Consider the following 57,671-nt stretch of genomic DNA (forward strand, 5'->3'; position numbering starts at 1 on the left):
TCTGGAAATAGGTAAAGGCGTTAATATGTTGGCCCTGAACGCGGCGATTGAAGCCGCTCGTGCTGGCGAGCACGGGCGCGGATTTGCTGTTGTTGCCGACGAAGTTAGACGACTTGCAGCCGTGACCATGGAGCAAGCTCAGCAGGCGGCTAAACAGCTAGACTTCACTCAAGTCAATGCTGAACTGGAAAACATTAATCGGACTAATGCAGAGAGATTGAACAACTTTGTTGAGGTGATTCAATCGGCTACCGGGCAACTAACGGAACTGTTTCATTCGATCAGTGAGCAGTTGTCTGCAGTAATGGAGAATACCGCGGTAATTTTTGAAACCTTGAGCTTAAGCAATGGCGTTATGCAACGCATTCACAGCAAGAACACCATCATTAATGAGGTAGTTGAAGATACATCGAAAGGCTTGGAGAAGGTTGATATTCAAGCAGCTAATATCGATTTAGCAGTCAAAGCAATGGATGGCACCTTGAAACGCTTATATCTAGTGCCAGATGCTGCACATGATCAACTGGATGATATTTTGCAGCGAGGCAAACTCAGAGTGGCGATAGAGCCTAATTTTGTTGGTTTATCGTTCCGAGAAAAATTGAGTGAACCTCTCAAAGGTTTAGATGTTGATTATGCCAAAGCCTTTGCCCGATTCCTTGGTGTCGAATGTGAGTTTATCGAAGCGCCTTGGGATATGTGTACCGAGTTACTTACGGCTGGAAAGAAGTTTGGTGACCCGCCAGCAGATATCGTAATTAGCGCGCTGCCACCCTCAGCCGAATACGATAACGTCGCCTATTCAGAAGCTTATACCTATCTGCATTGGGTCTTGGCCCGCCGAAAAGGTGACAGTAACATCAGTCAATTGGAAGATTTGAATGGCAAAGTCGTAGGCATTATCAACGATCCTGCAGCGTTTCAAGTGCTCGAAGATCGAGGACTTCGCTGGAGTAGCAATGAAACTAAGGCTGGTGGCACGATTACATTGGATAACCTGATTGCCTATTCAGATCAAACGCGAATTCATAATTGTTTAGCCGATGGAGTAGTTGATGCTTTTGGTGTCGATCTACCTATCTATTATTGGGCTTGTGAAAATCCGGCCAGTCCTTGGTATGGCAAAATTGAAATTCTACCGGGAAACATTGCACCACAGCCTTATTACTACACGATGGCGGTGAATGCCTGGGCATCTAGTTATCGATTGTTAGCAAAAGCCAATGAGTTTATTGCCTGGTTCAAACAACAACCTGAACGTCAGCAGATAGAGCATAAATGGCAAGGTTCTGCAGTCAATGGCAATATAAGTTATCGTGACGAACCAGGTAATCTAGTGGGTGAAGGGGATCTTAAAAAGCTATATCAAGCGCATTGCCAGAAATTCGATCTGCAACCCAAATCTCTAGAACTGCCGGTTAAGACTTTACGAACGGCAATTTAGATAACAAACATGACGGTACTGTATTACTAGTGTCTCGGGAAAAAGTCACAATCAAAAGTTCTCAAAAGCAGAGTTCAAAACGGATTCTTTCATAAAGAAAAAATTAACAGCATATCAATTCATTATTCTGCAATTTTTATCTGCCTAGAATAAATTAAGCGAGATAGTCGTTGACCATGCAAAGCATAGGTCTATATAATTCCCTGATTTGCTTAAGGCAAAACTTAAGATCCAGCGGATAAAAATGGAGCAACTAACCAGAGTTAGGCCCGTAAATCAGCTGCTAAAAACACAGTTTATAGCGTTGTTTATGATAGTGGCTTGCACTTATTGGTTACATGGCAAGGATGTCGCCATAGCCGTATGCTTTGGGGGCATGATCAGTGTGGTCAACACACTATTGCTGAAATGGCATTTACTGAGAACAGTCACGAAGGCTGGTGCCAATCCGGCTAAAAATCTCGGTGGCGTATACAGGTGTATTGCAGAACGATGGGTTTTTACCTTAGCCATGTTTGTGGTTGGCTTCGCGGTGTTTGAATTTGCCGCGTTACCGCTCTTGCTAGGCTTCGTCGCGATACAAGTGGTTTTATTGTTTGGAAATATGAAACAGGCTTGAGACAAACATGGCGGAAGAATTAACAACTTCGGGATACATCAAGCATCACCTTCAGAATCTGACCTTTGGTCCGAAACATGAAGAGTTAGAGCCAGGCGTATGGGCTCCAACCGGTGATTATGGTTTTGCAATGTCTTCTGGTGAAGCGGCGCAAATGGGTTTTTGGTCAATTAATGTCGACACTATGTTTATGTCGATTCTACTTGGCGGTTTGATGATGTGGTTCTTCCGCAGCGTTGCCAAGAAAATCTCCGCAGGTGTCCCAACAAATACACAAAATTTCGCAGAATGGATCATTGAATTTATAGATGATTCGGTTCGCGGTTCTTTCAGTGGTGGCAAAAATACCTTGGTTGCCCCCATGGCATTAACCATCTTCGTCTGGATCTTCCTGATGAACCTGATGGATTTAATACCAGTCGATCTTATTCCTTTAGCCGTAGCGCACGGCGCATCAGCTGTATTCGGTGTTGATCCTCACGATGTCTTCTTCAAAATCGTACCAACAACCGATCCAAATGCCACACTCGGCATGGCATTATTCGTTTTCTTACTCATGTTGTATTACAGCTTCAAAGTCAAAGGCGTCGGTGGTTTCATTGGCGAATTGACCTTGCAGCCGTTTGGTAAATGGGCACTACCCATTAACTTTGTGCTTGAAACTGTCACTTTGATTGCAAAACCATTTTCACTGGCATTACGGTTGTTCGGCAACATGTATGCAGGTGAAATGGTGTTCATTTTGATCGCTACCATGTACGGTGCCGGTCTGGTTCTAGGTTCTTTTGCTGGCCTGTTACAGGTTGGCTGGGCGATTTTCCATATCCTGATTATTACCTTGCAAGCATTCATCTTTATGGTGCTGACAACGGTATATATGGATATGGCACATCAGGAACATCATTGAGTTTGATTGAGTTGTAACTTTATTTTTTTTAGTCTTTAGACGTTTGTAGGAGAGAAAAATGGATATGGGTTTAGTTTATATTGCTGGTGCACTGATGATCGGTCTGGGCGCTCTGGGTGCTGCAATTGGTGTAGGTTTGTTGGGTGGTCGCTTCTTGGAAGCTGCAGCTCGCCAACCTGAATTAGTGCCAATGTTGCGTACACAGTTCTTCTTGGTCGCAGGTTTGGTTGACGCGGTACCAATGATCGCTGTTGGTTTGGCAATGTATGTACTGTTCGCGGTAGCTGGTTAAGATTATTAACTCAACTCCCAATAGCGATAAACAAGAGGTACAGGCATGAATATCAATGCAACCTTGATAGGCCAGCTAATTGCCTTTGCGATTTTCGTCGCATTCTGCATGAAGTACGTCTGGCCGCCTATCATGCAGGCGTTGGAAGAACGCAAAAAGAAAATCGCTGATGGTCTGGCTGCGGCAGAACGTGGTCGTCATGAACAAGAGTTGGCAGAAAAACGTGCCCAACAAGTAATTCATGAAGCAAAAGATCAGGCAAGCGAAATCGTTTCTCAGGCACAACGCCGTGGAAATGAAATTGTCGATGAAGCCAAAGGCACTGCGCGTACTGAAGGTGAGCGTATTCTCACTTCTGCCCGTGCAGAGATTGAGCAGGAAGCGAACCGCGCCCGTGATGAACTGAGAGCGCAAGTTGCTTCAGTTGCACTGGCAGGTGCTGGCAAAATCCTTAGTCGTGAGATTGATGACAAAGCCCACACCGACCTGCTCGATGAGTTGGTCAGCCAAATCTAGAGGAATCATAGGATGGCAGAATCAATAACCATCGCTCGCCCCTACGCATCAGCCGTATTTGCGATTGCACAAGAAAAAGGCGACATGCAGACATGGTCTGAGCTACTCAATGTACTGGCGCAATGCGCTGATACAGACGAAGTGCAAGCCATTTTGGTGAGCCCCGCGGTCAGTGATGAGCAGGCAGTTAATCTGCTTGCTGATATCACTGGTGAGCTCAGCACCGATGCTCGTAGTTTTCTGCTGCTGTTAGCAGAAAACAATCGATTGCTGCTGTTGCCGGAAATTGCAGAACTATATGAACTGTTACGCGCCGATGCGGAACAAATGCTGTCAGCCGATGTAATCACTGCACGGCCATTGACGGATGAACAAAAAAGCAAGATTGCTGCTGCACTTAAAAAACGCCTGGGTAAAGAAATCACCCTAAGCGAAAGCGTAGACGAAAGTCTGCTGGGCGGCGCAATCATTCGGGCAGGCGATCTGGTCATTGATGGATCTGCCATAGGTAAATTGAACAGACTGGCCAGCGCGATAAGCTAAGCGGCCCGTAAAGAGGAAACAGAGATGCAACTGAATTCAGCAGAAATCAGTGACCTGATTAAAAAGCGAATTGAAAGCTTTGATGGGGCTACTGAAGCACGAACAGAAGGCACCGTAGTCGGTGTAACCGATGGTATCGTGCGTATTCATGGTCTTGCCGATGTCATGTCCGGGGAAATGCTTGAGTTTCCAGGCAACACTTTCGGTATGGCTCTTAACTTAGAGCGTGACTCAGTCGGTGCCGTTATATTAGGTGCTTATCAACACATTTCTGAAGGCGACAAAGTCAAATGTACTGGTCGTATTTTGGAAGTTCCAGTAGGTGAAGGCCTGTTAGGACGTGTTGTTGACTCATTGGGTAAACCAATTGACGGCAAAGGCGACATTCAAGCCAGTGGCTCTTCTCCAATTGAGAAAGTAGCGCCAGGCGTTATCGCTCGTAAATCTGTTGACCAACCATTACAAACTGGTCTGAAATCAATCGATGCGATGATTCCAGTCGGTCGTGGTCAACGTGAGTTGATTATCGGTGATCGTCAAACTGGTAAAACAGCTATTGCGGTTGATGCCATCATCAATCAAAAAGGTACAGGCGTTAAATGTATCTATGTAGCGATTGGTCAAAAAGCGTCTTCTATTGCGAACGTAGTTCGTAAATTGGAAGAGCACGATGCGTTGGGTCACACCATCATCGTTGCCGCTTCAGCTTCTGATTCAGCTGCTTTGCAGTTTATTGCTCCTTACGCGGGTTGCTCAATGGGCGAATACTTCCGTGACAAAGGCGAAGATGCACTGATCATCTATGATGACTTAACAAAACAAGCCTGGGCTTACCGCCAAGTATCTTTGTTATTACGTCGTCCACCAGGTCGTGAAGCTTATCCTGGTGACGTTTTCTACCTTCACTCACGCTTGCTGGAACGTGCGGCACGTGTAAACGAAGATTACGTAGAAAAATTCACTAACGGTGAAGTAAAAGGCAAAACCGGTTCATTGACTGCGTTGCCAATTATCGAAACTCAAGCCGGTGACGTTTCTGCATTCGTACCAACTAACGTAATTTCGATTACAGACGGTCAGATCTTCTTAGAAACTGACTTGTTTAACGCCGGTATCCGTCCTGCGATTAACGCGGGTCTCTCGGTATCACGTGTTGGTGGTGCAGCTCAAACCAAGATCATTAAGAAATTGGGTGGTGGTATACGTCTTGACTTGGCTCAGTATCGTGAATTGGCAGCGTTTGCTCAGTTTGCTTCTGACCTTGATGAAGCGACACGTGCACAAATCAGCCGTGGTCAACGTGTTACCGAGTTGATGAAGCAAAAGCAATATCAACCATTATCGATTGCTGAAATGGCTATTTCATTGTTCTCAGCCAACGAAGGCTTCTTGGATGATGTTGACGTTAGCAAAGTCGGTTCATTTGAAGCGTCATTGCTGTCAACCATGCGTTCACAGCATGCTGAACTAATGGACACTATCAACACTACTGGTAATTTTGATGACAATATCGCTGGCCAAATGCGCAGCGCGATTGAAAAATTCAAAGCCAACGGTAGCTGGTAAGCGAGGCATAATTCATGGCTAGCGGTAAAGAGATACGTACGCAGATAGCAAGCATCAAGAGCACGCAGAAGATCACTTCTGCGATGGAAATGGTGGCTGCCAGTAAAATGCGTAAGGCTCAAGAACGCATGGCGGCAACACGTCCTTATGCTGACAAGATCTTAAATGTCATTCAGCATTTGGCGTTTGCCAATCCGGAATACAGACACCCTTATTTGCTGGAACGTGAAGAGAAACAACGTGTAGGTTATATCGTGGTTTCTTCAGATCGTGGTTTGTGTGGTGGTTTGAACAATAACCTGTTCAAAGAAGTGCTGCACGAAATCAAATCCAAGTCTGATAAAGGCCTGCAAGTTGATATTTGTGCGATTGGTCAAAAAGCCTCAGCATTCTTCAGCCGCTTACCAGTGAACATGGTTGCGCAGGTCACCCAATTGGGTGATGCGCCACGCGCTCACGAGTTAATCGGCAGCATCAAAGTGATGTTGGATGCTTACGAGTCTGGTCATATTGATAGTCTGTACCTTGTTTATAACCAGTTTGTGAACACCATGACGCAGGAAGACAAGTTCATTCGTCTGTTACCTGCGACACCAGGTGCGCCAAGCCAGGAAATGTCCCATCACTGGGATTACATTTACGAGCCGGATGCGAAAGAAGTTTTGGATGATTTGCTGGTCCGTTACATCGAGTCAGTGGTTTATCAAGGTGTTGTTGAAAACATTGCTTCTGAACAAGCATCACGCATGATTGCGATGAAAAATGCGTCTGACAATGCCGGCGATCTTATTGATGACCTGCAACTGGTTTACAACAAAGCTCGCCAGGCTGCGATTACACAGGAAATCTCTGAGATTGTTGCGGGTGCCGCTGCGGTCTAACTGAATTAAAAGGGCTGAGCAGCCCGAACTTATTTGAAAGAGGAAGCAAGATGAGCTCTGGAAAGATTGTACAAATTATCGGTGCGGTCGTTGACGTGGAATTTCCCCGCGACAGTCTGCCAAATATCTATGATGCCTTGATGGTTGAAGAGGCTGGTTTAACCCTTGAAGTACAGCAACAGCTTGGTGACGGCGTAGTTCGGACCATTGCAATGGGTACTACTGACGGTCTGAAGCGCAGCTTAGCCGTATCAAATACCGGTAAAGCTATCAGTGTTCCAGTCGGTCAAAAAACACTGGGCCGTATCATGGACGTATTGGGTAACCCAATCGACGAGAAAGGCGACATCGGTGAAGAAGAGCGTTGGGGTATCCACCGCAAAGCACCTGCATTTGATGAACTGTCTGCTAGTAACGAATTGTTGGAAACCGGTATCAAAGTAATCGACTTGGTTTGCCCGTTTGCTAAGGGTGGTAAAGTAGGTTTGTTCGGTGGTGCCGGTGTAGGTAAAACCGTCAACATGATGGAGCTTATCCGTAACATCGCTATCGAGCACAGTGGTTTCTCGGTATTCGCTGGCGTTGGTGAGCGTACTCGTGAAGGTAACGACTTCTATCACGAAATGACTGACTCAAACGTAATCGACAAAGTATCACTGGTTTACGGTCAGATGAATGAGCCACCAGGTAACCGTCTGCGTGTAGCGTTGACTGGTCTGACCATGGCAGAATTTTTCCGTGACGAAGGTCGTGACGTATTGTTTTTCGTTGATAATATCTACCGTTACACATTGGCCGGTACCGAAGTATCAGCCCTGTTAGGCCGTATGCCTTCAGCGGTAGGTTATCAGCCAACACTGGCCGAAGAAATGGGTGTACTGCAAGAACGTATTACCTCAACCAAAACCGGCTCTATCACGTCTATCCAAGCGGTATACGTACCTGCGGATGACTTGACTGACCCATCTCCAGCAACCACCTTCGCTCACTTAGACGCGACTGTTGTATTGTCACGTTCAATTGCTGAATTGGGTATCTACCCTGCGATTGACCCACTGGATTCAACGTCACGTCAGCTGGATCCGTTAGTTGTTGGTAACGATCATTATGATATTGCCCGTGGTGTTCAAAACACCCTGCAACGTTATAAAGAACTGAAAGATATCATCGCGATCCTGGGTATGGATGAATTGTCTGAAGAAGACAAATTGTCTGTATCTCGCGCTCGTAAAATTCAGCGTTTCATGTCACAGCCATTCTTCGTTGCTGAAGTATTCACCGGTGCACCTGGTAAATACGTTTCACTGAAAGATACCTTGGCTGGTTTCCGTGGCATTCTGGATGGTGAATATGATTCACTGCCTGAACAAGCGTTCTACATGGTTGGCACCATTGATGAAGCGATTGAGAAAGCCAAAAAGTACTAATCTCTAGGGAGGTAGCTGATGGCTATGACAATTCATGTTGACATCGTAAGTGCTGAAGAATCCATTTATTCTGGATCGGTAGAAGCGGTAATTGCCTCGGCACAAGAGGGTGAGGTGGGCATTTACCCACGTCACGCTCCATTGCTGACACGTTTAAAAGCGGGTGAAGTACGTTTACTGAAAGATGGTAAGGAAGAGCAGTTTTATATTTCCGGTGGCATTTTAGAAGTTCAGCCACACATCGTCACTATTCTGGCCGATACCGCATTACGTGCTGATGACGTTAATGAGGCTGCTGCTTTGGAAGCCAAAGCATCTGCTGAAAAAGCGCTTAATGATAAATCTGCCAAACTGGACTTTGCTGAAGCACAAGTTCAATTGGCTGAAGCAATGGCACAGTTACGCGCCATTGAAAGAGCACGTAAAACACGTAAGCATTAATCACGAAAGTGATGACCCAAAAAAGGCTGTCTTCGGACGGCCTTTTTTGTTTGCAGGTCTTTGCTAAACTACAGAGCTGATACAAGGAATCTTTATATGTCTCTGGCTATTATTATTCTCGCTGCCGGTAAAGGCACCCGCATGAAATCCGCCAAACCCAAGGTGATGCATACCCTGGCGGGCAAACCCATGTTACAACACGTTATTGATACCGCTAAACGGCTTTCTCCAAGCCAGTTAGTCGTAGTCTGTGGCAATGGTTCTGATGAAGTGGTGCCGTACCTTGAGCAGCAAAGTATCAATACCGTGATGCAGCATGAACAGAAAGGTACTGGTCACGCAGTAGAGCAGGCCAAAGCCAGCTTTACTAACAGTGAACAAGTGTTGGTGTTGTACGGCGATGTGCCATTAATAACCGTCGAAACTCTGCAGGAGTTGATTGAATCCGGTGATAACAACAGCCTGAAAGTACTGACAGCAATATTGGACGATCCAACTGGTTATGGCCGTATTGTTCGAGACTATGATGACAATATGCTATGCATCACCGAAGAAAAAGATGCCGACGAAGAAACCAAGCTGATCAATGAAATCAACACCGGCATTATGTGTATTCCGGCCAACTGGCTAACCGAAGCCTTATCTCAGCTGGATAATAATAATGCCCAGGGTGAATATTATCTGACCGACCTGATTGCCAAAGCGGTGAACCAAGGCATCGAAATCAACTCCGTCACCTGTGAAGATGAAATGGAAGTGGCAGGTATCAATAATCGCGTCCAACTGGCTGAAGTCGAAAGCTACTATCAGCAACTCAAAGCAACAGAGTTGATGATGTCTGGTGTTACCTTCCGTGATCCGGCTCGAGTGGATATCCGTGGTGATATCAAAGCAGGGCAGGATATCACCATCGATATCAACGTCATCTTCGAAGGCAATAACACCATTGCCGACAATGTCAGCATCGGTGCCAACTGCATTCTTATTAATAGCATCATCCATGAAGGGGCAGAAATCCTGCCCAACAGCATTATTGAAAATGCCGAAGTGGGTACTAACTGCTCAGTAGGGCCTTTTGCCAGGCTGCGTCCGGGCACCAAGCTTGCCGCTAAAGCCAAAGTCGGTAATTTCGTAGAAGTCAAAAATGCCAATATTGGCCTGGGTTCCAAGATCAATCATCTTAGCTATATCGGGGATACCGATATGGGTGCTGATGTAAATATTGGTGCGGGCACTATTACCTGTAATTATGATGGGGCGAATAAGCATCGTACTGTGATTGGTGATCGGGTGTTTGTTGGGTCTGATACGCAGTTGGTTGCACCGGTTACTGTTGAGGATGATGCTACGATTGGGGCTGGGTCGACTATTCGGAAAACAGTTCCTGGAGATGCGTTGACGTTGACTAAGTCGGAGCAGAAGACGGTTAAGGGGTGGTCGAGGCCGGTTAAGGGAAAATAGGCGCTTTAAACCATATCATTGATGTTTGGACTATAATAGCTTTGAGTTAGTACTGACCATTCAGCAATAAGGAAGAACTAGGCCAACTATTAGAGAGTCAATAGTAGTCTCAGAGAGATATAAACAAGGAATAGATGACCCGAACAAGGGGTTGAAATCATGTTAATTGAACATAAACAAGACAAGCTTATCAACGCAATAATTTACTTTGTGACCAACACAAAGTCATGCGGGAAAACTAAGCTCTTCAAACTTCTATACTTTTTAGACTTTGAACATTTCTCTATTACTGGGAGAAGTGTGACCGGGCTTGAGTATTTTGCTTGGCCGATGGGGCCAGTTCCCAGAGTGCTTAATGATGAACTTGACAGCCCTTCTGAGGAATTATCCAATTCTCTGCAGGTAGCGAAAAAAAATGCGTTTAATGGTAAAGAGATGTTGGATATAACGCCAGTGCATGAATTCAAACCTGATAATTTCTCTAAAAGAGAATTAAACCTTCTAAAAAAATTATGCGTTGAATATAGAAATTCATATGCCAACGATATGGTGGAAGCTACCCATCTCGAGAATTTACCTTGGCATAAAGTCTATGAGGAAGAAGGCCGTAAACAAGAATTAATTCCTTATGAACTAGCTTTGAAAGGTTCGGAATACGACCAAATAATAAAAAATGTAATTGAAAATAAAGAGTTCATGGAGAATTATCATTGACGCCAGGGACGGTACTATTTGACGCAAATTTTTTATTCTATGATGGAACTAAAGGTAGGAAGATCTTCATCATTTTGAATGATGGGACTGAAGGTAAATATGTTTCTGTAAAGACTACCTCTCGCGGAGATCGATATGGAATCCAGCATGGCTGTCAGCCAATGGATCGCTATCCCAATTTTTATTTGGTTAAAGGCAGCTGTTTTCTTCAGGAAAATACATGGATCCAGTTGGATAACTTCTTTGAATTCGATTCTGCGCAAATGATGCAAAAAGTTATTTCTGGGCAAATTAATCGAATTGGTGTTTTGTCATCAGAGCAAGCATTGCAACTTCTAATCTGTACTACGCATTCTGAAGATATGTCTCTATCTCAAGAGATAATTATTCAACGAGCTGTACAGCAAATGCAAAATTAAACATTTACTACATTGAGGCTGCGTTGAGAAAAGAAAACTAAAATATTTTATTTTTCTACTTTACATGCTGCCGCTTGGCGTTCATTTATTTTGCTTGTCCAAAATAAACGAACCAAACAAAAAGACTTTACGATTCACATGCATCGGTAACAGTTTAATTCAACTACATGGGTTACACACGTATCGTCCAATAACTTGTATAGCCGCCTCCAACTTAGCAATTTCGGACTAAAGCACGTAGGTTGGGTTGAGGTACGAAACCCAACAGTTTGAAACATATCCGTCATTGCATCGCTGCCGCTGGGCGTTCATTTATTTTGCTTGCCCAAAATAAACGAACCAAACAAAAGGGCAGCCCATGCTCGCCCTGCGGGTTCCCTGCGCTTCTCGATCTGGTCGGGCATGACGGAAACTCGCTGCGCTCAAACAGCCGTCATGCTGATCCGACCAGCTCTGTGATGCTCGGCTTCGCATAAGGGCATTAGGTAGAGCCGTTGAGGTTGGAGACAAAATCCCCTTTTTGTATTGACGACAAATTTGTCTGGAACAAATTTGGACGCTGAAAGCGCCCGAAGGGTGAGTGGCACGGATACCACGAATCAGTAGCAGCTTTTTGTCAGGATTAGAGACTTACCTGTTTGAGCGAAGCGAGTTTGGTGAGTCTCCCTGACAAAGAACGCAACGCAGTGAAGCCGCAGGCCAACACAAGGGGTGCCCTGGGGTTGTTAGGGGAATGGGCACGCACAAATTCGTCGGGAACGAATTTGAACTGCGAAGCAACCTGCTTGCAGGTGAGCCACAGGGATGTGGCTCATTACTCTCCTGACTCGCATTCATGCGAAACAGAAGCGATGTAATATTCACGATTAGTTGGAGAGTGGGCCTATCTGTGATGAAACATCGAGAAACAATCATAGCTAGTTCCGTTTAAAAGCAATGAAACGCCCTAGTTACCGAAACGAATAAAAGCAGAAAAAAGCAGAGCCGAAACTCTGCTTTTTCCAATAACAATTACTTAGCTTGTAACTGCGTAAATAAGGTATGCAAATCCATCACATCCCAATGTTCTGCTAATTTTCCACCTTCAATTCTGAAGATATCAATCGCATCAAAAGTATACTTGGCTTGAGTAGCTGGAATGCCTAACCATTCATTTTCATGAGTACCTGAATAAGTCCCGTAGACCCAAACGAAGTCGTCATTGGCGATGATATTTTTCAGTTCATAGTTAAAGTCGGGGATTGCGGCAAACCAGTTAGCAAAAAAGGCTTTAAATCCCTCGCTGCCTTGGGCGACGGCAGGGTTATGCTGGATGTAATCTTTTTTCATATATGCATCCAGGTTGGAGAGGTCTTTATTAACAAAAACCTCACCTGCAAAATTGCTCAATAGGGTTAAGTTTGGATGTGTTTTTTGATCAGCCATGGCGTGTGCTCCACTAAATAATAAAGTTGTAAATGCGATGATGTTTAAAAAATAACTTTTCATGATGTTTTCCTTTCAGTTGCTTTTAATTGGCAAGAGAAATACTATGAGTGACGGTATCTTTCCGCAAGAAGGCACTTTAAAGTGCTATACGTACTAAAAAGTGACTAAATAATGGAAACAATGACTTATGGCTGAATGGAATGTTTATAATAAAAACTGTCCCACCCGTTTAGTGCTGGATCGGATTGCTGATAAGTGGACAGTATTGACCGTGGGAGCATTGGCTGAAGAGACAAAACGGTTTGGGCAATTACGTCGGGAGCTGGATGGTGTTTCTCAGAAAATGCTGACGCAAACCCTGCGAGGTCTGGAACGGGATGGCTTGGTTAACCGTAAGGTTTATCCGACCGTACCACCGAAAGTGGAATACTCATTAACACCTCTTGGGCAAACGTTGATCGATTTGTTAGATGGCATTAAAAATTGGTCAGAAGGCAATATTGAGTATGTTCTGGAAGCACAGCAGACATACGATAGCCAGCCTAGTCAGTAACAGATTATGAGGGTTAATCTAACTAGAACTGTGTGACTTCGAAAGCCGAGTTAATTTATCTTGTGTGCTTAAAAATTTATCATTAATGAATTTGGAAGCCACAAGCTATCAGAATAACCGGTGCGTTTGGGGTTTTAAGGGAACGAGCACGTATTATCCAAACTCGACATTAATTCGAAACAATCTTATTCAAACCTAATTACTTTAAGTGCTAGCTTGCCGGTTGTTGGGTTTCATTGCATTCAACCCAACCTAAAAATTTGTAGCTGAATTCACAATCATTATTTCAGGAAAATTCCTATATAAAATCGGATTAATACTGAGCGACTGTCTCTATCACAAAGCCTAATATTAGACGGTTTCCAGAACAACGGATTTATCACCATTCCAATTTTTAAAAGGACATTATTGTGAGAATTCTATTAATCATTTCGATGTTATTAAGCTTTACTGCAACGGCGTTTGCACAAGACCAAATTGAACGAATGACGGCAGAGAAAATGCAGTCATTTCGTGCTAATGAGGTGAAATGGCAACCGGAGGCGATTCTGCCTAAAGGGGCTGAAAGTGTAATTCTGCTTGGCGATCCGACCAAAGCTGGTGTGTTTATCGCCTGGCTGAAATTCCCCCCAAATTATCCAATCCCAGCTCATACGCATCCATACACCGAAGTTATTACCGTGTTGAAAGGCCAATTAGGCAATGGCATGGGCGAGACGTTTGATAAGGAAAATGGTGAGGTATTGAACGTAGGTGATAGTTTTGTGTTACCAGCAGGCCATGCCCACTATGTTTGGACCTCGGAAGAGGAAACCATTGTGGAATTGATCGCCACCGGACCCTGGGATATTACCTACATTGATCCGGCTGATGATCCAAGAAAGAAATAATGGGCACTGTTTAATTCGTTATTAGCTTGGCGAGCACTAGCTAAGCTTCGCGTCTTTTATTGCTCAAATAAATCATGGCTATCGCGCCAATCAATAATATAGCCGCAAGATAACGTTCTGCATCGAGGGTGATTACGGCGTTATTCAGCCAGCCAAAGTGGTCAATCAATAAACTCATAATCAATTGGCCTGAGATGACCGAAACAGTAGTGCCTGCGATACCTATTCTCGGCACGGCGAAGACGACAACGACCATATATACCACGCCGAATAACGCACCGATAAGTTGCCATTTCGGAGCGGTGAGTAACGTTTGATCGTGGGGAGATTCAAAAAAGAAAAACAGCAGAAAGGTTATCGCAAATCCGACAATAAAGGTCAGCCATGAGCTGGCGATGACGCCGACTTTATTACCAAGATTACCGTTTATTGAAGATTGCACCGATAAAGCAATGCCGCCGAGTGTAAGCATTAAGATGGTTAAGGTAAATGTCATGATTTGTTCCTAACTCAATAACCAAAGGGCGGACAGAATCATGACGATAGCCATGATGCGATAAGGATCAATGGTTCGCTTTACCGAGCCCATTAGACCGTAGTGATCAATAACTAGACTCATGGCGATTTGTCCAAGTAACACGCTGGTCATGGTGACACCGAGACCAACAATGGGCGTGCCAATTGTCAGAAACACTACATACAACGGTCCTAATACGCCGCCGGTTAATAACCATTTGGGTTGATTAAACAATTTGTTGAGATCGGCTTTGACAAAAAAGATCAGGATCAGTGACAAAATAATTGAGCCGATCATAAAGATGGATAAGGTGGCCGCGAGGTGACCGACTTGCATACCCAATGGTCCCAGTAGTCCGGCTTCAATGGACAACCCCATCCCAGCGATGAGTACCAATAGGTAAAGAATGATCTGCACGAATGTCGTTTCCTGAGTAAAAGTTGTGATGATTGTCTATTGATGCTTAAATTCAATCAATAACGTAAATCACAATAGATAATTGCACTATGAGCATGAATGTCTTAAAAGTATTTGTAGCTGTGGCACAGGCAGGTAGCTTTGTAGCAGCTTCAAGAGTATTGGATTTACCGCCTTCATCGGTTTCACGTTATATCGCTGGATTGGAAAAATCATTGGGTCAGCGGTTGTTTTATCGTCATACTCGAGCGGTCAAGCTAACGGAAGTGGGGGAGATCTATTTTGCTGAGGTTAGAGAAGCACTGATTAGTATTGAACTGGCAACCGAGCTGGCTAGGGGAAGCGCTTTGGTGCCCCAAGGCAATTTAAAAATCAATGCTCCAGTGTCTTTTGGTCGATTGCATCTAGCCAAATTACTTCACGAGTTTCAGCGGCAATATAAAGATATAAACATCGAGCTGGTACTAACCGATAGTTATATTGATCCGATCATCGAGGGTGTGGATGTTGTAATTCGTATTGGGGGAATGGCCGATTCCAGTTTGAACTATAAAAGAATAGCCGATGAAAAATATGTTTTGTGTGCCGCTCCAGACTATATAGCGTCGATGTCCGATTTATTAGAACCAAACCATCTGACTCAGCATAATTGTCTGGTTTATAAGGGCACCATGGGCCGTCGAAGCTGGTTTTTCAGAACACATCGGGAATCGACATTTGAGAGTATTGAAGTAAGCGGAAATTTATATAGTAATAACGCCGACATTCTTGTTCAGGCAGCGATGGCAGGACAAGGTATTATCTTGTTTCCACAATGGCTAGTCAGTGAGAGCTTGCAGTCCGGTGCATTGATATCTTTACTGCCATCTTGGGAAGCATCAGAAAAAGCTGAACCACAGAAAATTTATGCTTTGTATCCGGCTAATCGAATGAAATCCTCTAAAGTCCGATATTTTCTGGATGAAATGACGCGTTTTTTTGGAGAAGAAAAGCCTTATTGGGATATGCTTTAATCAATTAACGGCCGGGTGGTTACTCAATCAAACGAGTCATGCTGGACTAAGCATAAAGAAATCTTCTTAAGTTTATTGCTAATGAGCAGCGGGATATTTCATGCATTGATTCGGCTGATGAGAACAGTAGTTAAAGCATGAGACCTAGCCCAATTTCAAACTAACCTACTCAGCTACATAAAAAACCCCACTAAAACCATTTTGTTTTAGTGGGGTATTTAAACTCTAAATATAGAACCGATGTTAGCAATTACCTTTTTTGGCCTGTCCAGGCGGGCAAAAGCCTTGTGAAGAACGGGGTTCTATATAGTTTCTGTGAGAGCCATGGTCATTATCATCGTGCGTTGAAACGGCTGCACCGGTGGCGCCTCCCAGTCCACCCCCAATAATCGCACCATCTCTGCCACCAACTTCATTGCCTACTGCTGCACCAATCGCACCCCCAATAGCACCGCCTATGGCTGCATCCACTGTAGAGGAGTCAGCAGCAAAAACAGTTGAAGATGACAAGGTAAGTCCCAAAATTAGATACATTAATTTCATCTATTTTCCTTCATTATTATTTAGCTAGCATAGAGAAATACTGTGATTTTAATGTGAAGATAACCCTTTTATGAGGCTCACTTGCAAAAATAGTCAAAGCGTTTGAATATGATGTATCTCAAATGGTTTATGCTTCAGCCAATGTCATAGCCTGTAGGTAATTTCTCAAACCCATTTTATCAATCAACCCTAGCTGTTGTTCCAACCAATGGGTGTGATCCAGTTCGGTATCTTCCAGCTGTTTGAGTAACATTTGGCGAGTTTCATAGTCATCTTCTGCTTCACACAGAGCGATGCCTTCACGCAGGTTTTTGACTACGGCGTATTCTAGATCTAAGTCGTTTTGTAGCATTTCCGGTACGGTGTGACCAACGTTTAGAGGTTCACGATGCGACAAATCGGGCATGCCTTCCAGAAACAGGATGCGTTTAATCATTTGATCGGCATGGTCTGTTTCATCCTGCATCTCATGTGAAATACGGTTATATAATCTTGTCAGGCCCCAATCTTCATACATTCTAGAATGTATGAAATATTGATCCATTGCGGTCAGCTCACCGGCAAGTAGCTTGTTGAGCAAATCAATAACTTTCTGACTGCCTTTCATAATCGTTTCCTTTTGTAGCTCTTTTTAAACCCAGAGCGTGTATTAATGGCAATAAGCTTGCATTAACTGTCGGCTCTTGTCACGGTTTTGCCGTAATTTTCTGATTTATACCAGTGCCGATTTGCATAGGTTGGGTTTAGTTTACGAAACCCAACATCTCAATTTGATACAGCTTGTTGGGTTTCATTGCATTCAACCCAACTTAAGAGCCTCAATTAATATCCTTTAGGCAACTTACCGAGATAAATACTAGAAATTGACAGGCTTGTTACATTTCTTTACATTACGCAAATCTAAATCATTATCGTTTAGTTTTAATTTAAAATAATCTGGGAATCGTAATGTATCCACCTGTTCAAAAACTCCGGCTGTTTTGTGCACCAGCCGTCTTAGCTATGTTTGTATTTACACCTAATGCTGTTGCTGAGGAAAATGAAGAAAAGTCTTTGGATTTGCCAACGGTTGAGGTGACTTCAACGGCCAGTGATGGCTTAGGTTATATCGAGTTGGAAAAAGAGCCTGTTGTTGGAAAATTAAATGTGCCAATAATGGATCAACCATTTTCCATGTCTATTATTGACGATGATTTCATGAAAGATACAGGGGCAAAAAATATTCAGGATGCTTTGCAATATACTTCCGGTGTTTACTCTGGTGCATTTGGTTTGGATACACGCATAGACAGCGCGAAAGTACGTGGTATTTCACCCGGATTATATCTTGATGGATTAAGACAGATTTACGGTTCTTATAACAGTGTAAGGACCAATGTTTATGCACTGGAAAGCATTGAGGTTTTGAAGGGGCCTTCTTCAATGCTCTATGGGCAAGGGGATCTGGGTGGGGTTATTAACTCAGTATCAAAATTACCAAAAGCTGAGCAGCAAGGTGAGATATGGGGACAATATGGTTCTCATAATCGTAAACAAATAGCCTTTGATGTGACTGGACCTGCGACAGATGATGGCAAACTTCTCTATAGAGTCGTTGGCTTACAACGGGATGCAGATACTCAAGTGGATCATGTTGAAGATGATGGTTACGTTATTGCACCATCAATTACTTGGAAACCAACAGAAGATACAACTTTTTCATTTCTATTAAATCGTCAAGAAAATAGAGGACAGGTCTCTGCACAGTTTTTGCCTCAGAGCGGCACGCTTGACCGAGGACCTCTTGGTTATATCGGTTCAGAAACGTTTGTTGGTGAACCTGATTGGGATAGATATGACAGAGAAAAAACAGAATTAACTTTCTTTTTTGATCAAAAATTCAATGATAGTTGGGCGTTTTCTACAACTGCTCGTTACACAGAATCCACTACCAAAACGCGAGAGCATTGGGCACGAGTAGGAGGGGTGGTTTCGCCTGAAGGTAACATAGCTAGAAGTATCCACACGGCCGACCGCAAGACTCGAATATTTAACCTAGATACTCGCCTCTCAGGTGTTTTTGATCTTGGTATTACCCGTCATAACTTGGTTATCGGTTGGGATAGACAAGATGCATTGTGGAAGGAAGATAATTATATTTCTAATTCCACTGGTGGCGGAATCATTAATCTTTATGATCCACAATACGGGAATTTAAATACTGCAGCGTTGGCTAATCCGGTAGATCGTGATGATAATGAGATACAACAGGTTGGTATCTATCTGGCTGATCATATTGAAATTGGGAAAGTTGTTTTATCGGCTGGATTACGACGTGATTTCGCCAAAAATAGGAAACTTGCTGTAACAGGACCCAATACCACCAGTGATGAGCAAGAAACAACCGGTCGTATCGGTTTGATGTACAGGTTTGATAATGGACTATCACCATATATTAGTTATTCAGAAGCATTTAGTATGAACTTGGGTACCGATGGCACATCTGCTGCCAATACCTTAAAACCAACGACCGGAGAACAGGAAGAAGTTGGTATTAAATATCTATCACCTGATAAAACATTGGCTGTGACAATGGCCTATTTTGATATTACTGAAACCAATAGGATTGTTGAGGGACAGACTCCTGGTGGTGTTGAACAAGTTGGGGCAGTAATTGATGGTTGGGAACTGCAGATTAATAAACGTTGGAATAACTTTGAAACACAGTTTGCCTATACCGATTTAAATGCCAAAAACGATAGTACTGGAGACCGGCTGTCGGCTTTGGCTGAAAAAACAGGTTCATGGTGGAACAAAGTATATCTTGGAAATCATTGGCGCGTTGGTGCGGGCATTCGCTATATTGGGGATGTTGTAGGTGGCGGTGGGGCACCAGAAATTCCTTCCGAAACTTTATATGACGCCATGATTGGTTATGCCATTGGTGACTGGGATTTCACCGTTGATGCAAAGAACCTGACCGATGAAGAATTTATTTCCTGGTGTCGCGGTGAAGGCTTCGATTGTGGTTATGGCGAGCGTCGCTCTTTAGCGGCAAACGTACGTTACAGCTTCTAAATGAAAAAAAGCCCCGAAAGGGGCTTTTTTATGTAAAAACAAAAAGACATCCTTGTCTGGGAGAGAACTCTAATTATCGATAATATCTATGATCCCGATACCCGTAATCACGATGATTTCCTCGGGATTCATAACGATAATGGTCATGATGTTTATCATGTCCACGGTAAGATTTTTTGTGATGATGTTTGTTTTTTGAATAGTATTTTTTCGGTTGGTGATAGTGGTGTCTGTTATAGCTGTAATGCGGTGCATGGTGTTGCACGATATAACTATGATGACGATGGTCCACATAGCCAATTGGATATCCAAGGCCAATATTTATTCTGACATCTGCCCGAGCCTGATTTACCGAAAAGCCCACTATAAATAATGAAAATATGAGTAGTAGAAGTGTTTTTGTCATTTTTGAATTTAGCATTTTGTTTACCTCACTTTTATAAGGCCTGTCACTGGGAAACAGACTATGCTTATTTTCTGTAAGTTTGTTTCAAGCTGTGTAAAGGTTTGTAAGTATTGAGAAAATTAGATGCTTACTTAAAACGTTTCCGAATATCACTTCCCTATATCGGAAAGTTTTATAAATTAATAAATCAAAATAGTTCATCAAAGTGTCATAGATGATTACTAAATTACATGAGTGAATTTCATTAAGAGTGAACGCTCATGGCTACCATTACTCAGCAAAATCCTTCGTTAAACGCACAGGCATCACAAACTAATTGGCAAGCATGGCTGTTAGTGGCCGCTTTGATTTATCTATTGCTGGCTTCTGTTGGCGCTATCGGTAGTGGCTTTAAAATCGCTACGGGTAGTAATGCCAAAGAATTATTTTCCTTTGCATCAAATCCAGTTATTGCTCTCATTATCGGCGTTGTTGCGACGGCCTTGATTCAAAGCTCCAGCACCGTAACATCAATTATTGTAGGTATGGTCGCGGGTGGTTTGCCATTGAGCATCGCTATTCCAATGGTGATGGGCGCCAATATTGGTACGTCATTAACCAGTACGTTGGTGAGCTTGGGACACGTTCGTAATGGCGAAGAGTTTCGTCGAGCCTTTGCTGCTGCAACAGTCCACGATAGCTTTAATATACTGGCGGTAACCATATTGTTACCTCTCGAACTTTTGTTTAAGCCTTTACAGCGTACCGCTGAGTATATGTCCGGATTTATTGTATCGGATGCTAGTGTCAGCATGAGTGATATGAACTTTATGAAAGTGATATTAGCGCCTGCTGATGACGCTTTGAAATTTATCACTGGCTGGTTACCAGAAGTCTGGTCTGGTGTTGCGTTGATTGTTATCGGTATTGCATTGATTTTGTTTGTGGTCTCAGCCATTGGTAAGTTACTGCGTAAAGTGATGGTTGGAAAGGCAAAAGATATTTTGCACCGGGCAGTTGGCCGAGGACCCATTGCCGGCATGACCTCCGGTACATTAATTACGGTGTTAGTACAGTCGTCTTCTACGACTACCGCCTTAATTGTTCCTCTAGCTGGGACAGGGGTGTTTTCGATTCGACAGATCTATCCATTTACCTTAGGTGCAAATGTTGGCACCACCATCACTGCTTTGCTTGCTGCAACAGCGATATCGGGCCCAACTGCTGAACTTGCTTTGCAAATCGCACTGGTGCATCTGCTGTTTAATATTTTGGCGATTTTGCTGATATACGTGTTGCCGGTATTTCGCCTGATACCTATCAAAATGGCAGAAACCCTGGCTTTTTATGCTCAAAAGAACAAACTTTATGTTGTTGCCTACATAGGTGGAGTTTTTTTTGTAATTCCATTGTTGATCATTGGCATAAGTCAGATTTTCTAATTAAAACCACTATTTTGAGGGTTAAGTCATGAGCAATTTGACACCACAAGAAAGACAAGTTCGTATTCGTGAACTTAAACAAGCCATTGAAGAGCTTGAAGCTGGGATGCCAAATGAAATGGATGAACAGCAGCATGAAAAGATTGATCAATTGGAACAGTATTTTGATGCAGTAGAGACCAAATTCACCAGTTTGAAAGTTTTCTGGGAAGACTTAAAACAATCTCTGAAAACTCAAAATTCCAAGCATGACTAACTTGATGAGCTGGAGTAACTCTCAGTGAAAAGACAATATGTGAATGTGTTTTCTGGTCTTATTTTAGTTCTGTTGGCGGGCTGCTCACAGCAAGATGATCTAACAGAAACTCATATTGGTGAAAACACCATAGTCATCAATGGTTCAAGTACGGTTTTTCCTATTAGCACTGAAGCTGCAAAGCGGTTTATAAGACAACAACCGGATACTGAGATATCGGTGAAGTTTTCAGGCACCAATGCTGGCTTTAAACTGTTTTGTAATGGCGAAACTGATGTCAGTAATGCTTCCCGGCCCATTAATGCTGAAGAGATAGCTCTCTGTGCCAAAAATCAGATCGACTATGTGGAATTACCATTAGCGCAAGATGCAATAGCGGTGGTGGTGCATCCTAGTAATGACTGGGTTGATTCTTTAACCCTAAGTGAATTGAAAACAATCTGGGCAAAACAAAGTGAAGACAAAATCATGAACTGGAATCAGGTCAGATCTGAATGGCCTGATAAGCTTTTATCCCTGTATGGCAGAGGCCTGGATTCTGGAACCTATGATTATTTCACGACACAGGTTACTGGCGTCACCCGAAAAAGCCGTGGCGACTATGTAGCAAGTGAAGATGAAGAGTTTTTGGCAGAACATATTGCGTCTGATAAAAATGCAGTAGGATTTTTTGGGATAGGTGCATATCACCGTCATTGGGATACCTTAAAATTGGTGCCCATTGATAATGGTAATGGTCCTGTTTATCCTTCGATTGAAACTGTAGCAAACGGCCAATATAGCCCGTTCTCAAGGCCATTATTTCTATACGTTAATAAACAATCTTTAGAAGATAAGCCAAAGCTTAAGATATTTTTAACGCATTATTATTCCAATATTGCTACATGGTTGCACTTCACTGGTTACATGCCATTAACTGAAGCGCAATATTCGGACAATATCCAAAAACTGCTTAATTGATTGCTGTTTAGCTGAGATAAGCAGCTAAAACAATCCATGCCATAGCTTTTGCCTTTTGAGCCGACTTTAAATCTCCTTGCACTTGGGCCATCACGATGGCCCCTTCTTTCAAAAGGCTAATGGACTCAGTGACATAATCTATTGCTGACTCACTAATTCCTAAGGCACGAATTTGCCTTTTGATTAAGTCGTTAATTCTCTTTTTATGCTGCTGGCAGAGTTGGTGTATTTGGTGGTGTGGATCGTTGAATTCGGCACAGGTATTTATAAAAAAACAGCCATGGAAGTCCGTTAATAAACTGACCCGATTATTAATCCAGTCATCCACGGCATCAAACAATTCATTGAGCCCATCATAACCTGGCTTTACCTGTTCTAGCCTGGAAGCTAGCCAGTTGTAAAAATTCTCATCACGATAATCGACCACAGCCTGAATCAATTCATCTTTACTGGCAAAGTGGTTATAGAGCGTCTTTTTGGCAACGCCGGCTGTCTGTAAAATTTGATTGATACCTACCGCATGAATACCGTGCTGATAGAACAATTCAAATGCCGTCTGAATAAGTTGCTGCCGTTTATCCATAAAAATTCCCAAAATATTTAAGCAAGTTTGACAGAGGTAGACTGATCTGTCTATCCTAGAGGTAGACAAATCGGTATATATTTCAAGCAGGAGAAAAACCATGCAACAAATTGAACAAAAACCTCCGTTTCCTCCCTTTACAATTGAGACTGCAAAACAAAAAGTTCGTATGGCTGAAGATGGCTGGAACAGTCGCGATCCAGAAAAAGTTGCCTTGGCCTATACCACTGACAGTCAATGGCGAAATCGTTCAGAGTTTCCGGTAGGACGGGAACAGATAAAATCTTTCCTACAGAAAAAATGGCAACGCGAAATGGAGTATCGATTGGTGAAAGAGCTTTGGGCTTTTACCGAAAATCGTATTGCTGTGCGCTTTACCTATGAATGGCACGATGAAAACGGGCAGTGGTTTCGATCCTATGGCAATGAAAATTGGGAATTTGATGAAAATGGTTTGATGAAAACGCGTTATGCCAGTATCAACGATTTAAAAATTAATGAAAGCGAACGTAAATTACGATGGCCGCAAGGTCGACGTCCCGATGATCACCCCAGCTTGAGTGAATTAGAGTTATAAATATCAATCACATTACGATAATGCGATGAAAAATAGCTCTATAATCCGCAGGTAAGCATCTTCCGCTTTTTGACGTCTTAGAGAGAAAAATATGGCCAGTGTTGGTTTACTTGCTTTAATCGATGATATCGCCACGATACTTGATGACATCACGTTGATGACAAAAGTAGCCGCTAAAAAAACAGCAGGGGTATTAGGTGATGATCTTGCGTTAAATGCTCAACAAGTAAGTGGAATTGATGCCAGTAGAGAATTGCCTGTGGTCTGGGCTGTAGCAAAGGGATCATTTATTAACAAATTGATTCTGGTGCCGGCAGCTTTATTGATAAGTGCTTTCCTCCCATGGCTAGTCACGCCTCTCATGATGTTGGGTGGTTTATATCTTTGCTATGAAGGGGTAGAAAAGCTCGCTCACAAATTCATTCATGAAGAAGCTGAGGATGATGCCCACCATAATGAATTAGTGCATGCAGTGACCACTCCTGAAGTAGATATCGCTGAGTTTGAAAAAAGTAAAATCAAAGGCGCGATTCGCACCGACTTTATTTTATCTGCAGAGATCATTGTTATTTCATTAGGAGTTGCTCAAGGCGCGCCTATATTGACCCAAACGATCGTGGTTTCACTTATTGCAATAGCAATGACCATTGGTGTTTACGGTTTAGTCGCTGGAATTGTGAAATTTGATGATGCAGGTTTGGCGTTAATCACCAGTGCTGGGAAAGATTGGTTTACTCGGTTTAAACGCGTGATAGGACAAACCATTTTATGGATTGCACCTAAGTTTATGAAGTTTTTGTCTGTGGTTGGGATGTTGGCGATGTTCCTGGTGGGGGGGGGAATATTGGTTCATGGAATGGATTTTCTACACCACTGGATTGAAAGCATTGCGGTGACAAATCCAATAGCGAATTTTATGGTACCTCAGCTGTTCAATGCTGGAGTAGGCGTTGTTGCTGGTGCTCTGGTATTGGCTATCGTTTTAGGCATTAAACGGGTGCTGAAATAAGTTAAAACCTTTTTAGTAATGTGGCGCGGAGCAACTATAGCTCCGCGCCGAATTGTTTAACGTAGCAATATAAACAGAGCCTGATTTTCACGAACAATATTTAACAATAATTGTGGCTGGTTCGAGACCATTTGTTTGAATTGTTCAAGGTTATTCACCGGCTTTCTATTAACCGATGTCACGACATCATTACTACGTAACCCGGCGTTCCAAGCAGGACTACCACGTTGCACTGAATACAACATGATGCCTTCAACCTTACCGTAAGCGGGTGAGGTGGATTCAATCTCGCCAAATGTTGCACCAAGTAATTTAGGGTGAACATCACTGGCTTGTGTGCTGGTGGAAGGTTGAACTTCAGTCACTTTTGCCGTCAGTGTATGTGCTTTACCATCGCGGAGAATGTCGAGTTGAATAGATTGCCCGACCATCAAAAGGCCAATGGTATTCCGCAGATTATCAGCATTTAATAGCGATACACCATCTACAGCAGTTACAACGTCGCCCACTTTGAGACCTGCTTTTTCTGCAGCTGAACCTGTCATAACATTGGTGACCACGGCGCCACCCCGATTCGCTTCAATACCAAATGCTTGAGCGAGTTCGGGAGTGATGTCTTGCATTTGCACACCCAGGTAAGCGCGACGTACTTCTCCATGCTCCAGTAACTGATCAGTGATTTGTTTAACTAAGTTACTGGGAATGGCAAAACCAATGCCGATATTACCGGTTTGTCCTGGTGAAAAAATAGCGGTGTTGATACCGACCAATTCACCTCTCAAATTAACCAGCGCACCACCGGAATTACCAGGATTGATAGACGCATCGGTCTGAATGAAGTTTTCATAACCTTCTAATCCCAAGCCGCTACGACTTAATGCACTGACAATACCAGAAGTTACAGTTTGACCAAGGCCAAATGGATTACCAATTGCGACCACAAAATCACCCACTCGCAGACTGTCCGAATCTGCCAAAGGCAAGGCTGTAAGATTTTCTGCAGGAATGCGAATCACGGCAACATCCGTTGCGGGATCGCTGCCAACTACTTCAGCCTGAAAACTGCGCCCATCATGCAAAGAAACGGTGATTTCATCAGCACGTTGAATCACGTGATTATTAGTTAATACCAAACCTTCTTTGGCGTTGACGATAACGCCACTACCCAGACTTTGTGCTTGTCGGGTTCGAGGCTGTTGCTGTTGAGGAAGATTAAAAAAGCGCCGGAAAAATGGATCATTTAATAACGGATTGTCCTGAATACGTACTTCACTACGCGTGGCAATATTAACAACCGCAGGTTTCGATAGGTCCAACATCGGTGCCAGGGTCGGCATCTGATTATCGTCATCCAGCCACGGGAAAGGCAAAGCAGCGACAGCAACCTGAGTCAAAAGTGTTATGCCAGCCAGCCAAACAACAGCAGATTTAAGCTTATTCATCATTTTGTCTTTACCTCAAAATGCTTATTCAATGTTCTCACGAGGGTTAAACGGGAGTTTTTCAGCCATTTGCTGATAAAACTTTTTCGCTTCGGCAGTATTGGCCGGAGGTGTCATGATTTGTAATACAACAAATTGATCCCCAGCGGTTTTACCCGGCAGGCCACGACCTTTTAAACGCATTTTTTGACCACTGCGAGCGCCTTCCGGGATATTCAGACTAATTTTTCCGGCTAAAGTTGGCGCAGTGATTTTGGCTCCTAAAGCGGCTTCCCAAGGAGCAATAGGTAAATCTAGATAAACGTCTTTACCATCAAGCCGATAAAGTGAATGGGGTGCAATCTGAATTTCCAGATATAAATCACCAGGTTTACCATTCATGCCTGCTTTGCCTTGACCCGTCAGGCGAATTTTCTTACCGGGTTCAATACCCGCAGGAATTTTGACACTAACAGTTCCAGTCTGGGTAGCGCCAGCAGGACGACGAATGGATTTACTGGCACCGTTAAAGGCATCCTCTAAGGAAATGGTGATTTTGGCGTTGACATCTTCACCTCTGGCAAAGAAGTTATCACTTCGGCCACCGCCCATTCCGCCCATGCCACCAAACATGTTTTCAAAGAAGCTGCTGAAGTTGCCTTGACCAAATCCTCCAACATTTTCTTCCCAGCCTGGAGGCGCTGAAAACGATTGACCGTGGCGGAACTGACCGCCAAATTGATCATATTGAGCGCGTTTGTCTTTATCGCGCAGCACTTCATAAGCCTCGCCGACTTCTTTGAATTTCTCTTCGGCATTTTCCTCTTTGCTGACATCAGGATGATATTTACGTGCCAAAGTCCGATAGGCTTTTTTAATCTCCTCCGGTGTCGCAGTTCGGCTTACGCCAAGAATTTTGTAATAGTCTTTATATTCCATGGGCTCATTCGGATTAATTGATCTCGGTCATTAGATGGGGATGATAGGACGTTTTTCAACGTCATTTAAGGATTTTTCTGATGTGTTGCAAAAACACAACATGAGAGAATGCGTCAACTTTTTACAACATATTGCTCAGGAATCACAACTCATGCCCACTTTACGGAAATTACCTATCTTAATGGCCTTGGCCAGCTTGAATATTGCCCTCCCCGTTTATGCTCAAGAAGATCAGGATTTATCTCTTGACGAGTTAGTTGTCACAGGTACACGTTCGGGTACCCCGATCCTAGAATTAGCCGGTAATACCGGGAAGATTTCTGAAGAAGAGATTGATCTGATTCGCCCCGATCATATTACAGAAGTTATCAACCGTATTAGCGGCGTGAATATTCAACGCGGAAATGGTCAAGAGCATCTTACCTCTATCCGTTCACCAGTGCTAACAGGTGGTGCGGGGGCCGGTTCTTTCCTGTTTTTAGAGGATGGTATTCCCTTGCGTGCGGCAGGTTTTGCCAATGTAAATGGTCTGTTTGAAGTCAATTACGAGCAGGCAGGCGGTATTGAAGTAGTGCGTGGTCCAGGTAGTGCTTTATACGGCTCAAACGCAGTCCATGGTCTCATTAACGTGTTAAGTCGAGCACCTTCCTTGGATTTAGAGCGTGAAATTGATTTTTCGATTGGGCCACACGATTTGTATCAAATGAAAGGTACAGTCAGTGATACCGTCGGGAAGCATGGTTATCGTTTAAGTGTTAATGGCACAACTGATGGTGGTTATGTCAGTGAAGCGGGTTATGACCAGCAAAAAGTCAGTTTCCGTCATGATTATTATGGTGAGATCGACAGCTTCAAAACCTTATTCAGCCATACTAATCTTAATCAGGAAACAGCCGGTTATATTACTGGGTTTAAAGCCTATGAAGATGAGGGTCGCTCTCGTACCAACCCAAATCCAGAAGCCTATCGAGATGCTAAAGCGACTCGCTTATCTACTGAGTGGGAACGCCAGTTAACAGATACCTCTACATTTAAACTGACACCATACCTGCGTCATACCGAAATGGAGTTTTTGATGCATTTTTTACCTGGACAACCAGTAGAAAACAACAAACACTCTAGCGTCGGTTTATTGTCAGCCTATACAAAAGATTTAGATGGCGGGCATAAAATTATCTTAGGTACTGACTTTGAATATACTGAAGGTGAGCTATCCGAAGTTCAATTTAATCCAAATCCATTTGGGAGTAACAACTTCCTCCCAGGTGTTCATTACGATTATGAAGTGGATGCGACTGTGTTGGCACCTTATGTACACAGTGAATGGCAGGTCTTGGATAAAACTCGTGTCACTGCAGGTGTGCGCTATGAATACACTAAATACGATTACACAAATAATACGAATTCTCGTACATTTGGTGACCGCTATTTGCGACCAGACAGCGATAAAGAAAGCTTTAGCAACTTGAGCCCGAAATTGGGTCTGGTCCAAGAGCTTACCGATAATACCGCTGCGTTTATAAATTACGCACGTGGTAATCGTGCCCCACAAACTACCGATCTCTACCGTATACAACAAACAGGTGCCACAGGCGGAGCAGCCGACTCTGAAACAATTGATAGTGTAGAAATTGGGGTGCGACGTGTGGGCCAAGGACTGCAATATGAAATTGCAGCCTACCAAATGAAGAAAAAAGATTATTTCTTCACCGACAGTAACACAATCAATGTTCCTGACGGTAAAACCAAGCATACCGGATTGGAGTTGGGTGTGTTTTATCCATTCAATCAAATGTTTGATGTTGCTGCCAATCTCACTTTCGCCAAGCATGAGTATGACTTTGACAGAGCTTCCAGCAATATCGAAAAAGGTGATTATTTAGTCACTGCTCCAAAACAAATGAGCAATATTCGTTTAGGTTGGAATGTGACGGAGAGAAGTCGTGCGGAACTTGAATGGATCCACATGAGTGAGTATTACGTAAACGATGCCAATACAGCTAAATATGATGGTCATGATGTCTTCAACTTACGTGCTTCACATCAAGTAACTGAAAGTTTGACGCTTTATGGTCGAGTGCACAATTTGTTTAATACTGAGTATGCTGAACGTGCTGACTTTCAAATAAATGGATCTAATCCAGAAGGTTATCGCTACTTTGTCGGTGAAAAACGTTACCTGCATGTTGGAGCAAGTTACTCTTTCTAAAAACGTAGCTAGATTAAAAAGCGGTGGCTGAGTTATCAACCACCGCTTTTTTTTAATCAATTATTGACGATGTGCTTTACGCGCTTCGAGCCGGCGTAAAAACTCTCGCATAATATCGTCATAAAGTGCAGGTCCCAAGTAGGCATCTTCAACGCCACTATCAATGCTGGGGTTATCATTGATTTCAATTAACACTACCCGGCTACCACTTTGTTTGATATCGATGCCGTAAAGCCCATCTCCCACCAATTTCGCCGATTTTATGGCAATTTTCAGTACTTTTTCCGGTACTTCGGAAATTGGTACGGCAGCTGATTTACCCGAGTCAGTGCCTTTTTTGGTGTTGTGATTATAAATCTGCCAATGGCCTTTGCTCATAAAATACTGACAGGCATAAATGGGTTTATTGTTAAATACCCCGATACGCCAGTCATAGTCAGTAAACATAAATTCTTGTAACAAAATGATCGCGGATTGCTGAAAAAAATCAGCAGCATTGCTTCGCAGTTCATCAGCATTGTTAACCTTAATAACCCCTTTGGAAAAAGCGCCATCAGGGATTTTCATCACTAAGGGGAACGTTGCTTCTGCACAGATTTTTTCCAGACCGGTTTTATCGTTGCGATACAGCAGGTGCGATTCCGGCATCGGCAAATTATGTTTTTCCAACAGTTCTTTCAGATAGATCTTGTTGGTGCAGCGAATGATTGAGGTGGGATCATCAATTACCACCAGACCTTCACTTTCAGCCCGCCGAGCAAATTTATAGGTGTGGTTATGAATCGCAGTTGTTTCACGGATAAATAAAGCATCATATTCGGCAATACGAATGTAATCACGCGGCGTGATCAACTCAACATCAATACCGATACGTTTACCACTGGCGATAAAACGTTTTAATGCTGTGGCATCACTGGGTGGCATTTTTTCATCTGGGTTGTACAAAATCGCCATGTCATAACGATATTGACGCCGTTTAGAAGGCTTACGCCACAATTTATGGCTGAATGCATCCAAGGCATTGGCAAAGTTATCTTGTTCGCTATCACTAAGCTGATTAAGCGGTGCAGCTTTAATGGCCGAAATTAACCAATGGCCTTTATGAGTGAATTCGATTTCGATGATCGGGCAGGGATACTGTTCAAATATCTGTCTCGCCAGCTTTTGCAGGCCTTTAAATTCACACTGACCAAAAAAAACTTTGAGATTAAAGCTGGTTTCAGATTGCTTATCACTGGCCGCAATGACTTTATCAAGATGGGTTCCGAAATCGGACAAGTCATAGGCATACAAGCTCTTGCGAGATAAATCATTGATGGTGCGTAAGCTCGGCATCACCCGATGTCCGCGCGCTTCTGCCACCATCGAACAATAATAACCGGGGCTTAAGTATTCCAAGCCGTGGCAGAGGTTAATAATTTGCGCACGTTCGCTCGCACTGGGTGAGGGGGTTTGCAGATAATCATCCACCGCAATGACCTGCGCGCTGGGAAAATAAGGCGCCCAGTCTTCAATATTTTCTAGAATTATCAGATGGTTAGTCATAGGGCGTTAACAGTGCTCCGAATCAAGTTAGCCAGACGATTTGTGCATCATAAAGTGATTGTGTCATGGTTGTGATAAATATTTTTGCCACTACGCTGATTATCTGGTCAAAATCATAAAAGTCGCCTATTCTTCGCCGAAAAATTAAGTACAGGAGAGTTGTTGCCATGTATGCAGAAGCCGTTCTGAGTGTGTTTTCTCAACGCTATGCTGGTGCACGAGACAAGTTCATATCAGCAGTGGAAACTAGCTCCATTGTCGAACGGGTAAATAATATTGTCCACCCGGTTCGTGGACCTAAAAATGAACGTTTGTTCTGTGATATTGCCTGGGCAGGTAGTCCCAAGGCAAAAAATATTCTGGTTCTGGTATCCGGTATCCATGGTGTTGAAGGTGGAGTGGGTTCAGCTATTCAATCTGACTTTGTCGGACGGCATCGACGCTTACCATCGGATGTGTGTGTCGTGATGGTTCATGCATTAAACCCTTGGGGATTTGCCTGTGCCAGTCGTAATGACCATGAAGGCATCGACATCAATCGTAATTTTGTCGACTTTAATGCCACATTACCGGACTCCGACGAGGCCGTTGCAATTTGGGAAAATCTCAATAAGCAACAAGACAGCGTAAACCTTGTTGGTGAGCAACGCGAGCAATTTGACAAGCTCAGCCAAGGCCAATATAGCAAAGCTGATGCACTTTATTATGGTGGTGAAAAAGCCAGTTGGTCTCGGCAAACAATTGAAGAGCTGGTGGCTCAACTTAAACCGGACAAACGCGATAATGTGATTGTCATTGATATCCATAGCGGCCTGGGGCCATATGGTTATGGTGAATTAATCTGTGATCATCCGCCTGAAACCGCCGGTCAGAAAAAAGCACGTGAATTATTTGGTGCGACAGTAACCGAACCCGCTCTAGGCACATCAACATCGGGCGTTAAATATGGTTTACACGATTATTACTGGCACCAACAAGGTGATAATGTGTGTTTTCTGACTTTGGAATTCGGTACCTTCGGCAATCAGCAAATGTTGAATGTACTATTTGCCGATCAGCAATTACAAAAATCTGGAAAGATTGACTGGTCGGATCAGAAAACGCTGGATATCAAACATGCCATGCAGGATTTTTTCTGTCCTGATGAGACCCAATGGCAAGAGCTGGTATTGTTTCGTGGGCGCCAGGTCATCGAAATGGCCTTGGAGGGTTTGACCGCTAATGCAAATGGCAGTTAATCAACAAGCAGATCCGATAACTTTTCGTGCGGCCACGTTAGCAGATGTAGATGCCCTGTTGGCCATTGAAAACATCTGTTTTGACAGCGATCAATTATCCCGTCGCAGCTTTAAATGGATGATCAACAAGGCCAACGCTTTATTATTGGTCGCCGAGCAACAACAAAACATCATGGGATATGTGTTATTGCTGTATGCCCGAGGCACCTCGCTTGGACGCATCTATTCGCTGGCGGTATTACCTGAATACCGCAACCAGAAAATTGCTCGAGCTTTAATGCGCGAGGCCGAGCAGGCTGCATTGACTGCTGGTCGCAGTTTTATTCGATTGGAAGTGCGTCCTGATAATGTTGGCGCCATCAAACTTTATGAAAGCCTCGGATATCACCAGTTTGAAATTGTCACGGATTACTACGAGGATCATGCCAACGCTCTGCGCATGATGAAAGTATTGCAGCCACAACCCGAAGAACTGCATCAACAAGTCTTTCATTACACACAAAGCACCGATTTTACCTGTGGCCCAGCCAGTTTAATGATGGCGATGAAAACCCTGCAGCCAGTAATGCACTTGGACCGTGGTTTGGAATTACAGCTTTGGCGAGAAGCCACCACCATATTTATGACATCAGGTCATGGCGGCTGTAGTGCACAGGGATTGGCATTAGCTGCTTGGCGGCGTTATTTCAAAACCACCTTGATAACTAATAGCGCCGAAGTCCCGTTTGTAAACGGGGTACGTAGCGAAGATAAAAAAGCGGTGATGGAGTGTGTGCATCAGGATTTTATGCGTCAGCTGGAAACCTCGGAAGTTGAACAGCAGATGCGGCAAATGGATGTGAATTTACTACGTGACTACCTTAATCAGGGCGCGTTGGCAGTGGTGTTGATTAGCTCTTATCGGCTTAACCAGAACAAATCTCCCCATTGGGTGGTTTTGGTGTCGATCTCAGATACCTTTGTCTATTTTCATGATCCCGATATTGATTGGGATGATGATAAAACCCTGACCGACAGCTTTTATGTGCCCGTGACCCATAAAGAATTCAATCGCATGTTGGGATACGGTAAGCCCCGTTATCAAGCTGCGGTTATTTTGCATTCAATCAAATAATCCCTAAGAACTGCTATGTGATTAATCTGTCACTTCAGTACAGGAGAAACATATGCTCGAAAAACTCAAACAACTTTTACAACGACAATTACTCAATGATGAGGATACCGGTGATGCCGGACATTTATCCGTCAGGCTCGCCGCGGCTGCACTGATGGTAGAAGTAATTGCTTCCGATTATCATTTCAAGGATGAAGAGCGGGATATGTTGTTAGCGATTTTCCAGAAACGATTTTCACTGGATAAAACTGCAGCTGAAAGTCTGTTAGCTGAAGCCGAAAAGGCCCATAAATCCGCCACAGATTATTTTGCCTTTACCTCTGAAATCAATCGACTTTACAGCCAAAAAAAGAAAATTGAATTGATCCATATCCTCTGGCAATTAGCCAATGCTGATCATGAAGTTCATCAGATAGAACAACACGTTATTCGCCGTATTAGTAACCTGTTACATGTTGAACACAGTGATTATATTGCTGCGAAATTGGCCGCTACCGGACATAGCTGAGTTTAGCTTCCCCCAGCTCAACCTTACTGTTATTTCTCACGACACTTGTCAGTCAATAGCTAAAACGTTAATGTATCTCATTCTCATTAACTGCAATCGGTCGACGACACATGTCACCACCTCCTGTGGAAACTATCTATAAAGACCACCACACCTGGTTGCGTGGTTGGTTGTATCAAAAAGTAGGTTGTGATCAGCGTGCTGCCGATCTGGCGCAGGATACTTTTGTTCGTTTATTGCAGGCTCAACATAAACAAACAGATTTTACTCCAGAACAGCCACGGGCCTATCTGCGTACCGTAGCCAACGGTCTGGTGATTGATTATTTTCGTAGGCGGTCATTGGAGAGTGCTTATCAGGAAGCTTTGGCCAATATGCCAGAACTCACCATAATTTCAGAAGAAGAACGTCTATTAATCCGTCAAACACTAGACCAACTTGATGCCTTATTAGACCGTCTACCTAAACGCGTAAAAACGATCTTTCTGTTATCTCAGCTCGAAGGCCTTAGTTACAAGCAAATCGTAGAACGCGAAGGTGTATCGCTGCGGACGGTTAAACGCGATATGCAGCAGGCCTATGTTCACTGTTTAACGTTATTGTGGTGAGCAACATGCAAACCACAACACCACCAGCAAAAATTATTGCTCAAGCAGCTGACTGGCTGGTCAAAATGCAGGACCAAGCGTTAACCGAGGACGAACAAAATCAGTTGCAGCAATGGTGTGCTCAAAGTGCCGATCATCAACGTGCCTGGCAAGCCGCTCAACAATTAAATCAATCCTTTAACCAGGTGCCAGAAAAACTAGGCCTTTCAGTCTTGAGTCGAAAACATGCTAAGCGGCGCAACCTTATCAAAGCCATCAGCGCATTGCTTGTTATTCCAACCGGGAGTTGGCTGGTCTATCAACATTCCCCAATATCATCCTGGGCTGCCGATTATCAGACAGCGACCGGAGAACTACGTGAAATCACGCTGGCGGATGACAGCAAGCTGATATTGAATACCCACAGCGCAGTGAATGTGTTGTTTGATGAAACTCAGCGATTAATAGAATTGTTGGAAGGTGAAATTCAAATCACCACAGCCAATGATGAGCTGCTGGGCCGACCATTTTTAGTCAAAACAGAACATGGGCAAATTCGTGCTTTGGGAACGGTGTTCACGGTGCGGTTAAGTTCAGAATATTCTCAGGTAGCGGTACAGCAAGATGCCGTGGAAATTCATACCGCCGCAACCGATAAGGTTCAACGTATCACTGCCGGTCAGCAAAGCCAGTTTTCCAAAGTAGATATTGAGCCTGTAACAATAAGCCAACCGATAACAGCGACAGCGTGGACGCATCAGCAATTGATTGTCGATAATCAATCTTTAGCTGAAGTGCTTACCGAACTATCACGTTATCGTAAGGGGTGGCTGCGCTGTGACCCGGCTGTAGCACAGTTACGTCTCTCAGGCGTTTTCCAATTAACGGATACCGATATCGCCCTCAGCAATATCACACATACCTTGCCGGTAAACGTGGTTTATCGCAGTCCATATTGGGTCACGGTAACGAGTAATAAATAATTTGGCCTCTTTTTTCAGTTGCTTCGGCATCAGTAGTAAATGAATCTCATTTACACTATTTACGCTGAAAAGGAAGACCATGAACTCTGCTCAATCCACACAGGCGAAAGTCTTAAAAAAGCCGACAATGCTCAATCAGTCAATAAAAGCAGCCATCATAGCTACAGTAGTCGTCACCGGAGCATTGCCAATAACCACATTAATGGCCGCCGAAGCGGCTGTTACACAACAGCAGCAATTTAAGATCTCAGCTGGACCATTGGCACAATCACTGAACCAGTTTGCCAGTCAGGCCGGGATTACCTTGTCATTCGATCCAGACTTAGTCCGGGGACAACAAACAGAAACGCTTTCAGGCCAGTACTCGGTCGAACAGGGACTAAATAAATTACTGGCTGGTAAATCTTTGCAAATCATTGTGCTTAATCAGAATAGTTACCGGATTGAGGCAGCGAAAGATAAAAAGGTAAGTGATGAGGTTGTATTACCCCGTGTGAATGTCTCAGCCGCCGCATTAACAGAGTCAGGACTTGGGCCTGTGAATGGGTATGTTGCAAAACAGAGTATTACAGCCACCAAAGCAGATATTCCATTAATAGAAACTCCACAAACGGTGTCGATTGTGACCGCCGATCAGATCGCCATCCAAAATGCAGAATCTTTAAATCAGGCATTGAAATATACCCCAGGAATTGTGCCCATGGGCAGTGATAGCACGACCAGTGACGGCATGATTATTCGCGGCTTTAATGTCACCGGATCTGCTCCAATGTATCTAAATGGAACAAAGCTTTCACGTAATACTTTTAGTGGTGTGTCTGAGCCTTATGCAATGGAGCGTATTGAAATACTCAAAGGACCTGCTTCAGTTTTATATGGTAATGCAGCTCCTGGCGGCATCGTAAACATGGTAACCAAACAACCTCAAATCGAAACCCTGCGAGAGCTAAAAGTGCAAGCGGGTAGTTTTGATCGCAAGCAATTAGCCGGCGATTTTGCTGGATCTTTAACTGGCGATGACACCTTGTCTTATCGATTGACGGGGCTGGTGAGACGTAGCGATACCATGGTGGATGATATTCCAGATGACCGTGATTTTGGTGCAGCGTCTATTCGCTGGCAACCTAATGACGCTACTTCCCTGACTTTACTAGCAAATTATCAGCATAACGATACGGTGTATAACTACGGCCTGCCCGCCGAAGGAACAGTACTGGACAATATTAACGGTGACATTGATCGTGACAGGTTTGTTGGTGAGCCCGCTTTTGACAAATTCGATACACGCAATCATTCATTGGGTTATTTATTTAGCCATGAATTTAATGAGCTGCTGACTTTTCGGCAAAATTTGCTGTATTTCGATTCCAAAGTGATAGAACGTGTTGTGTCAACTGGATCGTTAATCGATGCCGACCAGCAATTGCTTTCCAGAGGGGCTTATGTCAGAAATTCAAAGGATACCTCCTGGTCTATTGATAATCAGTTGCAGGCCAAATGGCAGCATGGTCAGTTTGAGCATACCTCATTAGTTGGACTTGATTACAGCGAGAATGAGTTTGAGCGTGATTTCTTTAGCGGTAGTGTGTCACCTCTAAATCTTTATGCACCCAATTATGGGTCAACTGTGACTTTGAGTGCAGCTCCGAGTAGCTATACAAAGCAAACTTCCGACAAATTAGGCGTGTATGCACAAGAGCATTTAAAAATTGCTGGCAAATGGGTCGTCATGCTTGGCGGCCGCTACGATAAAATTAAATCGGATACGAAAAACAAATTAACAAACGTCTCCAGCGAAGATTATGACGATGATGCTTTTACCGGCCGTGCTGGTTTGGTTTATCTGTTTGATAATGGTTTTGCCCCCTATATTAGCTATTCAGAATCATTCGAAGCGTCTAGTGGACAAGATGTAAACGGTTCACCATTCAAGCCAACTGAAGGCGAGCAATATGAAATCGGCTTGAGATATCAACCTGAAGGTCAAGCACTGTCGGTAACGGCTTCTGTTTATAAGCTAACCCAGAAAAATGTGACCACTGCTGATATTGATAATCCTGGTTTTTCAATTCAGGAGGGCGAAGTTGAATCAACAGGTTTTGAACTGGAAGCCCGTGCTAATTTGACCAATAATCTGAATCTGATTGCTTCTTATGGTTATATCGACAATGCAGTTACCGAAAGTAACAGTGGTACTGAAGGTAATCGCTATGGTGCGGTGCCCAGACATATGGCGTCGTTATGGACAGATTATAAGTTCACCGAAACCGTGCCCGGCCTAGGTATAGGAGCTGGGGTGCGTTATTACGGCAGAAGTTTTAATCTCGCAAACACGTACGAAGTTTCTGGCTTTACCGTGGTGGACGCAGTAGTGAATTACAGCCTAACGCCAGAATGGTCGCTGGCGTTAAATATCAATAATCTTTTTGATGAAGAATATGCGACCTGTTCTTATGCCTGCTTCTATGGTGTGGAGCGTTCAGCAGTAGCAACAGCAACTTATAACTGGTAGCAGGTTTATTCACCTCAAACCGTCAGGCAAAAGATTTGCTTGGCGGTTTTTTATTCTTGCCAATATCAAATAATATAGCCGCTTTGACCAACTCTTTGCGACGCATACGTTTTGGTAGTTGTGCGTTGTGCTGGTTTAGAAACCTGATTAGCGCGTAGGTTGTGGTTGAATGCAATGAAACCCAACATCAAAGTAACGAAAAACTAAAGCGTTTGCCAGAGCAATAACGTATTCCAGTATTTGTTCAATTCAAGCCGCACCCCGGCTGTGGCGAAGCTGAAACAGATCATAATTGGCTTGCATGGTCAGCCAGAACTCAGCACTGCCGGCTCCGGCATGTTCTAGAGCCAATGCCATTTCCGGTGTCACGGAGGCGCTGCCATTAATGACCCGGTTGAGGGTGTTGCGGTGGCAGCCCAGCCGTTCGGCGACCGCAGCCACACTGTCAATCTTGTGACCGTCTTCATCCTCAATCAAACGCTGCCGGATAATACGGCCTGGGTGTGAGGGGTCATACATCGTCATGGTATTTTCTCCCATCAGTGGTAATCGTCATAGTCCAAGAGGTAAACGTTGCCATCTCGGAATTCAAAGAAAAGTCGCCAGTTGCCGGATACCTTGATGGCATGTTGGCCTTTCAGTTTTCCGGTCAGCGGGTGCAGGCCCCAGTTACTGACCGCTATATCGTCAAGGTTGGTGGCGGCATCTAATACGGTCAGTCGATCTCGGAGGCGGTCAACATGATCAGCGGGAATGCCCTTGATGCTTCCCTTCTCGAAAAACTGTTTCAGTCCCTTGTGCCTGATGCTTTTGATCATCCCTTTATCAGCCCTGTTTTTCTGCACAGAATTATTGTATCGCGTCTCGCGACAGTGTGCAATTTTGCGTTGAGTATCATTCTCTAGGCCAACACGAGTTCAACAGAGCCAAACTTAAGTTTGAACCATATAAAGTTATTGAATCCCGTAACGGAATTGGTCTTTAATTTAAACGCAAAATTGGCAAGGCGTTTCTTTCAGGTATTTGCATATACCTGCACAGCTCAATATACTTGCGAACAATTCTTATTCGCGATTGTGGTGAGTTTGCCACGGGTATAGGCGCTTCATGTCGATCCATCAGACCAAACAGCAAGTTCAGTCAATGTATATTGAGCATCACAGTTGGCTGCAGGGTTGGTTGAGATCCAAATTGGGCTGTACTCATCAAGCTGATGATTTAGCCCAAGATACCTTTACGCGAATTTTAGCGGCGCGCAAACAAACCAAAATTAACGAACCACGTGCCTATCTGACCACCATAGCCAAAGGTCTGCTGGTGAACTGGTATCAACGCCAAGCACTGGAGCGTGCTTATCTTGATGCCTTGGCCTTGCTACCACCTCAGGAAATCCCTTCAGAAGAACAACGTTACCTTATCCTTGAAGCACTGAATGAAGTGGACCAAATGTTGGATGCGTTACCACCTTTGGTAAAACGTGCATTTTTGTTGTCGCAGATTGAGGGACTGAAATACGAAACCATTGCAGAAAAAATTGGCGTGTCGTTGATTACGGTGAAACGCTATATGAAACAAGCTTTCCGGCATTGTCTATTGGCGATGGAATAACGCACCAACATGTCAAAACCCAACACTATTGAACCATACATACTCGACCAAGCCGCAGACTGGTTAATGCGATTAAGCGCCACCGATGTAACGGAATCTGATCGTGCAGCTTGCCTTCGCTGGCAGCAACTGCATCCAGATCATGCACGTGCCTGGGCCAAGGCCGAATTACTTATTAATAAACTGGGTTCACTGCCACCATCATTAGCCATCCCTGCACTGGATAGACCGGAAAATCCTAATCGACGAGCCATTGTTAATAAGCTGGCGATTTTGCTGGCAATTGCACCAATCGGCTGGGGAAGTTGGCGGACACTGGAAACGCTGGGTTGGACGGCTGATTATCACACTGCCAGTGGCGAAAGAAGAGAATTGCAATTGGCCGATGGTACCCAGTTGACCTTAAATACCGCTACTTCCATTGATGTGCAATTTGATGATGAAAAACGTTTTATCTGGCTGCGATCTGGTGAAATACTGGTGCAGACGGCGGTGGATAATGCACTCGTTTCACGCCCATTTATGGTCGGCACCAGACAAGGACAACTCGAAGCATTGGGCACAAAATTTACGGTGTATCAGCAAGCAAATTCAACTCAGCTTGCCGTTTTGGAAGGTACTGTGAAAGTTACTCCCAAGGATGCCGATATTTCACAGCAAAAGGTTGTTAAAGCAGGACAACAAATCCACTTTAACCAATATGCCGTTGAATCATCATTTGCTGTAAATCAAGCTGCAACCGCCTGGACTCAGGGCATGTTAATGGCCGACAAAATGCCTCTGGTTGAATTTGTTGGGGAGTTGGCCCGTTATCGAAGCGGCATTGTCAGATGTGATCCTAAAATTGCAGATTTGCCAGTCTCAGGTTCGTTTCCCGTCTCCGACACCGATCTGACACTACGCATGCTGGTCTCGACTTACCCTATTCAACTGACATCGCATATGCAGGGTTACTGGATCAATCTGTTGCCCATTTAAAATCAGCAATAAATAAAAATGTGAACAGACTGATACTTTTTTTGCTTTCAGCTGGCAAGGATGGTGAGAACACATTTTTTTGACTTAATCTAAGGATCAGCTGAATGTCCCCTGCAAAATCAACTTACCTTCAAACAAGGCCCAAAACCTTAAAAACCAGTCGACTCAATTTATCTATTCGTTGTGCTTTGCTTGGCATGGCGCTAACCACGGGTATAGCTATCAGCAGCAATAGCTTTGCTGAAACGGCATCACTCAATACCTCAGAAATTAAAACCTACCATATACCAGCTGGGCCTTTAGGACGCAGCTTATCCAGTTTTGCTGTGAGTGCTGGTATCCCATTGTCTTTTGATTCAGTTCTGACCGACGGACTTACCAGCCCGAGTATTTCAGGAGAATATTCACAGCAGCAGGTTTTGGATATGTTGCTGGCAGGCAGTGGGCTGACCATTTCACAGAAAGCTGATGGCAGTTTTACGATTTATAAAACACCACTTGTCGAGACGAATAATCAAATTGAGTTACCAGCGGTGATCGTATCGGGAGAAAAACTTGATCGCAGGTTGCAGGACACATTATCCAGTGTCGCGGTGTTTGGCCAGGAAGATATTCGGCAGCATGCCGATCAGGACTTACAAAATATTATGGCCAGAACACCTGGACTTTATACCCAATCTGGCAATGAAAACTGGGGAATTCGGGGGGTGCCGGTTTCGGGGTTTGACTCTCAGGGAGCGGGCACGATGAATGGTGCCGTGACGGTATTTGTGGATGGCGCTGCCCAGACTCATCGACTGGTCACCATGAACTCGCTTCGTTTGTGGGATGTGGAACAGGTTGAGGTATACCGTGGTGCACAGTCCACCACTCAGGGACGAAACTCACTAGCAGGGGCGGTGGTATTAAAAACCAATGATCCTACTTTTCAACCCGAATTTGCTGCTCAGACTAATTTCGGCAGCTATGGTGAACAAGGTGTCTCATTCGTTGCCAATGACTCGATTGTGGACAATCTCCTAGCAGGCCGTTTGGCTGTCGATTATCAAACCGCGGATGGCTATATAGATAACGTTACGCTTGACCGGGATGGTGATGCACAACGTGCGGTCAATATTCGCGGAAAATTGTTGTTTCAGCCCTCAGAAAAAATGGACTTACTGTTAACGCTGGATCGTACAGAGCAAAAAAGAGGGGCGAATACGGTCAGTGTAGAAAACGGTAAACCACGATATTACGACCATTTTCTAAATACGGCTGAGAGAGACGCACTCGATCAAAATACCGCTTCAGCTAAATTGGATTATTACCTATCTGATAACTGGACATTTAGCAGTTTATCCAGCGGTACATGGTCAAATTATGATTCTTTATTGGACTTTGATCAGACAGTCACACTTGAACGCGAAGCTGTTCGTAAACATAAACAAGATCTGTTGAGTCAGGAATTTCGTTTTACGTACGAAGGCGAACGTTTGTTGACTTACTTTGGGCTCTATTACGCTAAACACAGTAATGATATTGATGATCGGGTCAATCTTAATCTTGGCGGGATTGAAGATCCGGCGCTGGTTTCACAAGGCGATATCGTCATTCGCAACCAAGCCATTTTCGGTGAAGTTAACTGGGAGTTTATTGACAACTGGACCTGGATAACCGGCCTGCGTTTGGATCATGAAAAAAATAACACAAAATTTCAGTATGTTGATCCATTAGGTTTGGCTACCGTTGAGTCTGCTGATGAAAATAACTCATTCACCGAGTTGTTGCCGAAAGTTGGCTTAAGTCACAGGCTGAATCAAAATCATCTTATCGGTTTAACCTGGCAGAAAGGTTATCGTGGGGGCGGTGTGGATTTAAGTACCTCAACAGCTCACCGTAGCTATGATCCAGAATATACCAGTACCTATGAGCTCGCTTGGCGGGGGAGCTGGTTAGCTAACCGTTTAAATACCAATCTCAATATTTATCACACGGATTGGAAAGATCAACAGGTTGAAATTGCTGATGAACTTGGCATTGCCACTGTGGCCAATGCAGCAGAATCTAGAATGAAGGGCTTGGAGCTGTCAGCGGACTATTTGGTAAATAATGCGTTCACTCTGTTTGCAGGAGCTTCTTATAACCATACTAGATATCTTGACTTCAATATGGATGGCAATGATCTGAGTGGGCAGCAATTTCCATTTGCGCCCGAATATAAAGTATCTATCGGTGGTAGTTATCGCTTTATAAATGGATTAAGACTTAGCAGTGATATTGTCTACCAGTCCGATAGTATTACACTGGCTTACGACAGCGGCATTGCTTCTGAACGAGATAACGATAGTGTGACGTTGGTGAATCTTAATGGTGAATATCCATTATCAAAAAACCTCACGGTTTCAGCGTTCGTCAGGAATTTGCTGGATCGTGAATACATTACCAATAATCAAGGTGATGACTTCCTGGATGTCGGTGCACCGAGAACATTTGGCATTGCCTTGAGAGCTGAAATGTAAAAGGCAGCAAATGACCGCTCTATTTTCGCAGCGATCTTTCTGGCTGCTTTTGCATCGCTGGATTGGCGTGTTTATTTTGCTGTTTATTGTGATAGCCGGTCTAACAGGATCGGCTATTGCGTTCTGGCGGGCAGTGGATCAATGGTTTAATCCCACCTGGTATTTGGTTGACGTTGGAGATAATGCTCAATCATTGAAAACATTGTCAGAACAGGTTTTACAGACCTATCCAACGGCCACGGTTCACGGAATTATTCTGGCAAAGGATAATACATCCAGCGTGATTTTTTATCTCGCCGGGGAGCAAGCGGGAATTGATGAAGTATTTATCAATCCGTATACCAGCCTGATTCTTGGCGATCGGGATATTGACCGAACCAGTTTGGCCCGAAGCCATTTGATGCCTTTTCTTTATCGGCTGCACTACAGCCTGGGTTTGGGATCTTTCGGCAAATATTTATTGGGCATCGTCACTTTTTTATGGCTGACGGTTACGCTGATAGGTATTTGGCTGGCCTGGCCAAAGAAAAACAAATGGAAGAAAGCTCTTAGTATTAAATATACGGCTGGGTCATCCAGATTAATGTTTGATTTGCATCGATCATTCGGGCTGATATTTTCGGTTTTGTTTCTGCTTATTCTCTGGACAGGTTTATGGTGGAATATGGATGGAGTAATCCGGCCTGTTATAACCAGTATCTTTCCTATGACCCCACCATTTAACCTTGCCAGCGACGCCGTTTCACGGATAGATAAAGGTTTTGATGATGCAGTTGATGCGGCATTGAAAGTGCGTCCAGATACAGAAGACTATTATCTGAGAAATCATTCCGAGGAAGGTTTTTATACGGTTTATTTAAGAGAAAAATATTCTGCCGGACCGTATGGAAATATCTTTGTTTTTGTCGGTTTGGATGGAACGATATTGCATGTCGATGAACCGCAAAACAATCTGTCTGGAGACAGTTATGCTGCGTGGCAATTGCCATTACATACTGGTCAATTTTTAGGCATTTCAGGACGAATAGTCTGGATGGTTGCAGGACTTATTCCATTATTACTTTCAATTACCGGCGTAATGCTTTGGCTCAGAAAATTACGATTTAAGAATGCAAAAAAGCAGACTTTTCCACCATTGGTGTAAAAGCCTGCTTTTTTATGGAGTTCTTAAATGAAGGTAACGATTTAGATACTCAATGCTGCAATCTCAATTCGCGCTGCCGCACCATACAATTTGGATGCGTCACCATCTACATCACCTTTAGGCGCGATGCTTGGCCATAAATCAGCAAGTTCATCTAAATAGCCTTCAACCTGTTTAACCGTATCAGCAGACTCTTTGCGAGTTGCTTTGGGGAGTTGTTCAAGACGGCGTTTGGCGATTTGAGTAAAGCCGTATGCATCTTGATATTCATGCAGATTAATCAATTTGCCGTTTTCTACGCCCAGTGCATATTCTTCACCCGCGGTACGGACCAAGTCTTTAATGCTTTGGAGGGTATTTTTTAAATCCGGTTTTGCTACGGCTTCAGCGGCTATGATGCCAGCTTCAAGTTGTTCGTAAGCTTCATCAACTTCATCTTGGGGTGCTTTGCCAACCACTTTATCGGCTAGGTTGCTAAGTGCTTCGTCAAAGCGCTTTCCACCACGATATTCAATTGATGGAACGAGGCCCGCATACAGTTCATCACGTGGATGTTTCATATGAGTAATCGCCATATCGACCTGGCCTTGTTTATATAACTCATAACCCACCAGCAAATGACCACGAATCAGACCCAAACGCGTTAAAAAAGCGACATCATTGGTTTTCAAATCGGTCTCGGTGACGCCACCACCTTCACCTTCACCAGCGGCGGCTACGGTGATATTTTCATTGGTGAAATGCATATCATGTGACATATCGGCTGCGCTGGCATTCAAACTAATCCCACTAGCCAGAGCAACCCCAAGGCTTACCCATTTTTTTCGATTTTCTTGCATAGTATGTCTCTCAGAGTGGCGTTATGATAAGTTAGCTACTTTGCCACAAATGAGACTCATTCTCAATATGATCCTGCATCTTTCACAATGTTTATCAGAGGTTGATCTTGAAGCCATCAAGGCAACCATTAACGATGTTTCTTTCCATGACGGTCAAAGCACCGCTGGAAGAGCTGCTATTCAAGTAAAACAAAATCAGCAAGCGGATATGGTGGAAATTGCTGGCATTTTGAAGTTAGTGGAACAACGTTTGCTGGCCAATGATTTATTCGTTCAGAGCACATATCCACAACAGTTTGTTCGTATGCTATTAAGTCGTTATCAGCCTGGTATGAGTTATGGTACGCATATTGATGAAGCATTGATCAACAAACAACGCACCGATATTTCATTTACCTTGTTTCTCTCTGATCCAAACCAATACAAGGGCGGTGAACTGGTATTAGAAGACAGCAGCGGTGAACGTAGCTGGAAACTTGATGCGGGTGATTTACTGTTATATCCCTCGACTTTTCTACATCGAGTCAATGAAGTTACCGAAGGTGAACGACTGGTTATTGTTGGTTGGGTTACCAGTCGGGTGCGAGAGCCGAATCAACGGGAAATACTGTTTGATATGGAGCAATCGCTGCGTCAAGAATTCAATCAAAACGGCAAGACAGCTCAATATGATCGACTCTCACGAGTACGGAATAATCTGCTGCGACAGTGGCTAGATCGATAAACCAATTTCGATTTAAGAATAGTTTCAATCCGTTAGAAATGAAATGTGTCGATGGATTGCTCTTAATTATTAATTATCATAGAATGCAACTGCGAATCATTATCATTAACAGTTGTGAATAATTACCATGAATGCGCCATTGTTGCCACCTTCGACTCAAAGTCTGGAAAAACTCTATCAAAACAATTTCAGCTGGTTACAAAACTGGTTACGTGAGCGATTAAATTGTTCTCATCAGGCGGCTGATCTAGCACAGGATACGTTTGTAAGATTATTGACCGCTCCAGGCTCTAATGAAAAGGTTGAGGCAATTCGTGAGCCACGAAGTTATCTGGTGACAGTTGCCAAAAGGGTGATGATCGATCACTTCCGGCGTCGCACTATAGAGCAATCCTATTTACAAGCAATGATGCAGCAACCAGAGCAGGAAGTTATTTCAGCAGAACAGAGCATGATTTTGCTCGAGACGCTGTATCGAATTGATGCCATGCTGGATGGTTTAGGTGTGAAAGTGAAAAAAGCCTTTTTAATGTCTCAGCTAAAAGGGATGACTTATCGGGAAATTGCTGATGAGATGAGGATGTCTGAAAGCTCAGTAAAAAAATACATGGCCAAAGCAACCCAGCATTGCCTGATATTTTCGTTATATGAGCAGCTTGATGCATGAACAGCGCAGTAGCGAAGTTAACGCCGCAGCAACACAGAGCGCTGACGGAAGCCGCTCAATGGCATGTGGAACTCACTGGAGAGTCGAACAGCCAGAAGACGCAACAAGCCTTGCAAAACTGGGTATCGAAACAACCTGAAAATCAATGGGCTTGGCAGCAGCTGGAAAAACTGCAGCAACAACTAAAGCAGCTCCCTGGCGACCTGGCATTCAATTCACTTAAACCAGACGAAGAAGAACAACCTGCCAAGGCTCGAAGAAACCTGTTGAAAAGCATTGCTGGTATAGGTGTTATTTCTTCCTCAAGTTGGCTGGCCTGGCAATACTCGCCCGCCAGTTTGATGCTGGCGGATCATCACACCGATACGGGTGAAATACGCGAAGTGCAGTTATCTGATGGCTCAATGGTTATGCTGAATAGTGCCACAGCTATCAATATTCATTTTTCAGAACTGGAAAGACGTCTCCACCTGCAACAAGGTGAGATTATGATTTCCACCAATTCAACTAATGATATCCGTCCTTTTGTTGTGCAAACCGGCCAAGGTTTATTAATACCGTTGGGTACACGGTTTTCTATTCAACAACAAAAAGATCGCACGGTTCTGTCGGTGTTTGAGCATCAGGTAAAAGTCAATTTGCCTGATAAACAGCAGACCATGTGCACGGCGGGTAACAAGTTGATTTTTACCCAAACACATTTTGAACCTCTTACGGCCGTTATGGAGGGTGAGGATGCCTGGGTGCAGCAGAAGCTGATTATCAATGATATGCCGTTAGATCGTTTTTTAAATGAGTTGGCCCGCTATCGTCCTGGTGTTATTCGTGTTGAATCGGAGCTGGCCAAGTATCACATCAGTGGAACCTTTGATGTGACCAATACCGATCAGGCGTTAATGGCTGTAACGCGATTGTTTCCTGTAGCTATAACATTCCGCAGTCGTTATTGGGTGACGGTTTATTCGACATAATTCAAAAACTTATACCTTTTCAAGTGCTGACTCGTCTTTGTGGATAACCCCTTAACTTACGTTATTCACACAAGAGGACTTATGCAAACTACTCTATCGATACCCAAAAGAACGCCTATCGTTCGTGCCATTCAGCAGATATCAGGTTCCAGCAGAAATTTATTATTATGCAGTGCGTTATTAATGCCGGTCATAGCTTATTCACCGGACACTTACGCTGAAACAATCACCCAAAGTTATGCCATTCAGGCAGGCGAGCTCGGTAGTGTATTAAATCGTTTTGCTAGTCAGGCTGGTGTGAACATTTATTTTGATGCTGCGTTAACTCGTGGTCTTCAAAGTTCAGGCCTCACCGGTGAACATTCAATTGATTCGGCTTTGCAGCAATTACTACAGGGTACCAATTTGCAGGTGGTGAAAACTTCGGCTGATAGCTATCAGCTGCAAGCCAGCTCTTCTGACTCATCATCAGAAGTGGATAGTGTGACTTTGGCACCGGTTCAGGTCAGTGCCACAGGTATTGGTAATACGACTGAAGGCACTAATTCCTACACCACAGGTTCAATGAATACCGCTACGCGATTGGGGTTATCAATTCGTGAAACACCACAATCTATTTCGGTTGTTACTCGGCAGATGATTGATGATATGCAACTCGAGTCGCTGACGGATGTGGTCAATACTGTGACTGGGGTTACCTCAACCAATCAGGATAGTTCAAGAAACAGTTTCTCAGCTCGTGGCTTTGCGATTAATAACTATCAGATAGATGGTGTACCAACGACTTGGGAAGGCGGCTGGTCGGCGGGAGAATCACAAATGGATACGGTTATCTATGATCGTATTGAAGTAGTGCGTGGTGCCAGTGGTCTAATTTCCGGAGCAGGTAATCCTTCAGCAGCGATAAATCTGGTTCGCAAAAAGGCTGATAGCAAAGAATTTACTGGTCATGCAGCTATCAGCGCCGGCAGTTGGGATCGTTATCAGGGAACAGTCGATATTTCGACGCCGTTAAATGAAGCCGGCACTGTTCGTGGTCGATTAGTCGGTAGTTATTTGGATGAACGTTCATTTATTGATGTGCTGGAAAATGAAAAAACCGTGTTTTATGGCACCTTAGCTGCCGATTTAACGGACAGCACATTAATGAACATTGGTATTAGCCAGCAACAAAATAAACCTAATGGCTCAACCTGGGGTGGTTTACCTGCCTGGTTCAGCGATGGTGGTAGAACAGACTGGTCGCGTTCGAAAACCAATGCTGCAGACTGGACGGAATGGAGTTCAACCCACACAAATTACTTTGCCAATGTTGAACATGTATTTGATTCCGGGTTAAAGCTTTATGCCGGCTATTCTAAAAATATCAATGATGCTGATTTACGGTTGATATTTCTCAGCAACTATCCAGATCGAACTACCGGACTGGGTATGACGACTTCTGGACCGACGTGGTATGACGTTGAAAGAGAACAGGACAATATTGATATTTATGGTTCATTACCGTTCAATTTTGCAGGTCAAAGTCATGAATTAACCGTAGGGTTTTTACATAGTAAACAGGACTTGATCACCGAAAATCGTCCTCGCCTGAATCCTGCACCGGTAGGCAGTTTTTATGAATGGGATGGTTCATATCCTGAACCTGAGTGGGGTGACAAAAAGACTTATACAACTCAAAAAACCAAACAGGTTGGAGGATACGCGGTTGCTCGATTATCACTGGCTGATCCATTGACTTTAATTTTAGGTAGTCGGCTTACTAACTGGGAAATTGAAGGTATGAAATGGAATGGTGATCGTTATAACTTTGATCATCATCAGGTCGTAACACCCTATGCTGGTTTGATTTATGAGATTAATGACGTCTACTCGACTTATGTCAGCTATACGGATATTTTTAATCCTCAAGACGCTCAGGATCGCAATGGTAATTATCTGGATCCATTGGAAGGTGAAAATTACGAAGCTGGGATTAAGGCAGAGTATCTACAAGGCCGGGTCAATGCTACATTCTCAGTATTCCGTATAGATCAGGATAACTTGGCACAGGCCGATACGGGATTTTTGGTACCAGGCACTACCAGTCAGGCCTCAGTTGCGGCGGAAGGCACCACCAGTAAAGGTTTTGAAGTAGAAGTTTCCGGTGCCATCACTGATAACTGGAATCTTCTGGTGGGCTGGTCACAGTTTCAGGCTGAAGATGCTGATGGCACAGCAGTCAATACCAATTATCCTCGTCGCACCGCGACGTTGTTCACTACTTATCGTATGAACCAATTGACATTGGGTGGTGGCGTGAACTGGGAAAGCTCGAACTATACTTTGGCGACTAATCCCTTAAGTCAGACCGAGAAGTTGAAACAGGAAAGTTATGCTCTGGTTCGCTTGATGGCTAAATATCAGATGACCCCAGCATTGAGTGCTCAGCTGAACATCAATAACGTGTTTGATGAAAAGTACTACACCAATATCGGTTTTTACAGTCAGTTGGCTTATGGTGCACCCCGTAATGCCAATCTAACATTGAAATATGATTTCTAAATAAAGTAGAAATCAGTCAGATCATCAAGGCTCTGTCGATTTTCCGGCAGGGCCTTTTTGTTTTCTGTGTTATTAAGTTAAGCCATTTTAACCGAGGATAAAGGCATGGTAATGATGACCTTGGTAAGGTGGATGATGTTGGTTTAATACGATGAAGAGGAGGAACGCATTATGGTTGCCGAATGGACAGACAAAGACGAACGTCAATATGAGCATATAAAAGAACAACAGCAGAAAAGTGGTAAAAAGACTGAGAAAGCTGAAGAAATAGCGGCTCGTACTGTGAATAAACAACGGCGTGAGGAAGAGCGTACACCTTCAAAAACCACTCAGGGTACTGGAAACCCTAATTCTTCACTGGAATCACGTACTAAACAGGAACTGTATAACCGGGCCAGCCAATTAAACATCAAGGGACGCAGCAAAATGAGTAAGTCGGAATTGGTCACCGCTATTCGTAACAACTGACAAGTACCTGCTTTTCCAATAAAAATACCAAAGCTTTGTTAATTACTCACATTTATCCCACATAGGCCGAAGTTGGCAATTCACAGCATCAGTTTTGGACTCAGTCTCTTTTTCGGCTGCAGGTAGAGAGTCTGATGTATTGTTTTGTGATGATGTTGATTTTGACTGGGCTTCCCGGCCAAAATCACTTTCAAAAGCGTTAACAAACGCATTTTGTATGATGGCGAGAAATGCCTGCCAAGCACTCACGTCAGGATCGTCAAGATTGCCACGAATTTCAATCTGAGTGGCAATGCGGTCTCTAGGTTCATTGCGGAATATCTGACCAAATGCACCGACAATGGCTTGCCAGACCGCACTAAAAACGCCGTCTTCCAGATCTTTTTCCAAATCAAAGATTTCAACATTATCCATAACAGGTTTTGCATAGCCGGTTAACTGAGCATCTTCAGCTTGCAATTCCATCACAAAATCGCCGTTGCCGGATTTGAAATTAAAATTACCATAAGCCTCAGAGACTTCATTGAGTTTAGTGAGATTAATACCGGTGATTTTTAACTGGAGTTCAAAATTATGAAAATCGCCCAAGGGATCCAAGCGTCCATTCAGTCTAGCCGAAGCGCTATCTAACACTTGCCCCTGCACATCAAAATTAGCGTATTCAAGCCCGTCACTGCGATCGGCATTGCTTAAGTTGGTTATCTCACCGTCTAATTGGTAAAACACAAGGTGTACTTGGGGATCAGAGGTGAAGTTATGAAAATGAATTTCACCATTTTCAATATTTAATTGTTCAATCTGTAACGGAATAATCTCCTGCACAGATTGCCGCCAAGTCGATTCTGTGTCGGGTGTGTTGTCTTCTGTTTCTTCATCGACTAGATGAATTTCGGCATCTATCAAATCGACGTCTGCGACCACTCTACCTTTCAATAAAGATGCCCAGCTTACTGAAGTATCTATCATCTCGGCTTTAAAAAATGGTACCGAAGGCTGGTCTTTTTTGGTGATTTCTAGTTGGTCGACAGAGTAGGCGCCGCGCCATAAATGGATATCCACATCGGCTATCTGTCCTTGATAATCATCCATATCTGCCAATTTGCCATTCAAATAGTCTTTCACTATTGACGGCAATTGCATGCGTAGAATAATTAATGCGACAAGCATTAAAACAACGATTATTAGCGTATAGGAATAGCGTCTGGCGATCATGATGATCTCCTTCTAAGACGGTTTAGATGAACTATAAGCTAACGCAAAATCACCCGTCTGAACATTCAAACGGGTGACCTGATTCAACTTGTTATTTCATCATAAAAACCAACTAGCCAGCACGTTGCCAAAAACGAATATCACGACAGTTTTTGGTAAATTCGTTCGTGGTTTTAGTATTGGTCAACTGCACACAGCCTTTATCCAACATCTCACTGATACCGGCCTTTTTCAAAAGCGGCATGGCATCCTCAGCGTAACCGATAAATTTCTTGTGATTAAAGGCATCACTGACAAAGGTTAACGCCGGTGGCATTTCAGCCAGCATTTTGACACCTTCACTGCCAGGCAACAGGATGATCGCATCAAATAAAACAGATGGTCCACCATCGACTTTTTCATCGACTTTTACCATATCGCCAGCACTGCTTTTGATTTCACCACTATGAGGGGCAACAACTTCAAACATTGCTCCTTCAGCTTTAAGTGATTTCTCAACCGATTTGAAAATATCCGCATCAAATCCATCGGTCATTAAGACACCAACTTTACGGCCTTTGAAACTATTCGGGCCATTTTTGAGAATGCTTAACTTGTCAGATGCGGGCAGATCATCACGTGTTGGCATCGCTGCGTCAGCCGGTTTAGGTAACGGATCAATGCCTAATTTTTCAGCAACATTTTCTGCGAGCTGCTGATCGACATTCAGTAGATTACTGATCATTCGCTTACGAATTGCCGGTGTTTTAACTTTACTGAGTTCAAACGAAAAAGCATTAATAATATGCTGCTGCTCAGTTTCAGTCTGGCTTATATAAAACTGTCTGGCCTGGCTGTAGTGATCAGCAAAGGTTTCAGAACGTTCCCGGACTTTTGGTCCAGACACATCTTCAGGATAACTTTCAAAGCCTCTGGCCGGATCTTCACGAGGACCACCTTCTTCTTCACCCCAGCTATTCGGTTCGTAGTTGGCCCGACCGGTAGGATTGCTCATTGCCATATGGCCATCCTGCTGGAAATGATGCATCGGGCATTTCGGTGCGTTAATTGGGATCTGGGTGAAATTTGGTCCACCTAAACGTTTTAACTGTGTATCAAGATAGGAAAAGTTTCTGCCCTGCAGCAAGGGATCATTAGAATGATCGATGCCTTTGACGATATTCTGGGTACAGAATGCCACCTGTTCGGTTTCAGCAAAAAAGTTACTGACTACCCGATCCAGTACCAGTCGCCCGACAATACGGATCGGCACCTGTTCTTCGGGAATAAGCTTGGTGGCATCCAACACATCAAATTCAAATTTCTCAGCAAACTCATCATCGAAAATCTGCAGTCCCAATTCCCACTCAGGGTAATCTCCCTGATTGATGGCGTTCCATAAATCACGACGATGGAAATCCGGATCGGCACCATTGATTTTCAAAGCTTCGTCCCATAAAACGGACTGCATGCCTTGTTTCGGTTTCCAGTGGAATTTTACAAACTGGCTTTTGCCATCTTTATCAACTAATCGAAAGCTATGAACGCCAAAGCCTTCCATAAACCGAAATGAGCGTGGAATCGTGCGATCTGACATTTGCCACATCAGCATATGCATGCTTTCTGGCATCAATGACGCAAAATCCCAGAAATTATCGTGAGCCGATTGAGCTTGTGGAAACCCGCGATCGGGTTCTTCTTTAACTGCGTGAACTAGATCCGGAAATTTCATCGCATCCTGAATAAAAAACACCGGGATATTGTTACCAACGATGTCCCAGTTACCTTCTTTGGTATACAGCTTGACGGCAAAACCACGAACATCACGCGCCAGATCGGCTGAGCCTTTACTGCCTGCAACAGTTGAGAATCGGACAAACGCTGGGGTTCTTTCGCCTTTACGCTGGAAAATATCAGCAGAGGTGACATCTTCTAATGATTCGGTAGTTTCAAAATAACCGTGAGCACCAAAGCCTCGAGCATGAACAACCCTTTCAGGGATACGTTCATGATCAAAATGAAACAGTTTTTCGCGAAGAATATGATCTTCGATTAAGCCTGGACCACGAGCGCCAGCTCTTAATGAATTCTGATCGTCGGCAATCTGGCCGCCTTGTTGAGTGGTGAGTGTTGAGGTTTTTTCGGTGGCCTGCTGATGAGTTTCACCACCATGACCTCGGTTTGTTTTCGGATCGGTTTTGTCCATGACTTCTCCTTAGATTTTATTTGGTGTACAGGGGATGTGTCGCGAGAAATTTCGCGATTGGTAAAGGCCTGCTAATCTTTGATCGCAACGCTTGGTTGCCAGTACAGCCTCAACTCATTCTGCTCCGGCCCCAACTAATCACATTAACCTGAGTAAAGTGAACTGCGTCACAAAACGCACAAGCAGCGCCAGTCAGCGGATCGCAGCTAAAAATAATTTTTAAAAGTGTCTTGCAGGGAGTTTTGAGAGGTTTATTGCTGAAATAGCAAACTGATAGCTAAATATGTGCTTTTGCAAGCTGATCGGGGTCATAGTCTGGGAAAATGGCTTTGCGGATAATTGCATGCACGCCCAGATTGCCGTCCACAACTTGGGTAATACCAAAATCCACTGCTACGGAAATCAATGAAATAGCTTCATCTTCACTGAGTTCATGTTCTTTCATTAGATAATGACGCGCCTTACGGAAAGCATCTCGCATGGCGGCTTCCATAGAGGAGTTTTTATAAACCTGAGTCTGTGCATTCGGGCCGAGTTCTGCCTGGTAGTCTGAAAAACTCATGCCTTGTATTACCCATTCTTCTGGCGTCTCCAGAAAGGGATGACTTAGCCCTTCCATAAAACGGCCTTTTAAATCACTTTTTTTATGTAATACCAATTGAAACACACCAGTTAATGAGCATTCGATGGCAGTTCCGCATAATTCTGAATCACCTTGCGATGCATGCGGATCCCCGACCGAAAATAAGGCACCAGGTGTTGCCACAGGCAGAAATAATTTGGTGCCTTTACCCGCCCGCCAGTTATCCATATTGCCGCCAAAATAGCTGGGTGGAATGGAATCAACCATACCGGTCTCACGCGGCGCAACGGCGATCACACCAAAATGCGGTCTGACCGGAACAACGGCTTTGTCGAGAATACCGAATTGTTTGTCAATACTGGAATGATCAACCGGTATGCCGGGGTAATCAATGGTTGGGTGCACAATGCCGTAGGGATCGGTTTGCGGAGTCCAGCGAAAGTTATAAATCGCTTTGGCGTGAGGTGGGTGAGTGTGCTGATGCACTTCATAGACTGTTACCACTTCACGTTTTTTGGGCTCTGTCAGCAGATCATCATATTGAAAGCCCCACCAGGTGGCGGCATTACTGCCGAAGTGTTTGCCTTGATATTCCGGACTGCAACTGAGGCGCGGTTGAATATCTAAAATGCGTATTTCCAGCACATCACCGGGCTCGGCATCGGTGACATAAACTGGCCCGGTACAGATATGCACCCCAAAACCCTCTCCGGCACCGCGGCCGAATATCGTGGCATCCATTGGCCCGGCCCCCCGCCGGTCAACATTCTTTGTGGTACCCGTCCAATGAAAAACGCTTTGTGCTCCGGCATCGCCGTCAATCATACGTTCGCAGTCATCAGACGCATGCTGGGATAAGGTTTCAATAGTCACAATATCACCGGAACGAATGGTTAATACCGGTTTGATCGCATTGCTGAAATAGCCCCAGTGAACGGTTTTATCGGACACTGGCAGGTAATATTGTCGAGGAGAGTGAATGTCGGTTTGAGCGGGCGCGGTGTTCTCTATGTCGGAAAACCGTTTAGGGGCGAGTCGCAATGACAGCGCATATTTAGCATGATCATCCAAGACCTCTTGAAATGGCCGGCGACGTTTTTGGATGTCATCATCGGATTGCGGATCAGATGCAGTCGAACGAGAGGAGGGTTTGATTTGTGGACAGCCACGGCGAAGTTGTTCATGCAGATCCTGTGGCGGTGCAGCGCGATAGCTTTTCGGTGACATGCCCATAAACTGCGAAAAGGTGCGGCTGAAGTTGGCCGCATCATTAAACCCCCAGCGATAGCACAACTGAGCAATGCTGAACTGAGCGAGGGCAGGGTTAGCCAGATCGATACAGCAATGCTGTATGCGCCGGCTTTTCAAATATTCACTGAACGTTGTGCCACTGTTTTTGAACAGTTTTTGTAAGTATCTGGCGGATAAACCTTCCTGCGCAGCAATTTGCTCAATATTCAGATCCGGATCGTCTAGCCGTGAATCCACCGTTCTGCACACTCTACGTAAATGGGCCAATTGCACATCAGTAGCTTCTTCATTGGCAGCAGATTGCTTATGGGAGAGACAGGCCACTAATAACTCGGCTAGCGTAACTTCCAATGCGGGTAGTTCATTGTTATCGACATGGGGTAACTGTTCAGTCAACGATTGCAGCATATTCAAACACATTGCCCCGATACCTTGTTGAGTGCTGATGCGATTTGCTTCTTGTCGACCGCTTCGTACTAATCTGAGCAGAAAACTGGATGACTCCAGTTTGATCAGCATGATGCGAAAACGGGTTTGCAAAGCCAGCCGCCAGGATTGGCTCGGATCCAGCAACATGATGTCGCCCGAACGTAATTTGACCGTCTGCTCAGCATCCAGCACCTGAGCGGTGCCATCCAGTATAGCGAGCACCAATACAGTGCCTTGTAACGGTTGGGTGGCTTTGCTGGCGATAGGTGAAAGAATCTGTGGCGTTGCGGTGAGCTGTACAAATACTGAGTCGCGTGCCGAGACCGACAGTGCCATATGGCCACTGTCGTCATTACGAATGGAGCTTGCAGCATCACTCGCCAGACCGAGCCTGGAAAGAATTTCATTCCAGGCTGGCTGGCGTAGCTCTGCGGGTATAGCACTGGCAGAAAAGCGTTTCAGGTCAGTCACGGTCGTGTCTTATTCCTTGAATATTGAAACATCTTTTCGCAAGTGTTATGCCATAACCCTAACTGCGTGCTGGGAACATGGCTTTTTTCAGGATTGCATGCACGCCCCAGTTGCCATCGACTACTTGCGTAATACCAAAGTCGACAGCCACCGTCATCAGCGATATCGCTTCGTCTTCGTCTAAATGCTGAGTGGTCATCAAGAAGTGCCGCATCTTGCGATAAGCATCGCGTAACGCCTTATCAACCGACGATTTGCTGTAGATATCATCCTGAGCATTGGGGCCAAGTTCTGCCAGATAGTTGGCATAACTGAAGCCATGCAACACCCAGTCATCCTGGGTTTCCAACAAGGGATAATTCAGTTCAGCCAAAGAAGTGCCCGGCAGATCAGCTTTTTTGTGCAGGATAAACTGGAAAGTCCCGGTCAAAGAACACTCAATAGCAGTGCCACACAATTCGGAGTCACCCTGTGAAGCATGTGGATCGCCTACTGAGAACATGCCGCCATCAACTGCGACTGGGAAGAAAATCTTCGCACCTTTGCCAATCCGCCAGTTATCGATATTGCCGCCAGTGTAGTTGGGCGGAATCGAGTTCACCATATCGGCTTCTGCTGGCGCGAGGCCGATGGTGCCAAAGTGGGGGCGGATTGGAATACGAATATCACGCAGAATATTTTCTTTCTTAGTGATGGTGCTGTGATCCACTGGCACACCCGGATAATCGATAGTGGGATGCACCACACCGAATGGATCGGTTTGTGGTGTCCAACGATAGTTGTAGACGGCCTTGGCCCAGTTACGCTCACCCGTTGCATCGACTTCATAGATGGTAACGACTTCGCGTTTTTTGGGTTCGGTAAGCATATCGCCGTAATGGAAACCCCACCAGGCAGCGGCATTACTGCCAAAGGTCTTACCTTTGTAATCAAGGTTGCCACTCGGTCTGGGGGTAACATCAACTATTCGAACTTCAAGAATATCCCCCGGTTGAGCGCCTTTGATACGCACTGGGCCGGTACAGATATGCACGCCAGCTCCACCACCGGCACCTATCTTGGCGTCCATTGGGCCGATACCACGTCGATCGACACCTTTGCGCTTTGCATCCCAATGAAAAATACTTTCTGCACCCGGATCGCCTTTCACCATTCTCTCTGCATCATCGTTGGCATGATG

55 protein-coding genes (2 of these 55 cut by a window edge) are annotated in these 57,671 nt (G+C 44.2%); 39 read left to right on the forward strand and 16 right to left on the reverse strand.

What is annotated here, in order from left to right:
* The 13 genes from ACN0V2_RS03040 to ACN0V2_RS03100 all read left to right on the forward strand — a co-directional run.
* A protein-coding gene (locus ACN0V2_RS03040; RefSeq protein ID WP_417549312.1) for a methyl-accepting chemotaxis protein crosses the window boundary here: on the forward strand, positions 1-1,444 show its 3' portion. Its footprint begins 413 nt before the window's first position; only the last 1,444 of its 1,857 coding nucleotides appear in the window; its start codon lies beyond the left edge, outside the window; it ends in the stop codon at positions 1,442-1,444.
* 244 nt (positions 1,445-1,688) lie between these two features.
* A complete protein-coding gene (locus ACN0V2_RS03045) occupies positions 1,689-2,063 on the forward strand; it encodes an ATP synthase subunit I (RefSeq protein WP_417549313.1) in 375 nt (124 codons plus the stop codon).
* Between the two features lie 7 nt (positions 2,064-2,070).
* Positions 2,071-2,970 carry a F0F1 ATP synthase subunit A gene (gene atpB, locus ACN0V2_RS03050; RefSeq protein ID WP_417549314.1) on the forward strand — a complete coding sequence of 300 codons (900 nt, stop codon included), beginning with the start codon at positions 2,071-2,073 and terminating at the stop codon, positions 2,968-2,970.
* A 58-nt stretch (positions 2,971-3,028) separates the two neighbouring features.
* The gene (gene atpE / locus ACN0V2_RS03055; RefSeq protein ID WP_007144166.1) at positions 3,029-3,262 is read left to right on the forward strand and encodes a F0F1 ATP synthase subunit C; all 234 of its coding nucleotides are present in this window, start codon (positions 3,029-3,031) and stop codon (positions 3,260-3,262) included.
* A gap of 45 nt (positions 3,263-3,307) precedes the next feature.
* Complete coding sequence (locus tag ACN0V2_RS03060; RefSeq protein WP_014705460.1) at positions 3,308-3,778, forward strand: F0F1 ATP synthase subunit B; 471 nt, start codon at positions 3,308-3,310, stop codon at positions 3,776-3,778.
* Positions 3,779-3,790: 12 nt separating this feature from the next.
* Positions 3,791-4,321: a F0F1 ATP synthase subunit delta gene (locus ACN0V2_RS03065; RefSeq protein ID WP_417549315.1), complete on the forward strand. Its 531-nt coding sequence runs from the start codon at positions 3,791-3,793 to the stop codon at positions 4,319-4,321.
* Positions 4,322-4,345: 24 nt separating this feature from the next.
* The gene (gene atpA / locus ACN0V2_RS03070) at positions 4,346-5,887 is read left to right on the forward strand and encodes a F0F1 ATP synthase subunit alpha (RefSeq protein WP_417549316.1); all 1,542 of its coding nucleotides are present in this window, start codon (positions 4,346-4,348) and stop codon (positions 5,885-5,887) included.
* Between the two features lie 14 nt (positions 5,888-5,901).
* Positions 5,902-6,768 (forward strand): F0F1 ATP synthase subunit gamma, encoded by an 867-nt coding sequence (gene atpG / locus ACN0V2_RS03075; RefSeq protein ID WP_417549317.1) that lies wholly within the window; start codon positions 5,902-5,904, stop codon positions 6,766-6,768.
* Positions 6,769-6,818: 50 nt separating this feature from the next.
* Complete coding sequence (gene atpD, locus ACN0V2_RS03080; RefSeq protein WP_318988604.1) at positions 6,819-8,195, forward strand: F0F1 ATP synthase subunit beta; 1,377 nt, start codon at positions 6,819-6,821, stop codon at positions 8,193-8,195.
* A gap of 18 nt (positions 8,196-8,213) precedes the next feature.
* Positions 8,214-8,636 carry a F0F1 ATP synthase subunit epsilon gene (locus ACN0V2_RS03085; protein ID WP_417549318.1) on the forward strand — a complete coding sequence of 141 codons (423 nt, stop codon included), beginning with the start codon at positions 8,214-8,216 and terminating at the stop codon, positions 8,634-8,636.
* Between the two features lie 96 nt (positions 8,637-8,732).
* Positions 8,733-10,097, forward strand: coding sequence for a bifunctional UDP-N-acetylglucosamine diphosphorylase/glucosamine-1-phosphate N-acetyltransferase GlmU (glmU, locus tag ACN0V2_RS03090; RefSeq protein ID WP_417549319.1), 1,365 nt, complete (start codon positions 8,733-8,735; stop codon positions 10,095-10,097).
* A gap of 159 nt (positions 10,098-10,256) precedes the next feature.
* Positions 10,257-10,811, forward strand: coding sequence for a Panacea domain-containing protein (locus tag ACN0V2_RS03095; RefSeq protein ID WP_417549320.1), 555 nt, complete (start codon positions 10,257-10,259; stop codon positions 10,809-10,811).
* Positions 10,808-11,230, forward strand: a complete 423-nt coding sequence (locus tag ACN0V2_RS03100) for a hypothetical protein (protein ID WP_417549321.1) — start codon at positions 10,808-10,810, stop codon at positions 11,228-11,230. The genes ACN0V2_RS03095 and ACN0V2_RS03100 overlap by 4 nt, the downstream gene beginning before the upstream one ends.
* 1,011 nt (positions 11,231-12,241) lie before the next feature.
* On the opposite strand, the gene ACN0V2_RS03105 is transcribed toward ACN0V2_RS03100, so the two are convergent.
* Positions 12,242-12,718: an ester cyclase gene (locus ACN0V2_RS03105; RefSeq protein ID WP_417549322.1), complete on the reverse strand. Its 477-nt coding sequence runs from the start codon at positions 12,716-12,718 to the stop codon at positions 12,242-12,244.
* A gap of 127 nt (positions 12,719-12,845) precedes the next feature.
* Between ACN0V2_RS03105 and ACN0V2_RS03110 the strand changes: the two genes are divergently transcribed.
* A complete protein-coding gene (locus ACN0V2_RS03110) occupies positions 12,846-13,211 on the forward strand; it encodes a winged helix-turn-helix transcriptional regulator (protein ID WP_417549323.1) in 366 nt (121 codons plus the stop codon).
* Positions 13,212-13,621: 410 nt separating this feature from the next.
* Complete coding sequence (locus ACN0V2_RS03115; protein WP_417549324.1) at positions 13,622-14,101, forward strand: cupin domain-containing protein; 480 nt, start codon at positions 13,622-13,624, stop codon at positions 14,099-14,101.
* A 40-nt stretch (positions 14,102-14,141) separates the two neighbouring features.
* Here the strand turns inward: ACN0V2_RS03115 and ACN0V2_RS03120 are convergent, their stop codons facing one another.
* Positions 14,142-14,597 carry a DMT family transporter gene (locus ACN0V2_RS03120; protein WP_417549325.1) on the reverse strand — a complete coding sequence of 152 codons (456 nt, stop codon included), beginning with the start codon at positions 14,595-14,597 and terminating at the stop codon, positions 14,142-14,144.
* Positions 14,598-14,606: 9 nt separating this feature from the next.
* Positions 14,607-15,035 carry a DMT family transporter gene (locus tag ACN0V2_RS03125; protein WP_417549326.1) on the reverse strand — a complete coding sequence of 143 codons (429 nt, stop codon included), beginning with the start codon at positions 15,033-15,035 and terminating at the stop codon, positions 14,607-14,609.
* 89 nt (positions 15,036-15,124) lie between these two features.
* Between ACN0V2_RS03125 and ACN0V2_RS03130 the strand changes: the two genes are divergently transcribed.
* Complete coding sequence (locus ACN0V2_RS03130; RefSeq protein ID WP_417549327.1) at positions 15,125-16,048, forward strand: LysR family transcriptional regulator; 924 nt, start codon at positions 15,125-15,127, stop codon at positions 16,046-16,048.
* Between the two features lie 243 nt (positions 16,049-16,291).
* Here the strand turns inward: ACN0V2_RS03130 and ACN0V2_RS03135 are convergent, their stop codons facing one another.
* Positions 16,292-16,591 carry a glycine zipper domain-containing protein gene (locus tag ACN0V2_RS03135; protein WP_417549328.1) on the reverse strand — a complete coding sequence of 100 codons (300 nt, stop codon included), beginning with the start codon at positions 16,589-16,591 and terminating at the stop codon, positions 16,292-16,294.
* Between the two features lie 127 nt (positions 16,592-16,718).
* Positions 16,719-17,198, reverse strand: coding sequence for a bacterioferritin (gene bfr, locus ACN0V2_RS03140; protein ID WP_417549329.1), 480 nt, complete (start codon positions 17,196-17,198; stop codon positions 16,719-16,721).
* 395 nt (positions 17,199-17,593) lie between these two features.
* Here bfr and ACN0V2_RS03145 point away from each other — a divergent pair, with 395 nt between their 5' ends.
* The 5 genes from ACN0V2_RS03145 to ACN0V2_RS03165 all read left to right on the forward strand — a co-directional run bounded on the left by ACN0V2_RS03145 (position 17,594) and on the right by ACN0V2_RS03165 (position 22,691).
* Positions 17,594-19,648 (forward strand): TonB-dependent siderophore receptor, encoded by a 2,055-nt coding sequence (locus ACN0V2_RS03145; protein WP_417549330.1) that lies wholly within the window; start codon positions 17,594-17,596, stop codon positions 19,646-19,648.
* 195 nt (positions 19,649-19,843) lie between these two features.
* On the forward strand, positions 19,844-19,978 hold the full coding sequence (locus ACN0V2_RS03150; protein ID WP_417549331.1) for a hypothetical protein: 135 nt from the start codon (positions 19,844-19,846) through the stop codon (positions 19,976-19,978).
* Between the two features lie 336 nt (positions 19,979-20,314).
* On the forward strand, positions 20,315-21,475 hold the full coding sequence (locus tag ACN0V2_RS03155; RefSeq protein ID WP_417549332.1) for a Na/Pi symporter: 1,161 nt from the start codon (positions 20,315-20,317) through the stop codon (positions 21,473-21,475).
* A 28-nt stretch (positions 21,476-21,503) separates the two neighbouring features.
* Positions 21,504-21,731, forward strand: a complete 228-nt coding sequence (locus tag ACN0V2_RS03160) for a hypothetical protein (RefSeq protein ID WP_417549333.1) — start codon at positions 21,504-21,506, stop codon at positions 21,729-21,731.
* A 24-nt stretch (positions 21,732-21,755) separates the two neighbouring features.
* Positions 21,756-22,691: a PstS family phosphate ABC transporter substrate-binding protein gene (locus tag ACN0V2_RS03165; RefSeq protein WP_417549334.1), complete on the forward strand. Its 936-nt coding sequence runs from the start codon at positions 21,756-21,758 to the stop codon at positions 22,689-22,691.
* A 7-nt stretch (positions 22,692-22,698) separates the two neighbouring features.
* On the opposite strand, the gene ACN0V2_RS03170 is transcribed toward ACN0V2_RS03165, so the two are convergent.
* Complete coding sequence (locus tag ACN0V2_RS03170; protein ID WP_417549335.1) at positions 22,699-23,274, reverse strand: TetR/AcrR family transcriptional regulator; 576 nt, start codon at positions 23,272-23,274, stop codon at positions 22,699-22,701.
* 100 nt (positions 23,275-23,374) lie between these two features.
* Here ACN0V2_RS03170 and ACN0V2_RS03175 point away from each other — a divergent pair, with 100 nt between their 5' ends.
* Together ACN0V2_RS03175 and ACN0V2_RS03180 are read left to right on the forward strand one after the other, a co-directional pair.
* The gene (locus tag ACN0V2_RS03175; protein ID WP_417549336.1) at positions 23,375-23,851 is read left to right on the forward strand and encodes a DUF1348 family protein; all 477 of its coding nucleotides are present in this window, start codon (positions 23,375-23,377) and stop codon (positions 23,849-23,851) included.
* A 91-nt stretch (positions 23,852-23,942) separates the two neighbouring features.
* The gene (locus ACN0V2_RS03180) at positions 23,943-24,860 is read left to right on the forward strand and encodes a DUF808 domain-containing protein (RefSeq protein WP_417549337.1); all 918 of its coding nucleotides are present in this window, start codon (positions 23,943-23,945) and stop codon (positions 24,858-24,860) included.
* A 56-nt stretch (positions 24,861-24,916) separates the two neighbouring features.
* On the opposite strand, the gene ACN0V2_RS03185 is transcribed toward ACN0V2_RS03180, so the two are convergent.
* Positions 24,917-26,305 (reverse strand): DegQ family serine endoprotease, encoded by a 1,389-nt coding sequence (locus ACN0V2_RS03185; RefSeq protein WP_417549338.1) that lies wholly within the window; start codon positions 26,303-26,305, stop codon positions 24,917-24,919.
* A 21-nt stretch (positions 26,306-26,326) separates the two neighbouring features.
* A complete protein-coding gene (locus ACN0V2_RS03190; protein WP_417549339.1) occupies positions 26,327-27,220 on the reverse strand; it encodes a DnaJ C-terminal domain-containing protein in 894 nt (297 codons plus the stop codon).
* Positions 27,221-27,371: 151 nt separating this feature from the next.
* Between ACN0V2_RS03190 and ACN0V2_RS03195 the strand changes: the two genes are divergently transcribed.
* Positions 27,372-29,429: a TonB-dependent receptor gene (locus tag ACN0V2_RS03195; protein WP_417549340.1), complete on the forward strand. Its 2,058-nt coding sequence runs from the start codon at positions 27,372-27,374 to the stop codon at positions 29,427-29,429.
* 60 nt (positions 29,430-29,489) lie between these two features.
* Here the strand turns inward: ACN0V2_RS03195 and ACN0V2_RS03200 are convergent, their stop codons facing one another.
* Positions 29,490-30,974 carry a RimK family protein gene (locus ACN0V2_RS03200; protein WP_417549341.1) on the reverse strand — a complete coding sequence of 495 codons (1,485 nt, stop codon included), beginning with the start codon at positions 30,972-30,974 and terminating at the stop codon, positions 29,490-29,492.
* Positions 30,975-31,141: 167 nt separating this feature from the next.
* Between ACN0V2_RS03200 and ACN0V2_RS03205 the strand changes: the two genes are divergently transcribed.
* From ACN0V2_RS03205 to ACN0V2_RS03230, 6 genes are all read left to right on the forward strand, one after another.
* Positions 31,142-32,212, forward strand: a complete 1,071-nt coding sequence (locus tag ACN0V2_RS03205; protein WP_417549342.1) for a DUF2817 domain-containing protein — start codon at positions 31,142-31,144, stop codon at positions 32,210-32,212.
* Positions 32,196-33,326 carry a GNAT family N-acetyltransferase/peptidase C39 family protein gene (locus ACN0V2_RS03210; protein ID WP_417549343.1) on the forward strand — a complete coding sequence of 377 codons (1,131 nt, stop codon included), beginning with the start codon at positions 32,196-32,198 and terminating at the stop codon, positions 33,324-33,326. The genes ACN0V2_RS03205 and ACN0V2_RS03210 overlap by 17 nt, the downstream gene beginning before the upstream one ends.
* Before the next feature lie 52 nt (positions 33,327-33,378).
* The gene (locus ACN0V2_RS03215) at positions 33,379-33,834 is read left to right on the forward strand and encodes a TerB family tellurite resistance protein (protein WP_417549344.1); all 456 of its coding nucleotides are present in this window, start codon (positions 33,379-33,381) and stop codon (positions 33,832-33,834) included.
* A gap of 110 nt (positions 33,835-33,944) precedes the next feature.
* Positions 33,945-34,442, forward strand: a complete 498-nt coding sequence (locus tag ACN0V2_RS03220; RefSeq protein ID WP_417549345.1) for a sigma-70 family RNA polymerase sigma factor — start codon at positions 33,945-33,947, stop codon at positions 34,440-34,442.
* 5 nt (positions 34,443-34,447) lie between these two features.
* Positions 34,448-35,404 (forward strand): FecR domain-containing protein, encoded by a 957-nt coding sequence (locus ACN0V2_RS03225; RefSeq protein WP_417549346.1) that lies wholly within the window; start codon positions 34,448-34,450, stop codon positions 35,402-35,404.
* A gap of 79 nt (positions 35,405-35,483) precedes the next feature.
* A complete protein-coding gene (locus ACN0V2_RS03230) occupies positions 35,484-37,916 on the forward strand; it encodes a TonB-dependent siderophore receptor (RefSeq protein ID WP_417549347.1) in 2,433 nt (810 codons plus the stop codon).
* A gap of 249 nt (positions 37,917-38,165) precedes the next feature.
* On the opposite strand, the gene ACN0V2_RS03235 is transcribed toward ACN0V2_RS03230, so the two are convergent.
* The gene (locus tag ACN0V2_RS03235; protein WP_417549348.1) at positions 38,166-38,441 is read right to left on the reverse strand and encodes a HigA family addiction module antitoxin; all 276 of its coding nucleotides are present in this window, start codon (positions 38,439-38,441) and stop codon (positions 38,166-38,168) included.
* Positions 38,442-38,455: 14 nt separating this feature from the next.
* Positions 38,456-38,734, reverse strand: coding sequence for a type II toxin-antitoxin system RelE/ParE family toxin (locus tag ACN0V2_RS03240; RefSeq protein WP_417549349.1), 279 nt, complete (start codon positions 38,732-38,734; stop codon positions 38,456-38,458).
* Between the two features lie 289 nt (positions 38,735-39,023).
* Between ACN0V2_RS03240 and ACN0V2_RS03245 the strand changes: the two genes are divergently transcribed.
* The 4 genes from ACN0V2_RS03245 to ACN0V2_RS03260 all read left to right on the forward strand — a co-directional run bounded on the left by ACN0V2_RS03245 (position 39,024) and on the right by ACN0V2_RS03260 (position 44,147).
* Complete coding sequence (locus ACN0V2_RS03245; RefSeq protein ID WP_417549350.1) at positions 39,024-39,524, forward strand: sigma-70 family RNA polymerase sigma factor; 501 nt, start codon at positions 39,024-39,026, stop codon at positions 39,522-39,524.
* A 9-nt stretch (positions 39,525-39,533) separates the two neighbouring features.
* Positions 39,534-40,502 (forward strand): FecR domain-containing protein, encoded by a 969-nt coding sequence (locus tag ACN0V2_RS03250; RefSeq protein ID WP_417549351.1) that lies wholly within the window; start codon positions 39,534-39,536, stop codon positions 40,500-40,502.
* Positions 40,503-40,606: 104 nt separating this feature from the next.
* Positions 40,607-43,003: a TonB-dependent receptor domain-containing protein gene (locus tag ACN0V2_RS03255; protein WP_417549352.1), complete on the forward strand. Its 2,397-nt coding sequence runs from the start codon at positions 40,607-40,609 to the stop codon at positions 43,001-43,003.
* 10 nt (positions 43,004-43,013) lie between these two features.
* Positions 43,014-44,147 carry a PepSY-associated TM helix domain-containing protein gene (locus ACN0V2_RS03260; protein WP_417549353.1) on the forward strand — a complete coding sequence of 378 codons (1,134 nt, stop codon included), beginning with the start codon at positions 43,014-43,016 and terminating at the stop codon, positions 44,145-44,147.
* Positions 44,148-44,188: 41 nt separating this feature from the next.
* On the opposite strand, the gene ACN0V2_RS03265 is transcribed toward ACN0V2_RS03260, so the two are convergent.
* Entirely contained in the window at positions 44,189-44,986 is a 798-nt protein-coding gene (locus ACN0V2_RS03265; protein ID WP_417549354.1) for a hypothetical protein, read from the reverse strand.
* Between the two features lie 49 nt (positions 44,987-45,035).
* On the opposite strand from ACN0V2_RS03265, the gene ACN0V2_RS03270 reads away from it, so the two are divergent.
* The 5 genes from ACN0V2_RS03270 to ACN0V2_RS03290 all read left to right on the forward strand — a co-directional run bounded on the left by ACN0V2_RS03270 (position 45,036) and on the right by ACN0V2_RS03290 (position 50,360).
* Positions 45,036-45,710 carry a Fe2+-dependent dioxygenase gene (locus ACN0V2_RS03270; RefSeq protein WP_417549355.1) on the forward strand — a complete coding sequence of 225 codons (675 nt, stop codon included), beginning with the start codon at positions 45,036-45,038 and terminating at the stop codon, positions 45,708-45,710.
* A gap of 127 nt (positions 45,711-45,837) precedes the next feature.
* Entirely contained in the window at positions 45,838-46,377 is a 540-nt protein-coding gene (locus ACN0V2_RS03275) for a sigma-70 family RNA polymerase sigma factor (protein WP_417549356.1), read from the forward strand.
* Complete coding sequence (locus tag ACN0V2_RS03280) at positions 46,374-47,348, forward strand: FecR domain-containing protein (RefSeq protein ID WP_417549357.1); 975 nt, start codon at positions 46,374-46,376, stop codon at positions 47,346-47,348. The genes ACN0V2_RS03275 and ACN0V2_RS03280 overlap by 4 nt, the downstream gene beginning before the upstream one ends.
* 81 nt (positions 47,349-47,429) lie before the next feature.
* A complete protein-coding gene (locus tag ACN0V2_RS03285; protein WP_417549358.1) occupies positions 47,430-49,892 on the forward strand; it encodes a TonB-dependent siderophore receptor in 2,463 nt (820 codons plus the stop codon).
* 171 nt (positions 49,893-50,063) lie between these two features.
* A complete protein-coding gene (locus tag ACN0V2_RS03290) occupies positions 50,064-50,360 on the forward strand; it encodes a Rho termination factor N-terminal domain-containing protein (RefSeq protein WP_417549359.1) in 297 nt (98 codons plus the stop codon).
* A gap of 42 nt (positions 50,361-50,402) precedes the next feature.
* Here ACN0V2_RS03290 and ACN0V2_RS03295 read toward each other — a convergent pair whose 3' ends face one another.
* The 4 genes from ACN0V2_RS03295 to ACN0V2_RS03310 form a co-directional block, all read right to left on the reverse strand.
* The gene (locus tag ACN0V2_RS03295) at positions 50,403-51,572 is read right to left on the reverse strand and encodes a DUF748 domain-containing protein (protein WP_417549360.1); all 1,170 of its coding nucleotides are present in this window, start codon (positions 51,570-51,572) and stop codon (positions 50,403-50,405) included.
* A gap of 112 nt (positions 51,573-51,684) precedes the next feature.
* Positions 51,685-53,757, reverse strand: coding sequence for a catalase (locus ACN0V2_RS03300; RefSeq protein WP_417549361.1), 2,073 nt, complete (start codon positions 53,755-53,757; stop codon positions 51,685-51,687).
* Positions 53,758-54,034: 277 nt separating this feature from the next.
* Positions 54,035-56,491, reverse strand: coding sequence for an acetamidase/formamidase family protein (locus tag ACN0V2_RS03305; protein ID WP_417549362.1), 2,457 nt, complete (start codon positions 56,489-56,491; stop codon positions 54,035-54,037).
* A 58-nt stretch (positions 56,492-56,549) separates the two neighbouring features.
* Positions 56,550-57,671, reverse strand: partial view of an acetamidase/formamidase family protein gene (locus tag ACN0V2_RS03310; RefSeq protein WP_417549363.1) — the 3' portion only. The gene runs 336 nt beyond the window's last position; 1,122 of the gene's 1,458 nt are visible here — the last part of the coding sequence; its start codon lies beyond the right edge, outside the window; its stop codon occupies positions 56,550-56,552.

Origin of the sequence: Methylophaga sp., assembly GCF_048266885.1 — a bacterium.
Taxonomy (GTDB): domain Bacteria; phylum Pseudomonadota; class Gammaproteobacteria; order Nitrosococcales; family Methylophagaceae; genus Methylophaga.

Excerpts from the sequence above, each read along its gene's own strand:
- ACN0V2_RS03045 (WP_417549313.1), top strand. The coding sequence starts at position 1,689 with ATGGAGCAACTAACCAGAGTTAGGCCCGTAAATCAGCTGCTAAAAACA.
- atpB (WP_417549314.1), top strand. The coding sequence starts at position 2,071 with ATGGCGGAAGAATTAACAACTTCGGGATACATCAAGCATCACCTTCAG.
- atpE (WP_007144166.1), top strand. The coding sequence starts at position 3,029 with ATGGATATGGGTTTAGTTTATATTGCTGGTGCACTGATGATCGGTCTG.
- ACN0V2_RS03060 (WP_014705460.1), top strand. The coding sequence starts at position 3,308 with ATGAATATCAATGCAACCTTGATAGGCCAGCTAATTGCCTTTGCGATT.
- ACN0V2_RS03065 (WP_417549315.1), top strand. The coding sequence starts at position 3,791 with ATGGCAGAATCAATAACCATCGCTCGCCCCTACGCATCAGCCGTATTT.
- atpA (WP_417549316.1), top strand. The coding sequence starts at position 4,346 with ATGCAACTGAATTCAGCAGAAATCAGTGACCTGATTAAAAAGCGAATT.
- atpG (WP_417549317.1), top strand. The coding sequence starts at position 5,902 with ATGGCTAGCGGTAAAGAGATACGTACGCAGATAGCAAGCATCAAGAGC.
- atpD (WP_318988604.1), top strand. The coding sequence starts at position 6,819 with ATGAGCTCTGGAAAGATTGTACAAATTATCGGTGCGGTCGTTGACGTG.
- ACN0V2_RS03085 (WP_417549318.1), top strand. The coding sequence starts at position 8,214 with ATGGCTATGACAATTCATGTTGACATCGTAAGTGCTGAAGAATCCATT.
- glmU (WP_417549319.1), top strand. The coding sequence starts at position 8,733 with ATGTCTCTGGCTATTATTATTCTCGCTGCCGGTAAAGGCACCCGCATG.
- ACN0V2_RS03095 (WP_417549320.1), top strand. The coding sequence starts at position 10,257 with ATGTTAATTGAACATAAACAAGACAAGCTTATCAACGCAATAATTTAC.
- ACN0V2_RS03105 (WP_417549322.1), bottom strand. The coding sequence starts at position 12,718 with ATGAAAAGTTATTTTTTAAACATCATCGCATTTACAACTTTATTATTT.
- ACN0V2_RS03110 (WP_417549323.1), top strand. The coding sequence starts at position 12,846 with ATGGCTGAATGGAATGTTTATAATAAAAACTGTCCCACCCGTTTAGTG.
- ACN0V2_RS03120 (WP_417549325.1), bottom strand. The coding sequence starts at position 14,597 with ATGACATTTACCTTAACCATCTTAATGCTTACACTCGGCGGCATTGCT.
- ACN0V2_RS03130 (WP_417549327.1), top strand. The coding sequence starts at position 15,125 with ATGAGCATGAATGTCTTAAAAGTATTTGTAGCTGTGGCACAGGCAGGT.
- ACN0V2_RS03135 (WP_417549328.1), bottom strand. The coding sequence starts at position 16,591 with ATGAAATTAATGTATCTAATTTTGGGACTTACCTTGTCATCTTCAACT.
- bfr (WP_417549329.1), bottom strand. The coding sequence starts at position 17,198 with ATGAAAGGCAGTCAGAAAGTTATTGATTTGCTCAACAAGCTACTTGCC.
- ACN0V2_RS03145 (WP_417549330.1), top strand. The coding sequence starts at position 17,594 with ATGTTTGTATTTACACCTAATGCTGTTGCTGAGGAAAATGAAGAAAAG.
- ACN0V2_RS03155 (WP_417549332.1), top strand. The coding sequence starts at position 20,315 with ATGGCTACCATTACTCAGCAAAATCCTTCGTTAAACGCACAGGCATCA.
- ACN0V2_RS03160 (WP_417549333.1), top strand. The coding sequence starts at position 21,504 with ATGAGCAATTTGACACCACAAGAAAGACAAGTTCGTATTCGTGAACTT.
- ACN0V2_RS03170 (WP_417549335.1), bottom strand. The coding sequence starts at position 23,274 with ATGGATAAACGGCAGCAACTTATTCAGACGGCATTTGAATTGTTCTAT.
- ACN0V2_RS03175 (WP_417549336.1), top strand. The coding sequence starts at position 23,375 with ATGCAACAAATTGAACAAAAACCTCCGTTTCCTCCCTTTACAATTGAG.
- ACN0V2_RS03180 (WP_417549337.1), top strand. The coding sequence starts at position 23,943 with ATGGCCAGTGTTGGTTTACTTGCTTTAATCGATGATATCGCCACGATA.
- ACN0V2_RS03185 (WP_417549338.1), bottom strand. The coding sequence starts at position 26,305 with ATGATGAATAAGCTTAAATCTGCTGTTGTTTGGCTGGCTGGCATAACA.
- ACN0V2_RS03190 (WP_417549339.1), bottom strand. The coding sequence starts at position 27,220 with ATGGAATATAAAGACTATTACAAAATTCTTGGCGTAAGCCGAACTGCG.
- ACN0V2_RS03195 (WP_417549340.1), top strand. The coding sequence starts at position 27,372 with ATGCCCACTTTACGGAAATTACCTATCTTAATGGCCTTGGCCAGCTTG.
- ACN0V2_RS03200 (WP_417549341.1), bottom strand. The coding sequence starts at position 30,974 with ATGACTAACCATCTGATAATTCTAGAAAATATTGAAGACTGGGCGCCT.
- ACN0V2_RS03205 (WP_417549342.1), top strand. The coding sequence starts at position 31,142 with ATGTATGCAGAAGCCGTTCTGAGTGTGTTTTCTCAACGCTATGCTGGT.
- ACN0V2_RS03210 (WP_417549343.1), top strand. The coding sequence starts at position 32,196 with ATGCAAATGGCAGTTAATCAACAAGCAGATCCGATAACTTTTCGTGCG.
- ACN0V2_RS03215 (WP_417549344.1), top strand. The coding sequence starts at position 33,379 with ATGCTCGAAAAACTCAAACAACTTTTACAACGACAATTACTCAATGAT.
- ACN0V2_RS03220 (WP_417549345.1), top strand. The coding sequence starts at position 33,945 with ATGTCACCACCTCCTGTGGAAACTATCTATAAAGACCACCACACCTGG.
- ACN0V2_RS03225 (WP_417549346.1), top strand. The coding sequence starts at position 34,448 with ATGCAAACCACAACACCACCAGCAAAAATTATTGCTCAAGCAGCTGAC.
- ACN0V2_RS03230 (WP_417549347.1), top strand. The coding sequence starts at position 35,484 with ATGAACTCTGCTCAATCCACACAGGCGAAAGTCTTAAAAAAGCCGACA.
- ACN0V2_RS03235 (WP_417549348.1), bottom strand. The coding sequence starts at position 38,441 with ATGACGATGTATGACCCCTCACACCCAGGCCGTATTATCCGGCAGCGT.
- ACN0V2_RS03240 (WP_417549349.1), bottom strand. The coding sequence starts at position 38,734 with ATGATCAAAAGCATCAGGCACAAGGGACTGAAACAGTTTTTCGAGAAG.
- ACN0V2_RS03245 (WP_417549350.1), top strand. The coding sequence starts at position 39,024 with ATGTCGATCCATCAGACCAAACAGCAAGTTCAGTCAATGTATATTGAG.
- ACN0V2_RS03250 (WP_417549351.1), top strand. The coding sequence starts at position 39,534 with ATGTCAAAACCCAACACTATTGAACCATACATACTCGACCAAGCCGCA.
- ACN0V2_RS03255 (WP_417549352.1), top strand. The coding sequence starts at position 40,607 with ATGTCCCCTGCAAAATCAACTTACCTTCAAACAAGGCCCAAAACCTTA.
- ACN0V2_RS03260 (WP_417549353.1), top strand. The coding sequence starts at position 43,014 with ATGACCGCTCTATTTTCGCAGCGATCTTTCTGGCTGCTTTTGCATCGC.
- ACN0V2_RS03265 (WP_417549354.1), bottom strand. The coding sequence starts at position 44,986 with ATGCAAGAAAATCGAAAAAAATGGGTAAGCCTTGGGGTTGCTCTGGCT.
- ACN0V2_RS03270 (WP_417549355.1), top strand. The coding sequence starts at position 45,036 with ATGAGACTCATTCTCAATATGATCCTGCATCTTTCACAATGTTTATCA.
- ACN0V2_RS03275 (WP_417549356.1), top strand. The coding sequence starts at position 45,838 with ATGAATGCGCCATTGTTGCCACCTTCGACTCAAAGTCTGGAAAAACTC.
- ACN0V2_RS03280 (WP_417549357.1), top strand. The coding sequence starts at position 46,374 with ATGAACAGCGCAGTAGCGAAGTTAACGCCGCAGCAACACAGAGCGCTG.
- ACN0V2_RS03285 (WP_417549358.1), top strand. The coding sequence starts at position 47,430 with ATGCAAACTACTCTATCGATACCCAAAAGAACGCCTATCGTTCGTGCC.
- ACN0V2_RS03290 (WP_417549359.1), top strand. The coding sequence starts at position 50,064 with ATGGTTGCCGAATGGACAGACAAAGACGAACGTCAATATGAGCATATA.
- ACN0V2_RS03295 (WP_417549360.1), bottom strand. The coding sequence starts at position 51,572 with ATGATCGCCAGACGCTATTCCTATACGCTAATAATCGTTGTTTTAATG.
- ACN0V2_RS03300 (WP_417549361.1), bottom strand. The coding sequence starts at position 53,757 with ATGGACAAAACCGATCCGAAAACAAACCGAGGTCATGGTGGTGAAACT.